The organism is Bradyrhizobium sp. BRP23 (genome assembly GCF_020194135.1).
Lineage (GTDB): Bacteria > Pseudomonadota > Alphaproteobacteria > Rhizobiales > Xanthobacteraceae > Bradyrhizobium > Bradyrhizobium yuanmingense.
This window is the reverse complement of record NZ_JADYVW010000010.1, coordinates 1-57,190: the sequence shown is the minus strand read 5'-3', so window position 1 is coordinate 57,190 and position 57,190 is coordinate 1. Positions and strand designations below refer to the sequence as shown.

Genomic DNA, 57,190 nt, shown 5'->3' with positions numbered 1-57,190 from the left:
CGGCCGCACCCACTCGATCTCGTTGACGGCAAGGGGCCGCGCCACCCATGACAAGGTGATCGTCGCTGCGTTCGAACGCGAGCGACGGCTGTTGTCCTGCCTCAGCAAGGACGAACGCGAGGTGCTGATCGATCTCTTGCGCCGGCTGCACGAAAATCTCGGCGCAGTCACCGGCAGCGTCGACACCTGACGGGTCGCGCGCGGCGCGCAAGCTCCCGTCACTCCCGATCATGCGCCGGCATTTGCCGACGGCACCCCTTCTGCCGCGCATTGCTTCCTCCAGAAAAGAACGCGGCGGTTCGCCCGCCGTCATCTCTGTCTGGAACGGTTCGCACAGATTAGTTGCTTAGGCAACAAAAGAATCGGCAGGATATTGCGACAGGGTTGTTGGCGTATCCCACTCGCCGGGGCGCGCGTAGCCCGAACCCGGAATCCATCGTGCACCACCCCTACGGTGAAATGGATTCCGGGCTCGCGCCAAGAGGCGCGCCCCGGAATGACAGCGGAATGTGGCGTCGCTAACTCGGCCTTTACAATCCGATCCACTCACCCGACGCATCATCGTTCAGCCGCGCTACCGCATCGGCGCGGCGCGTCAGCACGGCGCGCTGGTTGATGTAGCCCTTGTCGGTGATCTCGCCGCCGTCGACCGACGGTGGCTCGGCGAGCAGCAGCGCGCGGGTGGCGTGACCGGAGGAGTTGGCGCTCTGCTGTTTCAGCTTCGCCAAACCCTGCGCGATGGCGCTGCGGACCTTGTCGTGCGCCAGCACGTCGCTGGCCGCCGCCGTTTCGGGCAGACCGGCATGGGCGCGGCAAGCCGCAATATTCGGGAACACCAGGAAACGCACCTCGTCACCGCCGTGACCGGCGACGACGATGTCCTGAGCCAGCGGCGCCAGCGCGGCGATGCCGGCAACGCGCAAGCCGCCGACGCTGACCCAGGTGCCGGAATTGAGCTTGAAGTCTTCGGCAACGCGACCGTCGAAGAACAGGCCGCGCTCGGGCCGCGCGCTATCGGCAAGCTTCACCGCGTCGCCGATCAAGTAAAAGCCCTCCTCGTCGAACGCTTGCCTGGTCAGCTCGGGTGCCTTCCAATAGCCGGGCGTGACGTTGGGGCCACGCACCCGCACCTCCAGCTTGTCGCCGGAGGTGACGAGCTTCAGCTCGGTGCCGGGAATGGGCACGCCGATGTTGCCGGAGCGCTCGGCGAGAAAATGACAGTCCGTGGCGAGCGGTGAGGTTTCCGTCGAGCCCCAGGCCGAGACCATCGGCAGCTTGCGGCCGACCGTCTCGAGCGAGAGCTCTTCGAGCGCATCCCATAGATTCTGCGGCAATGCCGCGCCGGCATAGAAGGCGAATTTCACCTCGCCGAAAAAGCGGCGGCGCAATTCCTCGTTGCTGCGCAGCGCGGCGATCAGCATGTCGAAGCCCCGCGGCACGTTGAAATAGACCGTCGGCATCACGCTTCTGAGGTTGGCGAGCGAGGTCGCGAACAGACCGGGCGCGGGCTTGCCGCCATCGATGTAGAGCGCGCCGCCGTTGCGCAGCACGAGGTTGAAATTGTGGTTGGCGCCGAAGGTGTGGCTCCAGGGCAGCCAATCGAGAATGACGAGATCGCGGCTCCGTTCGAGGAAGGTCCAGGTCTGCGCCTTGGCTTGCTGGCTCGACGTCAGCATGCGCTGGGTGTTGATGACGGCTTTCGGCGTGCCGGTCGAGCCCGAGGTGAACAGGAATTTCGCGATCGTATCAGGCGTGAGTGCCGCAAAGGCTCTTGCGACGTCAGGCGTCTCGGGCGTTGCCGCAATGGCGTGGAACGCGAGCGCGTCGACGTCATCGGCATTGCCGCTGATGATGTGTGCGCTGTGCAACGGCTTGATGGCGGCCAGCGCTGGCGCGAACGGCTGGAGCGCAGAGACGTAGATCGCGCCCGGATCGAGCAGCGCAATCATGCTCTTGAGCTTGTCGAAATCTTTCGACATCAGCGAATAGGCCGGCGAGATCGCCGCCAAGGGCACGCCGACATGCTGGGCGGCGAGCGCGAGCAGCGCATGATCGATGCTGTTGTCCGAGAGGATCGCGACGGGGCGGTCCGCGCTGAGCCCTTGCGCCAGGATCCAGGACGCGGCGGCGCGCACCTTCCGCAGCGCCTGCGCATAGGTGACGGTGGTCCAGGGCATTTCGACGTTGCCGCGCTCGGCCAGGAAGATCGCATCCGGCCTTTGCTGCGCCCATTGCTCCAGCCAATCGCCGGTGCAGCGCGCAGTCTCGCCGAGAGGCTCGGGCGAGCGCAGAACGATGCTGCCGTCGGGCCGATGCTCTGCGACGGTCCTTGGCGTTGCGAACAGGCCTGCAACGTCACCATGTGAGGCGACTGTCATGTGTTTCCTCCTCCATCCCGGTTACAGGATCGACCGCGGCCTCGTTCCGGGCTGCTTTGGCCTATAATGTTGGGCACGCCAATTGTTGTCGTCAACAACAATCTTTCGCTCCGGGTCCAAGGGCGCTAGGGTTGCGCGACAGGAGACACGACGTGACAGCCACAGCATCCCGGGCCGACGGCCGCCACGCCCCGCGCAAGCGCGCCGGCAACGGCGCAGCACCACGCGATGGTGCGGACGACGTCGGCCTCGACGCGCTGGTCGGCCACGCCGGCTATGCAGTGCGGCGCTTCCAGATCTGGATCTTTCAGGACTTCATCAAGACGCTCGGCGAGGTCGACATCAGGCCGACGCAATATTCGGTGCTGACCGTGATCGGCGCCAATCCGGGCCTGTCGCAGATGGCGGTGGCAAAACGCCTCGGCATCGAGCGCGCCCGGCTGGTGCACCTGCTCGACAGCCTCGAGCAGCGCAAGCTGGTGAAGCGGATCAAGTCGAAGCAGGACCGGCGCTCGCATGCGCTGCACCTCACCGCGCAGGGCGAGACGGCGCTGACGAAATTCAAGCGGCTCGCGGCCGAGCACGAGCGGCACGTCGAGGCGAAGATCGGCAAGGAGAACCGGGCACAGCTGCTCCGGATCCTCTCCGGCTTCACCTGATCCCGACTGCCTATGATTTGGGCAGATAGGTCACTGAGGCGACCGGCCGGGCGCCAGCCGAAATGTCCCCCAAGCCACTGATCGCACGATAAGATCCGGCACGATCATCCTGCCCGGATTCTGTACACAATGGCACATCGCTTGCTTAACTCCGGGCGAAGACGAATTGCCGGAGTTTTGCCGCCATGGGGGCCGAGCAGCCTGAAACGATCGCCGCGATTGTGGCCGCGCACCGCGCGGGGACGCTGACGCCGGCAGAGACCGTCGCGCGGACCTATCGGCGCATCCGTGATCACGACGATCCTGCCGTGTTCATCAGCCTGCGCGACGAGAAGGACGCGATCGCGGAAGCGGAGAAGCTCGCGGCCCGGGCGGATGCTGCCAGCCTGCCGCTTTACGGCGTGCCGGTCGCGGTGAAGGACAATATCGACGCGCTCGGCTTTCCGACTACAGCGGCCTGCCCGGCTTTCTCCTACACGCCCACGCACGACTCGACCGCCGTCGAGCGCCTGCGCGCAGCGGGGGCGATCATCATCGGCAAGACCAATCTCGACCAGTTCGCGACCGGCCTCGTCGGCGTCCGCTCGCCCTACGGCATTCCCCGGAATTCGATCCGCGAGGATCTCATTCCCGGCGGCTCGAGCTCGGGCTCGGCCACTGCGGTCGGCGCCGGGCTCGTGCCGTTGTCGCTCGGCACGGATACCGCCGGCTCGGGCCGCGTGCCGGCGATGCTGAATAACATCGTCGGGCTGAAGCCGAGCCTCGGCATGATCTCCACCGCAGGCCTGGTACCGGCCTGCCGCACGCTCGACTGCATCTCGGTGTTCGCACTGACGGTGGCCGATGCCGCGCTCGCGCTGTCGGTGATGGCCGGCCCCGACCAGGCCGATCCATTCTCGCGCGACCGGCCGTTCGGCGCGATCACGCCGATGCCGGCAAACCTGCGCTTGGGTGTGCCGCGCAACGGCCAGCTGATCTTCTTCGGCGACAAGAAAGCGGAAGCCGCCTACAACGATGCGCTGAAGCGATGGACCGCGCTCGGGGCAAAGCTGGTCGAGTTCGACCTCGAGCCGTTCTACGAGACGGCGCGGCTGCTCTATGAGGGCCCCTGGGTCGCCGAGCGTTACCTCGTGATCAAGAACCTGCTGGCGTCCGCGCCAGACACGATCCACCCCGTCACGCGGGAGATCACCGCGGCCGGCGCGCGGCTGACCGCGGCGGAAACCTTCTCGGCGCTCTATCGCCTGCAGGGCCTGCGCAAGATCGCCGAGCGCACGTTCGCCAACATCGACGCGCTGGTGCTGCCGACGGCGCCGACGGCCTATACGACCGCGCAGGTGCTGGCCAATCCGATCGAGCTCAACAGCCGGCTCGGCACCTACACCAATTTCGTCAACCTGCTCGACCTCTGCGGCCTCGCCGTGCCGGCTGCGATGCGCAGCGACGGCATCCCGTTCGGCATCACGCTGCTGGCGCCCGCAGGGCGCGACGCGCTGCTCGCGAGCATCGGCCGGGTGTTCCATGCCGATACCAAACTGACGGTCGGCGCGAAAGGTGTGGCACAGGCCCCGCTCGCGCCACTGCCCGCAAGCAATGGCGATGAAATCCCGATTGCGGTGGTCGGCGCGCATCTCACTGGCATGGCGCTGAACGGCGAGCTGACGGCGCTGAACGGAAAGCTGATCGAGGCGACGAAGACCGCGCCCGACTACAAGCTCTATGCGCTCAAGACGACGCCGCCGAAGCCGGGCATGCTGCGCGTTGAGGCCAGCAAAGGCGCTGCGATCGAGCTGGAGATCTGGTCGCTGTCGTCCTCCGCCTTCGGCAAGTTCGTCAACGCGATTCCCGCGCCCATGGCGATCGGCACGATCAGGCTCGCCGACGGCCGCAGCGTGAAGGGATTTTTGGTCGAGCCGGAAGTGCTGGGCGAAGCTCGCGACATCACCGCCTATGGCGGCTGGCGCAAGTTTATGGCTGAAGCTACGACGGCGTAGACAGCGACCGCGGCCTCACGCCGACTTGCGCCAGGCGGCTTCGTTCTTCTTGTCGTAATCGTCGAACGCCTTGACGAGGCCGGACAGCACCTATGCGGACGTTTCGAACATCGCGGTGAGCTGGGGCTCGTCGACCTTGCGGATGTCTTCGCGCAGATGCGTCACCGTCTCCTGTAGACGCTGCTTCATCTTCTGGGTGTGATGGCGCGGATCTTTCTCGGAGGAGGCCATGGTGTTTTCTCCTTATCGGATCGATGGGAGGAAACGATCGGTGCAAAGCCGGGTTCCTGAGAACCGACGCCTCTCCTTCACCTCGTGGTGAACACGCAACTCACACCGACACCGCGTAGATCTCATACTCCCCGCGCACCAGCTCGATGTGCGCACGCATGGCGGCGGCGGCACCCTGCTTGTCGCCGCGCATGATGGCGACGACGACGCGGTCGTGCTCGGCCTGCGACTTGGCGAGGCGGCCGAGGTTGCGGAACTGGGCGCGGCGGAACGGCTGCACGCGGACGCGGGTCGCGAGCGTGATCTCGGCGATGTAGCCGTTCTGCGAGCCGGCGTAGATCGCGTTGTGGAAGCGCTCGTTGACCTCGTGGAAGCGCTCGGGATTGCCGGTGTAGCTCAGCACCCGCAGCTCCTCGTGGACGGCCTCCAGGCCGTGACGCTCCGCCGCCGACATGCGTTCGGCGGCAAGACCGGCGCACAAGGCCTCGAGCTCCGCCATCGCCTCGAACATGCCTTTCAGCCGCTCGACGGATGGCCGCGCCACCACGGCGCCGCGATGCGGCCGCGCCTCGACGAGGCCGCTCGCCACCAGCTGGCGCAGCGCCTCGCGCACCGGCGTGCGCGAGACGTTGAAGCGCCGCGCGATGTCGGTCTCGTCCAGCGGCGAGCCCGGCGCCAGCGTTCCCCGCACGATCTCGTCGGCAAGCTGCAGCCGCAGCTCCTCGGCGCGCGTGACCTTCAGCAGCGACGGCGATGCACGGTCAACGCGCGGCACCACCGGCTCGGCCGGCAATGCGCCCTGCGGAAGATCATCAAGCGTCATACGGTCTCTTTCGGCTCCTCGATGAGGCTGACATGAGCGGCAACGACGCGCCAGCCCTCCGGGAAACGTATCCACGTCTGCATCTGCCGGCCGACCTTGCCGGGAGCCGTATCGCGATAGAACAAGGTGGACGCCACGGCCGTGTCGCGGCCATAGCTGGTGATCACGGTTTTGGCGGTGCGGCGGTTCAGCCCGACCGGCGAACGGCCGGCGCGGAAACCGGAGATTGCCTCGTAGCCATAGAGGTTCTCGCCGATGCCGTAGCGCAAGGTGCGCGGATCGTTGCGGAAGAGCTCGCCGAGCACGGCGACGTCGTTGCTGACGAGGGCTTGCTCATAGCGCTCGAACGCGGCTTTGACTTCCGCGATCACGTCGGGGAGATCGATCTGCATCTTAGAACCCTCTCGGCGCGGGCGCAGCGACGACGCCCACCTTCTCCAATGCGTGCGCGACGCGCAGCGCGATGTCCTCGCGCCAGGGCGCACAAATGATCTGCACGCCGATCGGCAGCGGCTCGAGCGGCACGGGGACCGCGACCACCGGCAGGCCGATGAAGGAGATCGGCTGGGTGTGGATTCCGATATTGGCGCGCACCGGCAGCTCGACGCCGTCGAGATTGAAATTGACCTGTCCGAGCTTCGGCGCGGTGCAGGGCGTCGCCGGCGCCAGCAGCACGTCGACCGATCGAAAGATCTCGGCAAGCTGCGCGCGATACCAGCGGCGGAATTTTTGCGCGCGGTCGACCAGCGAGGCCGGCACCATGGCGCCCGCGATCAGCCGGTCGCGCACCGCCGGGTCGAAATCGCCAGGGCGCTTGCGCAGGCGATCGAGATGGAGCGAAGCGCCTTCGGTGGTGGTGATGACGTAAGCCGCCGCACGGGCGCGCGATGCTTCGGGAACATCCACCACTTGCGTCGCGCCCAGCGCCTGGGCGACGCGGCTGACGGCTTCGACCGCTTCCGGAAACACGTTCTTCTGGAAGTGTCCGCCGGCGATCGCAACGCGCAGGCCGGAGATGGACTCATCGAGCCGCGGCGTGACGGGCTCTGGCCCGCCCGTGGTGCAGGCGCCGTCGTCGGCATCCGGACCCTGCATCGCGTCATAGGCGAGCGCGAGATCGGCGACGGAGCGCGCGAACGGGCCGAGATGATCGAGGCTCGCCACGAACGGGAAGGAGCGCGCGCGTGACAGCCGGCCATAGGTCGGCTTCAGGCCGAAGATGCCGCAGAAGGACGACGGCACGCGGATCGAGCCGTTGGTGTCGGAGCCGAGCGCGATCGGCACCAGCGCGCCGCCGACGGCGCTGCCCGAGCCGCCGGAGGAGCCGCCGCTCATCCGCGTGGTGTCGTGCGGATTGCGCGAGGGACCGTCGTGGATGTTCTCGCCCGTGAAATCGTAGGCGTATTCGCCCATGTTGAGCGCACCGACGAGAACGGCGCCGGCCGCCTCCATCCGCTCGATCAGCGTCGCATCGCGCTTGGCGGGCGCTAGGTCCCGGTTGATCTTCGAGCCGGCGCGCGTTGGCAGGCCCGCGACATCGAACAGGTTCTTGACCGCGAAGGGTACGCCGGCGAGCGGACCGATTGTCCTGCCCGCAGCGATGTCGGCATCGATCGCGCGCGCTTTCGCGCGGGCGCGTTCGGCGGTGACGTCGGTGAAGGAATTGAGGATGCCGTCATGCCGCTCGATGCGCGCGAGCGCGGCTTCGGTGGCATCGAGCGCGGACATCTTGCGCCCCGCAACCGCACTTGCGATCTCGGAGGCCGTCATCTCTGGCTTGGCAGACATGGCGTCAGGCCGTGAAGATCGGCGCCGGCTCGGTCTCGTCCGGCAGCGCGAATTCGTCGACCAGACGGCCAAGCCGCAGCGAGACCTCGAGGTTGGCGCGAACGGCAGGCCGCCAGGCCTCCTCGATCGGCAGCGCCAGCGCCTTCGATACGGCGTCGATATAGTCGTCCAGGGGTTCGGCCATCACGCTCTCAAGCAATCAGTGCAGTCTTAGTGTGTCGGCAACGGCGGATGCGGGATCGCCGTCAGCAGCTCCTTGGTGTAGTCGTCCTTGGGATCGCCGAGAACCTGCTCGGAAGAGCCCTCCTCGACGATCCGTCCGGTCCGCATCACAATGACACGATCGCACAACAAGCGCACCACGTTCAAATCATGCGAGACGAACAGATAACTCATACCTAGCCGCGCCTTGAGGTCCTGCAGCAGGTTGAGGACGACAGCCTGCACGGAGACGTCCAGCGCCGCGGTCGGCTCGTCCAGGATGACGAGCTTGGGATGCAGCGCGATCGCCCGGGCGATACCGACGCGGGCCTTCTGGCCGCCGGACAATTGGTGCGGGAAGCGGTCGAGCAGATTGTGCGGCAGGCCGACCATGGTGGCGAGTTCCTCGCAGCGGGCGCGTAGCGCGTCGCGGCCCTTGATATCGCCAAGCTGCATGATCGGGTCGGCGATCGCGCGCGCGGCGGTGAAGCGCGGGTTGAGGCTGTCGGTCGGGTCCTGGAACACCATCTGGATGCGGCTACGCTGCGGCAGCCGGGCGAAGGCGGCAGGCTGAATGCCGCCGATGTCCTCGCCGTCGAACTGGATCAGGCCGGAGGTCTGGTCGAGCAGACGCATCACCATCATCGACGTGGTCGATTTGCCGCAGCCGGATTCGCCGACCAGACCGACGCTCTCGCCATGACCGATCGCAAAGGAGATGCCGTCGACGGCGCGGAACACGTCCGGCTCGACCGGCGGCTTGCGGCCGAACAGCTTGCCGAGCACGGCGGTCGCGCCCTGGCGGGGATATTCCTTGACGAGCTTGTCGACGAGGAGAAGGGGCTTTGCACTCTCGTCACCCCCGGGCTTGACCCGGGGGTCCATCGAGGGAGAGGCGTCTTTCGAAGTGTGATGGATGGCCGGGTCAGGCGCGGCCTTGACGGGTGGGGATTGCGACGCTCCGGCCTCTTCCTCCGGCAGCAGATCGCGCAAGCTCACCCCGAGCCGCGGCGTCGCGCGCATCAGTTTTTTGGTGTAGGGGTGCTGCGGGTTCGCGAAGATATCCGCCGCCGTGGCGGTCTCGACGACTCGGCCCTTCTCCATGACGACGACGCGGTCGCAATAGGCGGCAGCGAGGCCAAGATCGTGCGTGATCAGGATGGTCGACATCGCGCGGCGTTTCGTCAGCTCGACGATCAGGTCCATCACCGCCTTCTGCGTGGTGACGTCCAATCCCGTCGTCGGCTCGTCGGCGATGAGGAGCTGGGGATTGCAGGCGAGCGCGAGCGCGATGACGACGCGCTGGCACATGCCGCCCGACAGCTCGAACGGATAGGCGTGGTAGCGCTCGCGCGGCCGGGCGATCTTGACCTGCTCGAGCGCCTCGATCGCCTTCTCGCCGTGATCTGCGACCTGGGCCTGCTGCACATGGGTGCGCAGCACGTCCTCGATCTGATCGCCCACTTTCCGGATCGGGTTCAGCGCGGCGCGCGGGTTCTGGAAGATCATCGAGACTTCGCGGCCGCGCAGATCGCGCATCTGGTCTTCGGTGGCGGCCTTGACGTCGATGCCGGAGAACATCACCGAGCCCTCGGCGATCTTGCCGGCGCGGTCGAGAATGCGCATCACCGCGTAGGAGGTCACCGACTTGCCGGAGCCGGACTCGCCGACGATGGCGAGCGTCTCGCCCTTCGCGACGGAGATGTTGACGTGCTGCACCGCCTTGACGATGCCGCGGCGGGTGGTGAATTCGACCGTGAGGTCCTGAACGTCGAGCAGCGGCTGGGAAGTCATGGACGGCTCCCGTCACTCGAACACTCGAAAACAACCCCATGCACAGTAGAGCGGCGACTGAAATCATTGGAGAATTTCGGACGCACGGCTGCCATCACGTCCTCCGCTGGGGATCGACGATGTCGCGCAGGCCGTCGCCGAGGAGATTGAAGCAGAACACCGCGATCATCAGCGCAAGGCCGGGGAACAGCGCGATCCACCATTCGCCTGACACCATGAAGCCCGCGCCTTCGGCGACCATGATGCCCCATTCGGCGGTCGGCGGGCGGACGCCGAGGCCGATGAAGGACAGGCCGGCCGCGTTGAGGATGGCGTAGCCCATGGTCAGCGACATCTGCACGATCATGATCGGCATGATGTTCGGCAGGATGTGCACCAGCAGGATGCGGAATTCGCCGTTGCCAGAGAGACGTGCGGCCTGCACGAAGCCGGCATTGCGGCGGACATTGGCCTCGGCGCGCGCGACGCGGGCATAGAGCGGGAAGTTGACGATCGCGGTGGCCAGGATGATGTTCTGCACGGTGTTGCCGAGCGCGGCGACGATGCCCATCGCCAGCACGAACAGCGGAAAGGCCATGATGGTGTCGGCGATGCGGCCGACGACGCGATCGGTCCAGCCGCCGAAATAGCCGGCCGCAATGCCGGCAAGGCCGCCCATCAAGAACACCAGCGTAACTGACGCAATCGCGATGAAGAAGTCGAGGCGCGTGGCGACGATGACGCGGCTGAAGATGTCGCGGCCCAGCTGGTCGGTGCCGAACCAATGCGCCGCCGACGGCGGCTTCAACGCAGCCGCGGTGTCCGAAGCGAGCGGATCGTACGGCACCACGTAAGGGCCGAACAGCGCAGCGAACACGATGATCAGGAGCAGCGCAAAGGCAAAGCCCGTGACCTTGTTCTCGCTGAGGACGTAACGGGTCTGCTCAAGCACCGCGACGAGGCCTGACGTGCGGGCGGGGCCGACAGGTTCAACAGCAGGCGCAACGGAGCTCATAGCCTAGCCCTCCAACCGCACGCGCGGGTCGATCACGCCGTACAAAATGTCGATGATCAGATTGAGCAGCACGTACATCACCGCCATGGTCAGCACGAAACCCTGCACCGGCGCGAAGTCGGAGGAGATCAGCGCTTCCACCGCGTAGGAGCCGATGCCCGGCCATGCGAACACTTTCTCGACCAGCACGTTGGCCCCCAGCAGGAACGAGAACACCATGCTGAGCGTGGTGATGACCGGCAGCATCGCGTTGCGGAACGCGTAGGTGACGATCACGGTTGCCGGCGACAGGCCGCTGGCGCGCGCGGTGCGGACGAATTCGGATGCGAGCACCGCGAGCATCGACGCGCGCGTCATGCGCGCGATCGGCGCCAGCGAGAAGATTGCGAGCGTCGTTGCGGGAAGAATGAGCTGGCTCAGCGCCGAGCGGAACGCCTCGAGATCGCGCGCGATCAGGGTGTCGATCAGATAGAAGCCTGTCACCGTCGGCGGCGCGCTGTAGAACACGTCGAGACGGCCGAGCGGCGCCGGCGACCAGCCGAGCCGGAAATAGAAGACATAGACCAGCACGAGGCCGGTGAAGAACACCGGCAGCGACACGCCGGCCGTGGTCGTGATCCGACAGAGATGGTCGATCCATGATCCCGGCCGCGTTGCCGCGAGCACGCCGAGCGGAATGGCGATCGCAACGGACACGAAGAGGCCGAGCAGCGTCAGCTCGGCCGAGGCCGGCAGTCGGTTGCGGATCTCGGTGGCGACCGGCTGGCCCGTCGTCAGCGAGTTGCCGAAATCGCCATGCGCGAGATCGTTGGCATAGCGGAAGAACTGTTCGACCAGCGGCTTGTCCAAGCCGAGCTTCTTGCGGATCTGCTCGACGGCTTCCTTGGTCGCGGCGGGGCCGGCGAAGTAAGCCGCGGGATCGCCCGGCAGCGCGCGCGTCAGCAGGAAGGTGACGATGACGACGCCGATCAGCGAGGGAATCGCGAACATCAGGCGCTTGCCGATCATGGTCAGCATAGCAACCTCCTTCCGCATTCCGATTGGGAACAAGCTCGCACGGCTTGCGCCGCTGCGCCCCCTCTCCCCTTGTGGGAGAGGGTTGGGGTGAGGGGTAGCGACAAGCGAGATCGGAGTTCGTGGCTACCCCTCACCCGTCTCGCCGCTACGCGGCGAGCCACCCTCTCCCACAAGGGGAGAGGGAATGAGAGAGGCGTGCGCACCTCACTCATGACCCCTTACCCCTTCGCCATCGCGCGATAATCCAGCCGCCGGTGGAACCAGTACTGGTAGCCGCTGACGTTCTTCTGCATCGCGACGTTGACGAAGGGCTGGTAGAGCGGGATGCGCGGGACGTCGGCGAAGGCGAGATCGACGAAACCCTTCACGTCGGCATCGTAAGCGGCCTTGTCGCCGGTGGCGGCCGCCGTGCGCGCACCGTCGATGAACTTGTCCATCGCCGCCGACTTGTAGCTCATGGTGTTGAAGACGGAATTGTTGCCGTGATAGCACCAGTAGAAGAAGTACTCGGGGTAATCGAGCCAGCCCGAGAAGACGTTGGTGAAGAGCGGCATCTCCTTCTTGTTGAGCTCGGTGCGCCAGTTGGCGCCGGGCACCTTGTTGATGGTGGTCTTGATGCCGAGCTGGGCGAGGCTCTCCTGCACGAGGACGCAGAGCGGCTCGTTGACGCCGGCGAAGTTGAGATCGAACGAGATCGTGGTCTCGAAGCCGTTGGCGTAACCGGCTTCAGCCAGCAGGGCCTTCGCCTTCTCCATGTCGGTGTTGTACTTGTGCGGCTGCGGCCAGGCGACTTCGGTGGCCTTGTCCTTTGCGCCGAACATGGGATTGCCGAGACCGAACAGCACGGCGTCCATGATCTTCTGGTACGGCAACGCATAGGCGATGGCCTGCCGCACTTTCGGATTGTCGAACGGCGGCTTGGTGACGTTCATGCCGATATACTGGATGCCGTTGGAGAACGGCAGCGACACCACGTTGAGCTTGCCGTTCGCCTTCATCTCCTGGAAATCCTTGAACGGCAGCTCATAGGAGATGTCGGCATCGCCGCGCTCGAGCAGCGCACGGCGGTTGCCGGCCTGCGGCACCATGCGCCAAATCACGCGCTTGATCTTGGGAAGCGGACCGCCGACCCAATCCTCATTGCGCTCCATGATCACTTCGGTGCCGGCGGTCCACTTCGTGACCTTGTAGGCGCCGGAGCCCGCCGTCTGCTGCTTGGTGTATTCGAGGCCCCAGGGATCCTTCTCGCTGGCGTGCTTCTTCACCAGCTCGGAATTGACGATGCAGGGCACGATCACGGCTAGATCGGGGATCGTCAGCTTGTCCTTCTTCAGGAAGTCGACGCGCACAGTGTGATCGTCGACCACGACGAATTGCTCGGCCTTGGTGAGCGAACCCGCGCTCATCTGGAAGGTCGGGAAGCCGCCGACGCTGACGGCGCGGTCGAGCGACCATTTCACGTCTTTCGCGGTAACAGGCGCGCCGTCGTGGAATTTGGCGTTCTTCTTCAGCTTGAAGGTGACCGACATGTCGTCGATCTTCATGTCGTCGGCGAGCTCGCCCTTGAACTTGTCACGGTCGTAATAGGGCACGCCGCCAGGACCGCTCTTCATCTCGTGGCTGATCAGGCGGTCGTAGCAATTCCAGGAGACTTCATAGCCGGGCACGTTGGTGCCGATGCCATGGATGTCGAGATTGTTGGGGCCGCCTTCCGAGACGATCAGCAAGGTCTCCGAGCGGGCATCGGCCTTGGCCGAGGAGATCACGGACGGCATGGCCGGGAGCGCCGCGCCAGCGGCCAACCCGGAAACGGATTTGAGGAAATCGCGGCGCTTCATGAAATCGCTCCAACACAAAGTTTTTGGCTGGAACTGGATTCGCAAGGTTTGTGCCAAGGCTTAACGGAAGACTAAAGTCCATCTAAGTCACTGATATCACAAGTTATTCCTGTTCTCAGCACTCTGCACCGCAACGCGCAATTGCATACAAAGACGCACAATTGCGTAAAACTTAGGCTGATCGACTTTGAGGGATCATTATGGAGGCAGCCGCCGGCGCTCGCCCCGGCCCCAGAGTCATTCCGGGGCGATGCGCAGCATCGAACCCGGAATCCATCGGGCGGCAGAACGCGCGGCACAATGGATTCCGGGCTCGCCGCTGCGCGGAGCCCCGGAATGACGGAGGGGGCACTCAGTTGGGCCAGATCAACTCCTGCAGCTCAACCAGATCATCCGCCCGCTCCTGCCAGCCCTCGATGCAGATGTGGCTGTTCAGGTCGCTGGCGCGGTGCAGCAGCATCAGGGCCATCAGGCGGCGCTTGAGGGTAAAATCCAGTGTCGTATAGCCAAAGCCTTCGAGCAGGCTCTTCACTCTGCCCGGACGGCCCGCCGCCATGAAGGCGCTGGGGCCGAGCAGATCGTAATCGCGCCACCCCGTGAGCACGTCGCCGAAATCGAACAGGCCGCCGAGCGACCATTGGCCGTCGTCACAGGCGAGCACAAAGTTCTCGGGGATGTATTCACCGATCAGGATCACCGGCGGCGCGTCCATCGGGATCAGCTTTGCGGCATCGCGCAGGAAGTCGTCGAGGCCCTCGAGGAATTTTGGTGCGAGGCCGAGACGCTCGTGCCGCGCGCGGCAAGCCTGCATCTGCCGGCGCAAGAACGCGTCCCAGCGCGGCTCGATATGCGCGAGCGGTCCAAGCGGCGCGCGCTGCACGCTCGCAATGGTCTCGCCGATCTGGCGCAGCAGCCGCTCCTTCTGCGGCTCCGGCAGTGATGGCCAGACCTCCGAACCCAGCGTGCCGGCAAGGCGCGTGATGACGAGATAGGGCCAGCCGTCGCGCATCCCCTCCGCGACGATCTCGGGGATCGGCAGGTGCAGACGGCCTTTGAGCTGCGCCAGCGACGCGCGCTCCGAGACGAATTGCGCTGCGAGCAGCGGCGGAAAGATCTTCAGGATCAGCGTCTCGCCGAGGCCGACCACGAGATTGGTGCCGGTCGCAAACACATGCGGCGAGCCGGCATCGAGGCCATGGCTACGTGCGATGTCGAGGGCGATCGGCAGCCATTGTGAGGAATCGGAGCGAAAGGCGCGGAAGCTTGCGGCGTCGGCGAGGTGAGGCAGCTGTTGCGACTGCGTGATTGTCATCTGCACTCGCGTATCGAATGCAGGGGCAACTTTGGTTGACTCGGTGCGAGCCAAGGAGACGGTGCACCTCTCCCGCTTGCGGGGGAGGTCGGCGCGAAGCGCCGGGTGGGGGCTCTCTCCACGTGGGGACACTCTCCGCAGACTTCAGACAATCCCAACGTGGAGAGAACCCTCTCCCCAACCCTCCCCCGCAAGCGGGGGAGGGAGCGCACCTCGTTCGCAGCGGCGGCGAGACCTAATCGCAACACACCCTACCGCTCGGGACTGGCGCGCTCGAACTGGCGCAAGAGCTTGTTGCCGCGCTCGACGGCGGAATCGAGCGCTGATTGCGCGCTCTTGTGGCCGGCGAAGGCCTGCTCGAGCTCGTCCTCGATCACGCCGCGGATCAGGACGAAGGAGCCGAGCCGGATGCCCTTGGAGTTCTCGGTCGGCGGATTGAGCGTGATCTGCTCGAACGAGATCGCCGAGCCCGGATTGCGCTCATAGAAGCCTTGCGAGCGCGTCAGCTCGAAGGCTGCGCGGGTCACGGGGAGATAGCCGGTGTTCTGGTGCCAGGCGGCCTGCACGCCGGGCTGGGACAGATAGGCGAAGAAGCGCGCCACGCCCTTGTATTCCTCGCGCGGACGGTCGCGCAGCACCCACAGCGTGGCGCCGCCGATGATCGAGTTCTGCGGCGCGCCCTTCACGTCGGGCCAATAGGGCATCATGCCGTAGCCGATCTCGAACTTCGAATTGGCCTTGATGTCGGCGCGCGTCGCCGAGGAGCCGATGAAGATGCCGCACTCGCCCTTCTGGAAGCGCGGCTCGGCCGACTGCCCACGGCCGCTATAATCGAACAGCCTGGTCTTCTGCCACTCGCTGAGCGCCGCGACGTGATGCACCAGCCTCGGATTGTTGATGGTCAATTCCGCATCCAGCCCGGCGAAGCCGTTCGCCCGGCTCGCGACCGCGAGGTTGTGGAAGGCGGCGAAATTCTCGACATGGATCCAGGACGGCCAGGACGTGGTGAAGCCGCAAGCAGCGCCGCGGTCGCGCAGGCGCTTGGCGGCCGCTCCCAGTTCCGGCCAGGTCTTCGGCGGCGCCTCCGGATCGAGGCCGGCGTCGCGGAACATGGTCTTGTTGTAGTACAGGATCGGCGTCGAGGAATTGAACGGAAAGGACAACAGATTGCCGGCCGCATCGGTGTAATAGCCGGAGACCGCGGGCAGGTAATCACTGAGCGAGAACGGCTCGCCCTGGTCCCGCATCAGGCTGAACACCGGATAGATCGCGCCCTTGGCCGCGGTCATGGTGGCGGTGGCGACCTCGTTGACCTGGACGATGGCGGGCTGGGTGCGCGAGCGGAAGGCGAAGATCGCGGCCGTCACCGTCTCGGTGTAATTGCCCTTGTAGACGGGCACGATGCGGTAATCGGATTGCGAGGCGTTGAAGTCGGCGGCGAGCTTTTCCAGCTGCCGCCCGAGCTCGCCGGACATGGCGTGCCACCAGGCGATCTCGGTGGCGGCCCGCGCAGGGGCGGCCAATGCGAGGGCCGCAAAGGCGGCAACGAGCTGCAAAAGGCGCAAGGCTGACATCAGGATGGCTCTTCCCAGGCCGCGGCGACGACGAGGCGGCTGTCCTGCTTAAGGCCCGGCATTGGTCGTTTCAACCGGGAATGAACGCCGGCCGCGCCGCACAATCAGCCCGCTGGCCGGGGGCGGGATGGGACTTCCTCTTAACATCTGCTGCAGCCCCGTTCCAATCGGAATGGGTTCTAAATTATTAATTTGACGGGTTTTCTTTACGCGAACCGGTATCTACTTCGCTTGAAAACGCTTTAGATTGCATTGAACCTTTTCCTTCCGCCATAGACTCCACCACTGAGGGGTTGAGTGTGCCAGTGTTGAGCCGTGCCGAACTCTCGCGGACCGGGGTGGTCTTCGTCGCGCTTCTGCTTGCCGCAGTCTCGTCGAGCATGCGCGCGACGAGTGCGGTTGCGCGCGAATTTCGCGCCGCCGACACCCAGGCCGAGGACTACCCGACCGTCCAGGCGCTGCGCTACATGGGCGCCCTGATCGCCGAGCGCACCAAGGGCCGCCACGAGATCAAGGTGTTCCACTCCCGCCAGCTCGGGGAGGAAAAGGAGACGATCGAGCAGACCCGGGCCGGTGCGATCGACCTCAACCGGACCAATGTCGCCCTGATCGGCAATTTCGTCCCGGCGATGAACGTGCTGGCGATGCCGTTCCTGTTCCGGTCCATCGAGCACATGCAGAAGGTGCTGGACGGAGCTGTCGGCAGCGAGATCCTCGGTAGCTTCGAGCCCTACGGCTTCGTCGGGCTCGCCTTCTACGATTCGGGTGCGCGCTCGATCTATAACGGGGTCCGCCCGGTGAAGACCATCGCGGACCTCAAGGGATTGCGGATCCGCGTGCAGCAGTCGGAGTTGATGAGCCAGATGATGCGCGCGCTCGGCGCCGAACCGGTCGAGCTGCCCTACGGGCAGGTGCTCACCGGGCTTGCCAACCATCTGATCGACGGCGCCGAAAACAACTGGCCATCCTTCGTGACCACGAACCATTACAAGCATGCCGGCCATTACACGCTGACCGAGCACACGATGAGCCCGGAGGTGCTGGTGATCTCTCTGAAGGCCTGGAACAGCCTGTCGGCGGAGGAGCAGACGATCTTTAAGGAGGCCGCGCAGCGCTCCAGCCGGTTCATGCGCGAGAAGTGGCGCGACCTCGAGGAACAGTCGCAGCGCAAGGCGCAGGAAGCCGGCGTCACCATCATCAGGGACATCGACCGCAAGCCGTTCGAGGACGCCATGGCCGCAATCTACGCCAAGGCCGCGCGCGACCCCGCGGCGGCCGCGCTGATCGAACGGATTCGCAAGGTGGAGTGAGGCCTGTTGGCTGCGCTTGGACATAGCGATCACGCGGACAAGCCACCCGGCCCGATCGGGCAGCTGCGCGCGCGCATCGTCGGCCTCTTACGGGCGGTGCCGATCCGCTGGCGCATCCTGTCGATCGCCGCGCTGAACTCCGCCGTGGTCGTGGTGCTGGTGGCGATGATCTGGAACGGCGCCAAGGTGCTCGGCTCGGCCTGGGACGATGTGCGCCAGGTGCGCGAGTCCGACCGGATCCTGGCGCTGCTCGAAAGCGAGACCGGGCGGCTGCAGAACCTGATCCACCGCTACATCAACCAGCCGAGTCCGGACCTGTTCGCCGAGATCCTGTTGCTGCGCGAGGCGGTGCTGGGCACGCTGACCAATCGCGCCGCCAAGGACCCGATGCTATCAGGGTCGGTCGAGGAGCTGGAGCGCACCACCGACCGTTTCCTCAACGGCTTCGGCGAGCTGCGCAGCGTGCAGTCCACCATCGCCAAGACCTATGAGGAGCAGGTGCAGGGCCCAGCCAGGGACATGGCGGGCCTCTACTCCATCATCGAGGGTGCCACTGGCCATCGCGACGCGCTGATCTGGCCCTCGCTCGGCAAATCCCGCGAAGCCTTCACCGCGATGCTGGTCGCGGCCAATTCTTACTATCTATCGCAGTCGTCGGGCGCCGCCGACGACGCGCGCCGCCATACCGAGACGATCGAGAGGACCATCCCGGTCATGATCGATCTCGCCGACAACGACCTGCAGAAGATGGCCTTGCGGCGGCTCGCGGCCCGCACCGCCGCACTTCGCGAGGGCTTTGCAAAACTCTCCGAGCAGCTTGCGAGCCGCACCGAGCTGCTCCGCAATACCATCGACGCCAGCCAGGCCGAGGCGATCGGCGCCATCGACGACCTCTCGACCAAGATGCGCCAGCGCGAGCAGAAGGCGCAGGAGGTGTTCGACCGCACGCTGGCGGATATCTCACGCCGGGTGCTGTCGATCGCGGTGATCTTCCTCGGCATCATCCTCACCGCGGGCGTCCTGATCGCGCTGTCGATCCGCCTGCCGCTGCAGCAGATCATGACCGCGATGCGCGCGATCACGCTCGGCGACCTCGACCGCGAGGTGCAGGGCACGAAAGCGCGCGACGAGGTCGGGGCCATGGCACGCGCGGTCGAGGTATTCCGCGAGAACGCGATCGCCAAGCGCCGGACCGAGGACGAGCTGCGCGCGTCCAAGGAGAAGGCCGAGAGCGCCCTGCTCGAGCTCAACACCGCGCAGCAGAACCTGATCGACGCCGAGCGGCTGGCCGCGCTCGGCGGCCTCGTTGCCGGCGTTGCGCACGAGGTCAACAACCCGATCGGCATCAGCCTGACGGTGGCTTCGAGCTTTGCCCGGCGCACCGAGATTTTCGAAGCCCAGCTCAAGGGCGAGGGCGGCCTGCGCCGCTCGCAGCTGGAGGAATTCGTGCAGTCCTCGCGCGACGCCTCGCAGCAGCTCGTCGCCAATCTGACCCGCGCCGGCGAGCTGATCCAGTCGTTCAAGCAGGTCGCGGTCGACCGCTCCCATGCCGAGCGGCGGCAGTTCTCGCTCAGCGAAGCTACCGACCAGATCATCGCCAGCCTCAAGCCGGTGCTGAAGCGCTCGCCGATCACGCTGGAGGTCGATGTCCCCGAGGGGCTGCTGCTCGACGGCTATCCCGGCTCCTACGGCCAGATCCTGACCAACCTCTTCCTCAACGCCGCCAACCACGCCTTCGCCGACGGCCGCGCCGGCCGGATCGCGATCTCGGCGCGGCCGCGCGGCACCGAGGACATCGAGATCAGCTTCTCCGACGACGGGGCCGGCATGACCCCGGACGTGCAGCGCCAGGCCTTTGACCCTTTCTTTACCACCCGGCGCAATGAAGGCGGCACGGGACTTGGCCTTCATATCGTCTATAACCTCGTCACCCAGCAGCTCGGCGGCCGGATGATGCTGGAATCCAAGCTGGGACAAGGCACTACTTTTCGCATTATCATGCCCCGCGTCGCCAAGGGCGGCGCGCAAAGCACAGAAAGTGACGGATCTTCGCAATGGCCGAACAGGACGATGTCCTCCACCTGATCGACGACACCGGTACCGCGTCGGAGGACAGCAACGCCCGGAAATGGAAGATCGCCGTCATCGATGACGATCCCGCCGTGCATGACGGCACGCGTTTCGCGCTATCGGACTACAGCCTGAACGGCCAGAGCCTGGAGATCCTGTCGGCCTATTCCGCGGCCGAAGGGCGCAAGCTGATGGCCGAGCACCGCGACGTCGCCGCCGTGCTGCTCGACGTCATCATGGAGACCGACGTCGCCGGCCTCGAGCTGGTCGAGTTCATCCGCAACGAGATCCGGAACGAGACCGTGCGCATCATCCTGCGCACCGGCCAGCCCGGCCAGGCGCCGGAGCGGCGCGTCATCGTGCAGTACGACATCAACGACTACAAGGCCAAGACCGAGCTCACCGCCGACAAGCTGTTCACCTCGCTGACCGCGGCGCTGCGCTCCTACCAGCAGCTCGAGCGCATGGTGCAGACGCGGCGCGGGCTGGAGATCATCATCGATGCGGCCTCGACGCTGTACGACTTCAAGTCGATGCAGCGGCTCGCCGAGGGCGTCCTGACCCAGCTCGCTTCGCTGCTCAACGTCGATTGCGCCGGCATCCTGGTGCTGCGCGACAATGGCGGCATCGATCCCGAGCTCTCGGTGCTCGCCGGCAGCGGCTGCTACAGCCGCTTCATCGGCACCACCTCGTCGAAGGCGCTCGACCCCGAGCTGCGCGAGATGGTGGAGGCCGCGTTCCAGCGCCGCAAGAACGAGTTCGCCGACCATCGCAGCGTGATCTATTTGCGCACCGGATCGGGCCGCGAGGTCGTGGTGCTCCTCCAGGCCGAGCGCGAGCTGTCGGAGACCGACCGTTCGCTGGTCGAGATCTTCTCCTCCAGGCTCTCGATCGCCTTCGACAACGTCATCCTCTACCAGCAGCTGCAGGACGCCAATACCCAGCTGGAGGACCGCGTCGCCCAGCGCACCCGCGCCCTGATGCAGGCCAACCGCCGCCTCTCGGCGCAATGGCTGCGGTTGCAGCGCGCCAACGGCTTCAAGAACGAGATTCTCGGCACCGTCGCGCACGACCTGAAGAACCCGCTCGGCGTCATTCTCGGCCGCACCGAGATGCTCAAGGAGCTGATCTCGACCGGCGCCTCGGAAAGCGGGGTCGTCGCCCAGGTCGACCACATCCGCGACGCCACCAAACGCCTGACCACGATGGTCGATCATTTGATCTCGGACGCGATGGCCGATGCCTTCGACATCACCATCCGCCGCGAGCCGGTCGACGTCGCCGCCCTGGTCAAGGAAGTCGCCGAGGCCAACCAGCCGCTCGCGGTCAACAAGCAGCAGGCGATCAGCGTCACCGCGCCGCCCAACATCGTCACCATGTGCGACACCGACCGCATCCGCGAGGCGATCGACAATCTCATCAGCAACGCCATCAAATACTCGCCGATCGGCGGCAAGATCGACGTCACCGTGGTCCACGAGGGCAGCGACACCATCGTCAGCGTCAGCGACGAGGGCGCCGGCCTGTCGCCGGAGGATCTCGGCCGCCTGTTCGGCCGGTTCCAGCGGCTGTCGGCCAAGCCGACTGCCGGGGAGAGCTCGACGGGACTTGGGCTCTCCATCGTCAAGCGTATCATCGACATGCACGGCGGCGAGGTGACCGCCGAGAGCGAGGGCCCCGGCAAGGGCTCGACCTTCACCATCACCCTCCCTGCGACTGAAGCGCCGTGATGTCAAAGCCCGTGATGCAAAGCCCATGATGCAAAGCCCATGACCCAAAGCCAGCACATCATGATCGTCGACGATGAGGCTCCGGCCCGGGAGATGGTCGGCGATTACCTCAAGATGCACGGCTTCACCGTGACGCTGTGCGACGGCGGCAAGTCCTTGCGCGCCGCGATCCAGGGCAGCATGCCTGATCTCGTCGTGCTCGACCTCAACATGCCCGAGGAAGACGGGCTCTCGATCATCCGCGACCTCAAGAGCCGCATCAACGTGCCCGTCATCATGCTGACGGCGACCGCGAGCCCGATCGACCGCGTCGTCGGCCTCGAGCTCGGCGCGGACGATTACGTGGCAAAGCCCTGCGAGCTGCGCGAGCTGATGGCGCGCATCCGCTCGGTGCTGCGGCGGAGCGGGCCGGCCAAGGCGGCAGAGGCGCCAGCGGCGAAGTCGGACAAGGAGCAGCTGGTGCGCTTCGGCACCAAATGGCTCGACCTCGAAGCGCAGGCCTTGCGCGACGACGAGGGCAACGAGCATCCGCTGACCGCGTCCGAGTTCGGGCTGCTCAAGGTGTTCGCGGCCAATCCGAAGCGCGTGCTGTCGCGCGAGCGCCTGCTCGAGCTTGCCAACGCTCGCGACGCCGAAGCCTTCGACCGCGCGGTCGATCTGCGCATCATGCGCATCCGCCGCAAGATCGAGCCCGACCCGGCCAAGCCTGCCGTAATCCGCACCATCCGCGGCGGCGGCTACCTGTTCTCGCCGCAGGGCGAGAAGGCGTAGGGCGAGCGGCACAACCCGCTCTGCCGTAGCCCGGATGGAGCACAGCGCAATCCGGGGGTGCTGTAGCCGCGGATGGAGTTGCCCCGGATTTCGCTGCGCTTCATCCGGGCTACGAGATTATCGCCCCCGGGACGACAGCGGTAGGTGCGGCGCGACCAAACGCAATCCTCCTAAATTCGTTCCGCGGCGCGCCCGTCCGGCCCCGAATCCCCCACCCCCGTATTTTCCGTACGTTGAAATCACAAGGTTTTTTGCCCCGAATGTTTCGTCGCACCCTGTCCGGCGAAACAATTTGACGGCGCACGAAACCATTTTCCGCTTTTCGTGCAGACGTCCCGAAACGTTGGCTCATTAACACTTTGACCCAAGGAAACGCCGCTCGGTTGCGGCGCTACGGGGAGCCAAGTCCATGCCGAACGTCATTGCCATCAACGCCCAAGCCAGCCAGAGCATCATTGCCGCTCAGGCGACCTCGGACGACATGCTCCTCGCAAGCATTGCCGACGGCAACCGGACGGCCATGCACATCCTTTACTGCCGGCACAATGTACGGGTGTACCGATTCATCCTGCGCATCGTGCGCGACGCCACCACGGCGGAAGACCTGGTCAGCCAGGTGTTTCTGGACGTGTGGCGGACCGCCGGCCAATTCCAGGGCCGCTCGCAGGTGTCCACCTGGCTGCTCTCGATCGCCCGCTTCAAGGCGCTGACCGCGATGCGCCAGCGCCGCTTTGAGGACATCGATCAGGAGGACGTGCGTCAGATCCCTGATGGTTGCGACACGCCGGAGACCTCGCTCGACCGCAGCGACACCAGCGCCATCCTGCGCGCCTGCGTGCAGAAGCTGTCGCCGGCGCACCGCGAGATCATCAACCTCGTCTACTACCACGAGAAGTCGGTGGAGGAGGTCGGCCAGATCATCGGCATCCCCCAGAGCACGGTGAAGACGCGGATGTTCTATGCCCGCAAGCAACTCGCCGATTTGCTTAAGGGCGCCGGCGTCGACCGTTTCGCCGCTTAACAATAATATTTTCAAGGGGATAGGACCTCCGTTTTGGCCCTCTCCCCGGACACGGAAGCGTTACCACTGACGAAACAATTGAAACAAACGACAACATCAGGCGGAAAAACTTCCCTTCTATAAAGCTCCCATACGGTTTCGTTAAACCTCCCAAGACCTCCAGCGACCCGGACGATGCCCCGTCCGGGTCGTTTTTATTTTGGGGTGGCGCGCAGCGCCGTCGTGTCGAACAGAATGCCTCAAAGCCCCGTCACGAAGCCGTGACGCGGCGTAACGACCGCCCCACCGCACGCGAACAGCCCTCGTGACCTCCCTCACGAGTGCCTCATGCTCGACCTGCTCTTTGCTCTCCTCGCCGGCATCCTCACCATCGCCGCGCCCTGCACGCTGCCAATGTTGCCGATCCTGCTCGGCGCCTCGATCGGGCGCGCGGGGCATCTGCGACCCGCGATGATCGCGCTCGGCTTCGTCTTTTCCTTCTCGATGGTCGCGCTGGCGCTCGGCGCGATCACGCGGGCCTTCGATTTCGATCCGAACGTGCTGCGCGAAGCGGCAGCGGTCCTGCTGCTCGGCTTCGGCCTGTTGATGCTGTGGCCGGCGCCGTTCGAATGGCTGTCGATCCGGATCAACGGCTGGCTCGATCTCGGCAACATCGGCGCTACGCAGCGCGACGGCGCGCTCGGTGGGCTGATCCTCGGCACCACCTTGGGACTGGTCTGGACGCCCTGCGCAGGGCCCGTGCTCGGCTCGATCCTGACGCTGGTGGCGACGTCGAAGAACGTTGCCTGGGCCGGCACGCTGCTGGTCGCCTATGCCATTGGCGCTGCGATCCCGATGCTTGGAATAGCCTATGGCGGACAGGCCGCGACCACGCGCGTACGCAGCCTGGCCCGGATCTCACCGCGGCTGCAGCAGGGCTTTGGCGTCGTCGTGATCGGCTTCGCGGTCGCCGCCTATTTTCAATACGACACGCTGATTGTGGCGTGGCTCACCGGCTTCTACCCCACCGGCCAGATCGGCCTGTGATCCCACCTCATCTTCACCGGAGGACGCTTTCCATGACTCTCAAGCTGCTCGCAATGTCTGCTGCACTGATCGGCATCGCAGTGACCGGCGCCGTCATCCCCGGCATCTGCGACGAGGCCGCACGCGCCGCGCCTGTCGTCACCGCCGCCGCGAACCAGCAGGCCGCGCCCGACTTCACCGGCATCACCAACTGGTTCAACTCGAAGCCGCTTCATATCGCCGATCTCCGCGGCAAGGTCGTGCTGGTCAATTTCTGGACCTATGGCTGTGTCAACTGCGTCAACACGCTGCCGCATGTCACCGGCCTCTACGCCAAGTACCGGGATCGAGGCCTCGTCGTGGTCGGCGTGCACACGCCGGAATTCCCGTTCGAGCGCTCGGCCGCCAACGTGCAGGCCGCGCTGAAGCGCCATGGCATCACCTATCCGGTGGCGCAGGACAATGAGTCCAAGACTTGGAACGCCTATCGCAATCAATACTGGCCGGCGCAATACATCGTCGACCAGAGCGGCAAGATCGTGTTCCAGCATGCCGGCGAAGGCAGCTATGACGAGATCGATCGCACGGTGGCCAAGCTGCTGAACGCGAGCAGCTGACGCCGCACGGTCATCGCGCGGCGGGCTTCAATTGTCGCCCTTGTTGCTTGACTCCACGGAGCCGTCCGTGGAGTTTCGCAATCGACGCAATCAGCCGCCCGCAATGGACGCGACCACCAGCACCGACATCCGCCTTCGTGAAGGCTCCTCGATCGCGCAGCGGCTGGTCGTGGCCGGCTCTGCGGCTGCCGTTGCGCTCTGCTTCACGCCGGGACTGTTCACGCAGGACCTCCTGGAAATCACGATATCGACGGTGGCGCTGCTGGTGGGAGCCGGATTCGTCGTCGGCATCATGATGGCGCCGGCGGTGGTGTGGATCATCACGCCGGACGAGATCCTGATCGGGCGGCAGCGGCCGTTCGGAAAGCTCCGGACGCGCCTCGTCGGCAAGGACGAGATCACGGCGCTACAGGTCCCCGGCAGCAAGCGGGTGAAGGCCCGCTTCCAGCTCGTCTTCACCCTGGCCTCGGGCGAGCGGCTGACCTCGCCGCCGATTTCCGACGTCACCCATGTCCGCGACACCGTGGCGTGGATCGCGGCGCATTTTGACGTTCCCAATGTCGAGGCGCCGAGCAACCCGCTCGATGCCAGCAATCCGGAGATGCATCTCGGCGAGCCTCTCGAGGCGTTTCCTGCACGGGAGATCCGCATCGTCGCACTGATCGCGGTGGCTTTGTCCGCAGCCCCCTATGCCTACAAGCTGTGGCGCGGCCTTTCCCCCAGCCATGTCGATATCCTGCTGCTGCCGCTGGGTGCGATCGCGGCATTCACCATCTATCGCTATGCCAACCTTGCGACCGGCGCGTTCTGGGTCATTCGACCGAACGATATTCGCGTCGAGCGCCTGTGGGGCGACGGCAGCCTGCGCGCCGACCAAATCACCGGACCCGACGTCAAGTCGATCACGGTCGAGCGCCGCGGCCGCTCCGAGGACGAGCATTGCATCGTGGTGATCCGGCTGCATTCGGGGCGGCGGTTTCGCAGCCCCCGCATCGGCTCGCGCGTCGAGGCCCGCGCCGTCGCGGCGGAGATCGTGCGGCGGCTCGGGATCCCGGCGGAGAGCAACAAGATCTGAACGGGCGCAAATTGCCGACCTCGATCTCACCGCGCAGTCGGTCTGAGCCTCTCCCGCTTGCGGGAGAGGTCGCCGCGTAGCGGCGGGTGAGGGTTCTATCCTCTGGGGGAGTGTCCCATTGCGGAAGCACCCTCTCCCCAACCCTCCCCCGCGAGCGGGGGAGGGAGCGGACCACCACTGCGGTACCACCTATGCTTTTCGCGCCATCCCCTGTTCGTGGCATTGCGCCGGGCCCGTCAAAAAACCAAGCATTCTCGTGACATGCCAGGACGGCGCGCCATCAACTTGCCATGAACTTGCCCCTCAGGTTTGATGGTTCCGAATGATTTGCGCTGTGGCAGCGGGGAGAGCTTGAAATGACGAATTTTCGTCGCCTGACCGGGATTTTCGTGGCTGCGATGGGACTGGTGCTGTCCACGCCCCACGCCTTCGCCCAGCAGCCGGACCGCGGCGACGAGCCGGGCCTGATCGCCGATGACGGATACCAGCTCGAGCCGGAATGGCAGAAGCAGGTGGTCTACTTCCGCACCACCGAGCCGCCGGGCACCATCATCGTCTCGACCGCCGAACGTCACCTCTATCTGGTGCAGCCCGGCGGGCGCGCCATCCGCTATGGCATCGGCGTCGGCCGCGACGGTTTCCAGTGGCAGGGGCTGGTGACCATCACCAACAAGAAGGAGTGGCCGGACTGGACGCCGCCGCCGGAGATGATCCAGCGCCAGCCCTATCTGCCGCGCTTCATGGCCGGCGGACCCGGCAATCCGCTGGGCGCCCGCGCCATGTATCTCGGCACCACCGTCTACCGCATCCACGGCACCAACCGACCCGACACGATCGGCACCAAGGTGTCCTCGGGCTGCTTCCGCCTGGTCAACGCCGACGTCGCCGACCTCTACGATCGCGTCCCTGTCGGCACCAAGGTGGTCATCCGGCAGAAGCCCGAGCTCTAAGGTTCATGATCCCGGCATGATTGCTTCGGACGGCCGCAGCGTGCCTTGCGCCAACGCGGTCGTCCGGATCCGGATCATGCACTCCGTCCTCGCCTGATTCCTTTTCCCGATTTTTCGAGAGAGCAACATGATGCGCACTTTTCGTGGCGGCCTGCTGATCGGGGTCGCCATCGCCGTGCTGGTCGCCATCGGCGCGATCATTTACGAGTTTTACGACACCCGCACCCTGAGGCGCACGGTTCGCCGCGGCGAGGTGCTGTGCGGCGTCAACAAGGGCCTCCCGGGCTTCTCGATCCCCGACGACAAGGGCAACTGGACCGGCTTCGACGTCGATTTCTGCCGCGCGGTGGCCGCTGCGATCTTCAACGACCCCGGCAAGGCGAAGTTCGTTCCGCTCGATGCCAACGAGCGTTTCAAGGAGCTGCAGAGCCGCAAGGTGGACATCCTCTCGCGCAACACGACCTGGAGCATGGCGCGCGAGCTCGACTACGATTTGTATTTCCCGGCCGTGGCCTATTACGACGGCGTCGGCTTCATGGTGCCGCGCACGCGCAACAAGGAGACCTCGCTCGACCTGGCAGACAGCAAGGTCTGCGTGCAGAACGGAACCACGACGACACTCAACGTCGCCGATTACTTCCGCATCAACAACATGAAGTATGAAGAGGTGAAGTTCGATAACCTCAACGACGTGGTGAAGGCGTACGACACCGGCAAGTGCGACACGTTCTCCGCCGACGTTTCTCAGCTCTATGCTCTCAGGCTGAACCTGACGAAGCCCGGCGACCACATGATCCTGCCGGACATGATCTCCAAGGAGCCGCTCGCCCCCGTGGTGCGCCAGCGCGACGACGACTGGATGATGATCGTGAAGTGGACGCTTTACGCGATGATCAACGCCGAGGAGCTCGGCGTGACCTCGGAGAACATCGACGAGGCCTTGAAGTCGAAGAAGCCGGAGGTGATGCGCCTCGTCGGCACCGAAGGCCGCTACGGCGAGCAGCTCGGCCTCACCAAGGACTGGGCCGCGCGCATCATCCGCCACGTCGGCAATTACGGCGAGATGTACGATCGCAACATCGGCGAGAAGTCGAAGCTGAAGATCCCGCGCGGCATGAACCAGCTGTGGAACGCAGGCGGTGTGCAGTACGCACCGCCGATGCGGTAAGGGGTGTCTCCGGCGAACGTCGTAGGGTGGGTTAGCCTTGCAATTGCACTAAGCGCAATTGCTCGGCGTAACCCACCATGCTTCCGCGTTTGCCGGACGAAGATGGTGGGTTACGCACTGCAGATGCGCTTCGCGCTTCTGCAGTGCTAACCCACCCTACGAGAGCATCTCAATACCCCCGCGCGCGCGCCAGCTGCTCGGTGTGGTAGTTCGCATCGCCGAACAGCTCCTCGCAGACGCGGGCGCGCTTCATGAAGAAGCCGATGTCGAACTGGTCGGTCACGCCCATGCCGCCGTGCATCTGCACGCCTTCCTGCACCGCGCGCGTGGCGGTGGTGCCGGCGCGCGCCTTGGCGACGGCGACGGCGGGTGCGGCCTTGGCAAGGTCGGCATCGAGCGCCTGCAGCGCCTTCATGGTGGCGGCACGGGTGATCTCGATGTCGATATAGAGCTCGGCGGCGCGATGCTGCAGCGCCTGGAATTCGCCGATCAGCTTGCCGAACTGCTTGCGGCTCTTCAGATACTCGACGGTGCGGCCAAACACCTCGTCGCTGAGGCCGACCATTTCGGCGGCGACGGCGCCGCGGCCGATGTCGAGCACGCCATCGAGCAGGCCGGCCGCCTGGTCGACCTCGCCGAGCACGCTGTCGGCGGTGACCTCGATATTGGCGAATTCAATCCGCGCCGCATTGTGCGCATCGACCATGATGGTGCGCTCGATCGCAACGCCCTTGGCCTTGGGGTTGACCAGGAACAGCGTCAGGCCCTCGCGTTCGCCGGCAGAGCCCGCGGTGCGCGCGGCGACGATGAGGAGATCGGCGACATGACCGTCGATCACCAGCGCCTTGGCACCGGAGAGCTTGAAGCCGTTGCCGGCGCGCGCGGCCTTGAGGCTGATCTGCAGCGGGCGATGCTTGGCGCCCTCGTCGATCGCGAGCGTCGCGAGCAGCGAGCCGTTCGCGATCTTCGACAGATATTCCGATTTCTGCGCGACATTGCCGGCGCGGGTCAGCACTGATGCCGCCACCACTGACGTCGCGAGGAAGGGCGATGGCATCAAGGTGCGGCCGATCTCCTCCATGACAATTCCGGCTTCGACGTAGCCGAGACCGCTGCCGCCGAACTCTTCCGGCACGAGCAAGCCGGCAAACCCCATCTCAGCGAAGGAATGCCAGAGCTGCTTGGAGAAACCGGTGGGGTCCTTGCTGTCGCGCAAGTGGCGCAGGTGCGACACCGGCGCCTTGTCGCTGATCAGCCCGCGCGCGGAGTCGCGGAGCATGGATTGTTCTTCGGTGAGGACGAGGGCCATGTGCTTGTTTCCGATTCGAAATTTATGTTGTCTCGTCATTCCGGGATGCGCCGCAGGCGCAGGCCCGGAATCCATCGGGCGGCAGAGGGGGAGGATGAATGGATTCCGGGCTCGCGACTTCGTCGCGCCCCGGAATGACGGAAACCTCACGCCCCCGGCAGATCTAGGATGCGCTTGGCGACGATGCCGAGCATGACCTCGGACGTGCCGCCCTCGATCGAGTTGGCCTTGGTGCGCAGCCAGGCGCGCGGGCGCGCGCCCTGCCTGGAGCGCTCACTCTCCCATTCCAGCGCATCGACGCCGCCCGCCGACATCAGGATCTCGTGGCGGCGCTTGTTGAGCTCGGTGCCGTAATATTTCATCGCCGAGGAGAACGCCGGATGCGCCTGCCCGGCCTTGGCGAGATCGACCGCGCGCTCGGCGCAGGCCGCCAGCGCGGCTTCATCGACGTCGAAGGTCGCGATTCTACCGCGCAGCATGGCGTCGTCGAGCCTGCCCTGCCCATCGGTGCCGACGGAATCGGCCGCGATCTGGCCGAGCGGCCGGCCGACGCCGCGCTCGCCCATCCCCGAGATCATCGCGCGCTCGTGCTGGAGCAGATATTTCGCGACGTCCCAGCCGCGGTTGATGGTGCCGACGACATGCGACTTCGGCACGCGGACATTGTCGAAGAAGGTCTCGCAGAACGGCGAGTAGCCCGAGATCAGCAGGATCGGCTTGGTCGAGACGCCCTTGGAGGTCATGTCGAACAGGATGAAGCTGATGCCGTCATGCTTCTTCGCGGCCGGGTCGGTGCGGACCAGGCAGAAGATCCAGTCGGCGTAATTGGCGTAGGACGTCCATATCTTCTGGCCATTGATGATGAAGTCGTCGCCATCGCTCTCGGCGCGGGTCTGGAGCGAAGCGAGGTCGGAACCGGCGTTCGGCTCCGAATAGCCCTGGCACCAACGGATCTCGCCCGCGGCGATCTTCGGCAGATGCTCCTTCTTCTGGGCCTCGTTGCCGTATTTCAAGAGCGCCGGCCCGAGCATCCAGATGCCGAAGCTCGACAGCGGCGGCCGCGCGCCGATCCGCGCCATCTCCGCACGCAGCACCTTGTGCTCGGCAGCGCTTAAGCCGCCGCCGCCATACTCCTTCGGCCAGTCGGGCACGGTCCAGCCCTTGTCGCGCATGCGCTCGAACCAGATGCGCTGCGGCTCGGACGAGAATTTCGCGTTGCGTCCGCCCCAGAACACGTCGGCATCGGACGTTGCGGGCTTGCGCATCTCCGGCGGGCAATTGGCCTCCAGCCAGGCGCGGGTCTCGTTGCGGAATGTTTCGAGATCGGCGAATTCAGAATCGCTGGTTTTGAGATCGGTCATTGGTCGTTTCCATCACCCAACATTCGAATTGTTGACAGCGAGTCTGGGCCAAGCCCCCGCGGAATTCAACCACTTATCGGTTATAGTCATTGCTGCGGCGAGCCTTGAAAACAAAGAGGAAACGACAATGCGCCTAAAACTTCTTTCGCCTGGCGAAATGAACGAGAGCCAGCGGCAGACCTATGACGAGTCGATCGCCGGCAAGCGCGGCAAGCCGCCGCCTCCGATGATGGCTTGGCTCAATAGTCCCGAGATGGCCCGGCACGCCACGCGGCTCGGCGAGGTCATGCGCTTCGACACGATCTTCCCGGCCAAGCTGTCGGAGATCGCGATCCTGGTGACGGCGCGGCACTGGACCGCGCATTACGAATGGTACGCGCACAAGCGCCTCGCGCTCGACGGCGGCATGAAGGGCGAGATCATCGATGCGATCCGCGACCGCCGCACCCCCGATTTCGACGATCCCATGGGGAAGATGATCTACGATCTCGCGAAGTCGCTGCACGAGGGCCACGGCGTCGAGAAAGGTCTCTACGACGAAGCGGTCAAGCTGCTCGGCGAGCGCGGCGTCGTCGAGGTCATCGGGCTGTGCGGCTACTACACGCTGGTGTCGATGACGCTGAACACGTTCGAGTTCGGCCTGCCCGAGGGCGAGGTGTCGGAGCTGGCTTAGTTTCCCATTCAGAAACGATGGGTTTCGAGTTTGGCCGTAGCACTGGCTCGAAGCGGGGCTTACGTGCATGTTTTCGAGGGAGCATTCACATGTCGCAAAGCCCCACCATTCCTGCCGGCACCAGGATCGGCCACGTCCATCTCAAGGTCGCCGATCTCGATCGTGCGCTCGGCTTCTATTGCGGCGTGCTCGGCTTCGAGCTGATGCAGCGGATGGGCTCGGGGGCGGCCTTCATCGCGGCCGGCGGCTATCACCACCACATCGGGCTCAACACTTGGGAGAGCAAGGGCGGCTCACCGCCGCCGCCTGATGCGACCGGGCTCTATCACACCGCGATCCTGTTTCCGACGCGCCCTGCGCTGGCGGATGCGCTGCATCGGGTGCTCACGGCCGGGATTGCGCTCGATGGCGCCAGCGACCATGGCGTCAGCGAGGCGCTTTACCTGCGTGATCCCGACCAGAACGGCGTGGAGCTGTATTGGGACAAGCCGCGGGAGCAATGGCCGTTCGGGCCTGACGGGAAGCTCGCGATGTTCACCAAGCGGCTGGATGTCGAAGCGCTGTTGCGGCAGCGGGAGGGGTGATGCCTAGAGGTGGGCACGGCGCAACCAGCGCCGTTGCCCACCCCTGCATGCGCTGCGTGATCAGCGCCCTGCGTCCATATCCCCCGCCTCGCGCTGGCCGCTGAGCCAGAGCGCGAGCAGGGTCCAGAACGCGCCGGACAACAGATACGCACCCGAGGCGATGACGCCGAGATTGGTGGCGAGCAGCAGCGCGACCAGCGGGGCGAAGCCGGCGCCGAACAGCCAGGCCATGTCGGAGGTCAGCGCCGACGCCGTGTAGCGATAGGCCTGCCGGAAATTCGAGGCGATCGCGCCCGACGACTGGCCGAATGACAGGCCGAGCAGGATGAAGCCGATCACCATGTAGATGGTCTCGCCGAACGCGCCGGCGTCGAGCAGCTGCGGCGCGAAGCCGCTGTAGATCGCGATCGCGATCGCCGATCCCATCAGCAGCGACTTGCGGCCGACGCGGTCGGCAATGATGCCGGAGGCCACGATCGCGGCGACGCCGAACACGGCGGCGACGATCTCGATGATCAAAAAGCGCACCGGGCTTTCGTGGGTGAACAGGAACACCCAGGACAGCGGGAACACCGTGACCATGTGAAACAGCGCGAAGCTCGCCAGCGGCGCGAAGGCCCCTAGCATGATGGTCTGGCCTTCGCGCGCGACCGTCTCTGAGATCCGCGCCGGCTGGAGTTCACGGGTCTCGAACAGCGTGGCGTATTCTTCCGTCGTCACCATGCGCAGGCGCGCGAACAGCGCGACGACATTGATGGCGAAGGCGACGAAGAACGGATAGCGCCAGCCCCAGTCGAAGAAATCATCGGCCGAGAGGAGGCCGGCGAAATAGGCGAACAGCGCGCTCGCCACGATCAGCCCGAGCGGCGCGCCGAGCTGCGGCACCATCGCATACCAGCCGCGCTGGGAGGCCGGCGCATTCAGCGCCAGCAGCGAAGCCATGCCGTCCCAGGCGCCGCCCCAGGCCAGACCCTGCGCGATGCGCGCCAGCGCCAGCAGCCAGATCGCGGCGACGCCGATCTCCTGATATCCGGGCAGGAACGCGAGCGCGACGGTGGCGGTGCCGAGCAGGAATAGCGCCGAGATCAGCTTGGCCGTCTTGCCGTATTCCCGGTCGATCGTCATGAAAATGACGGTGCCGATCGGACGGGCCATGAAGGCCAGCGCGAAGACCATGAAGGAATAGAGGGTCCCGGTCAGCTCGCTCGCGAACGGAAAAACCAGACGCGGAAACACGATCACCGAGGCGATCGCGAAGACGAAGAAGTCGAAGAATTCCGAGGTACGGCCGATGATGACGCCGATGGCGATCTCGCCGGGACTGGCCTGGTCGTGGCCGTGCTCGCCCGTGTGGAGGTTTGCCATTGCGGGGGTCTGTGCCGTCGCCATTCGTGCGCCCTTAACGTCCTGAAAACCAAAGCCGACCGCCCGGCGGGGCCCAGGCAATCTGGCCCTATCTGGCCCAACCTCCCGCACTGCAACATTGGACAAATTGTCCAATGTCCCCATTGTTGCGCCGCAGCTACCCCTTGGCCCCCAAAGGAAACTCATTCTCATAAGGCTCGGCCCGTGTCTCGTCTCAAGATCCTGGCGCTACTACCTCTGGCTGCTGCGCTCAGCGGCTGCGACTATGTCGTGCTGGCGCCAGCCGGCGATATCGCCGCGCAACAGCGCGACCTCGTCATCATCTCCACCGTCCTGATGCTGCTGATCGTCGTGCCCGTGATGGCGCTGACGGTGCTGTTCGCCTGGCGCTACCGCCAGTCCAACACCGAGGCCCGCTACGAGCCGGACTGGGATCACTCGACCAAGCTCGAGCTGGTGATCTGGTCGGCGCCGCTTCTCATCATCATTTGCCTGGGCGCGCTGACCTGGATGGGCACGCATCTGCTCGATCCCTATCGCACCCTCGGCCGCATTCATGCCGAGCGCGCCGTGGACAAGTCCAAGGCCCCGCTCGAGGTCGACGTCGTCGCGCTCGACTGGAAGTGGCTCTTCATCTACCCGGACTACGGCATCGCCACCGTCAATGAGCTCGCAGCTCCGGTCGATCGCCCGATCACCTTCCGCATCACTGCGTCCTCGGTGATGAACTCGTTCTACATCCCCGCGCTCGCCGGCCAGATCTATGCGATGCCGGGCATGGAGACCAAGCTCCACGCCGTCGTCAACCACGCCGGCACCTACAAGGGTTTTTCGGCGAACTATAGCGGCGCCGGCTTCTCCGGCATGCACTTCAACTTCAAGGGGCTCGACGACAAGGGTTTTGACGCCTGGATCGCCAGCGCCAAGTCGGCCGGCGGCTCGCTCGGCCGCGCCGAATATCTCCAGCTGGAGAAGCCCAGCCAGAACGAGCCGGTGCGGCGCTGGGGCACCGTCGATGCCGATCTCTACCGCCTGATCCTCAACATGTGCGTCGAGACCGGCAAGATGTGTCAGAGCGAGATGATGGCGATCGACGCCAAGGGCGGCAACGGCCATCAGGGCCTGAACAACACCCTGCCACTCGCCTACGACAAGTATGCCCGCCGCGGCACGGTGCTCGGACCCGAGCCGACCTTCGTCGCCGGCACCTGCACGCCGGATGCGCCGCAGGGGCAGACCACCGCCTCGATCAAGGCTCCGACCGATTTCGCGCCGCTCCTGGGTGCCGGCCTGAAGCGGCCGTCGTTCACGCCGCTGAAGTCCTCGTCCTTCTTCCTCGGACAGCGTCCCAAGTCCGATTCCTGAAGTCAGATTCCTAAAGAGAACGCGCATGTCTCCTGATCTTCTCAAGCTCATCTTCGGCCGGCTCGGCCTCGAATCGCTGCCGCTGCACGAGCCGATCGTCGTCGGCACCTTCGTAGTGGTCGCGCTCGGCGGCGCCGCGCTGCTCGGCGGCCTCACCTATTTCCGCCTCTGGGGCTATCTCTGGCGCGAATGGTTCACCACGGTGGACCACAAGCGCATCGGCATCATGTACATGATCCTCGGCATCGTGATGCTGCTGCGCGGCTTTGCCGACGCGCTGATGATGCGCGGCCAGCAGATGCTCGCGTTCAACGGCTCCGAAGGCTATCTCAACGCCCATCACTACGACCAGATCTTCACCGCCCACGGCGTGATCATGATCTTCTTCGTGGCGATGCCGCTGGTCACCGGCCTGATGAACTATGTCGTGCCGCTGCAGATCGGCGCGCGCGACGTCTCGTTCCCGTTCCTGAACAATTTCAGCTTCTGGATGACGGTCGGCGGCGCGGTGCTGGTGATGGCCTCGCTGTTCATCGGCGAATTCGCCCGCACCGGCTGGCTGGCTTACCCGCCGCTGTCGAACATCGGCTACAGTCCCGATGTCGGCGTCGACTATTACATCTGGGCGCTGCAGGTCGCCGGCGTCGGCACGACGCTATCCGGCATCAACCTGATCTGCACCATCGTCAAGCTGCGCTGCCCCGGCATGACCATGATGAAGATGCCGGTGTTCACCTGGACCTCGCTCTGCACCAACGTGCTGATCGTCGCCTCCTTCCCGGTCCTGACCGTGGTGCTCGCGCTGCTGTCGCTCGACCGCTACGTCGGCACCAACTTCTTCACCAACGATTTCGGCGGCAGCCCGATGATGTACGTGAACCTGATCTGGATCTGGGGCCACCCCGAAGTCTACATCCTGGTTCTCCCGGCCTTCGGCATCTTCTCCGAGGTCACCTCGACCTTCTCGGGCAAGCGGCTGTTCGGCTACACCTCGATGGTCTACGCCACTGTGGTCATCACCATCCTGTCCTACCTGGTCTGGCTGCACCACTTCTTCACGATGGGCTCGGGTGCCAGCGTCAACTCGTTCTTCGGCATCACCACGATGATCATCTCGATCCCGACGGGCGCGAAGATGTTCAACTGGCTGTTCACGATGTATCGCGGCCGCATCCGCTACGAGCTGCCGATGATGTGGACCATCGCCTTCATGCTGACCTTCGTGATCGGCGGTATGACCGGCGTTCTGCTCGCGGTGCCGCCGGCCGACTTCGTGCTGCACAACAGCCTGTTCCTGATCGCGCACTTCCACAACGTGATCATCGGCGGCGTGGTGTTCGGCGCGTTCGCCGGCATCAACTACTGGTTCCCGAAGGCGTTCGGCTTCAAGCTCGATCCGTTCTGGGGCAAGATGTCGTTCTGGTTCTGGGTCACGGGCTTCTACCTGGCCTTCATGCCGCTCTACGTGCTCGGCCTGATGGGCGTGACCCGCCGCCTGCGCGTGTTCGACGATCCGTCGTTGCAGATCTGGTTCGTCATCGCCGCAATCGGTGCCGTGTTCGTCTTCATCGGCATCCTCGCGATGCTGATGCAGTTCGCGGTCAGCCTGCTCAAGCGCGAGCAGCTCAAGGACGTCACCGGCGATCCCTGGGACGCGCGCACGCTGGAATGGGCGACGTCCTCGCCGCCGCCGGACTACAACTTCGCCTTCACCCCGGTCGTTCACGACAATGACGCGTGGTGGGACATGAAGCGGCGCGGCTATCAGCGTCCGCTCACCGGGTTCAAGCCGATCCACATGCCCAGCAGCACCGGCACCGGCATCATCCTCGCCGGCTTCGCCACCGCGATGGGCTTTGCTCTCGTCTGGTACATGTGGTGGCTCGCCGCCCTGAGCTTCATCGCGATGCTCGCCGTCGGGATCGGCCACACCTTCAACTATCACCGCGACTTCGACATTCCGGCTGACGACGTCATCCGGACCGAGGACGCGCGCACCAAGCTGCTCGCCGGAGCCAAGTAAATGACTGCCGCTGTTCATCCCTCGCAGACCGGCGAACCGGTCTTCTACCTCGCCGACGAGCATCCGCATCCGGAAGGCTGGAGCACCTCGCTCGGCTTCTGGATCTATCTGATGAGCGACTGTCTCATCTTTGCGATCCTGTTCGCCACCTACGGCGTGCTCGGCGGCAATTACGCCGCCGGCCCCGCGCCGAAGGACCTGTTCGACCTGAACCTGGTCGCGGTGAACACGTCCATGCTGCTGCTGTCCTCGATCACGTACGGCTTCGCCATGCTGACGATGCAGCAGAACAAGGTCGCGCAGACGCAGGTCTGGCTCGCGATCACCGGCCTGTTCGGCCTCGCCTTCATCGGCATCGAGCTCTTCGAGTTCGCCCACATGATCCACGAGGGCGCCACGCCGCAGCGCAGCGCCTTCCTCTCCGCCTTCTTCACCCTGGTCGGCACCCACGGCCTTCACGTCACCTGCGGCCTGATCTGGCTGGTGACGCTGATGGTGCAGGTCGGAAAGTTCGGCCTGATCGAGGCCAACCGCCGCCGCCTGATGTGCCTGTCGATGTTCTGGCACTTCCTCGACGTGGTCTGGATCGGCGTCTTCACCTTCGTCTATCTCCTGGGAGTTCTGCGATGAGCACCGATACCCACGCAGCCGGCGCGCACGACCATCACCACGAGGGCGGCCACGCCCACAGCACGTTCTCGGGCTACATGCTCGGCTTCGTGCTCTCGGTCGTGCTCACCGCGATCCCGTTCTGGCTGGTGATGAGCGGCGCGCTGCCGAGCAAGCAGATCACCGCGCTGGTGATCATGGCCTTCGCAATCGTGCAGATCGTCGTGCACATGGTCTACTTCCTGCACATGAACACGACCTCCGAGAACGGCTGGACCATGATGGCGCTGATCTTCACCATCGTGATGGTGGTGATCGCACTGTCGGGTTCGCTGTGGGTGATGAGCCACCTCAACAGCAACATGATGCCGATGCACCAGATGAGCGGCATGAAGTGAGCGAAACCGGGACCGTGACGGGTGAGGACGGAGATGCGCGCAGCAAGGCTGCGCGGTCGCCGTCCTTGTGGCTCACGGTCCTCTCGCTCATTGCTTTCGTGCTTCTGATCGCGCTTGGCGTCTGGCAGATCGAGCGCCGCGCCTGGAAGCTGGCGCTGATCGACCGGATCGAGCAGCGCGTCCACGCGCCGGCTCAGCCGATCCCCTCGCCCGCGGCGTGGTCCACCGTTAGCGCCGCAAATGACGAATACAGGCACGTCAGCCTCAGCGGGCGCTTCCTGCATGAGAGCGAGACGCTGGTTCAGGCCGTCACCGAGGAAGGCCCCGGCTATTGGGTGCTGACGCCGCTTGCGCGCGACGACGGCATGCTGGTCCTGATCAATCGCGGCTTCGTGCCGTCCGAGCGCCGCGACGCATCGACGCGCCGGGACGGCAATCCGCAAGGTCGGGTCGAGATCACCGGCCTCCTGCGCATCACCGAGCCGAAGGGCGGCTTCTTGCGGACCAACGTGCCCCAGCACAACCGCTGGTACTCGCGGGACGTCGCCGCCATTGCGGCGGCGCGCGGCCTTCGCGAGGTCGCGCCCTTCTTCGTGGACGCCGACGCCGGATCACAAATCGCCGGCGGCCCAATCGGCGGATTGACCGTGATCCGCTTTCCCAATAACCACCTGATCTACGCGCTGACGTGGTTTGCCCTGGCTTTCATGCTGGCCGGCAGACTTTTCGTCATATTCGGCGGCGGGCTGTTCCGTCGCAAGCGCTTCGTCCACGACAAGGCCGGCGGCTCGGATGCCGTCGCCCGCAGGACGGGATCAGATGCTGGAACGATCGTCGAGCCGACCTGACGACGGGAAGACGCTTTCCCAGACGCTTGGGCGTGACGGGCAAGCCGTCACGCTGCAATCGCAGGCCGACGCGCGCAGCGAGCTGATCGGCACCATGCCGACCGAGGACGAGACCAACCGCAAGAACATGGCGCTGCTGATCCAGCTGCGCTGGACCGCGGTGGTCGGCCAGATCGTGACCATCGGTGCCGTGCATTTCGGCCTCGACATCCCCCTGCCGCTGGAGCGGATGGGCGCGGTGATCGGCGCGCTGGTGCTGCTCAACGTCTCCAGCCTGGTCTGGGTGCGCCATCGCGCTGCGATCACCAACAACGAGCTGTTGGTCGCCTTGATACTGGACGTCGCCGCGCTGACCGCGCAGCTCTATCTCTCCGGCGGCGCCACCAATCCCTTCACCTCGCTGTTCCTGCTCCAGGTGACGCTCGGTGCGGTGCTGCTCGATGCCCGATCGACCTGGTCGCTGGTGGCGCTGACCTGCGCCAGCTTCGTCTGGCTGACATTGGCCTACCGGCCGCTCGATCTGCCGCCCAATCCGTTGAGCGAGACCTATACGCTCACCGTAACAGGCATGCTCCTGGGCTTCGTGCTCAACGCCGTGCTGCTCGTCGTGTTCGTCACCCGCATCAACAGGAATTTGCGCGAGCGCGACGCGCATCTGGCGGCGCTGCGCCAGCATGCCGCCGAACAGGACCATATCGTGCGCATGGGCCTGCTCGCCTCCGGTGCGGCGCATGAGCTCGGCACGCCGCTCGCCTCGCTCTCGGTAATCCTCAGCGACTGGCGCCGCATGCCCGATCTTGCCGCCGATCAGGAGCTTGCCGAGGACCTCGCGGAGATGGAAACCTCGTTGCAGCGCTGCAAGTCGATCGTGACAGGCATCCTGGTGTCGGCGGGCGAAGCGCGCGGCGAAGGCTCCTCACCGACGACGGTGACGGCCTTCGTCACCGCGCTGGTCGACGAATGGCGCAATGCGCGCTCCGCCCGCACGCTCTACTTCGTCAACACCTTCGGCGAGGACGTCGCAATCGTCTCCGACGTCGCGCTGAAGCAGGTGATCTTCAACGTGCTCGATAACGCCTATGAGGTCTCGCGCGAGTGGGTCGAGCTCGTCGCCGAGCGCGAGGGCGACAATCTCGTGCTGTCGATCTCCGACCGCGGCCCGGGCTTTGCGCCGGAGATGCTGGCGCAGCTGGGGAAGCCCTACCAGTCGAGCAAGGGTCGTGCCGGCGGCGGGCTCGGCCTGTTCCTGGTGGTGAACGTCGTGCGCAAATTGGGGGGCACCGTGAGCGCCAAGAACCACAGGAAGCGCGGCGCCACGGTGCGCCTCACGCTGCCGCTCGCAACATTGGCGATCGGAGGGAATTTTGACGCCTGACCGTTCGCTGATCGTCGTCGAGGACGATGCGGGTTTTGCCCGCACGCTGAAGCGCTCGTTCGAGCGCCGCGGCTACGAGGTGGTACTCGCCGCCTCGATCGAGGAGGTGCGCCAGGTGCTGGAGGAACGCTCTTTCGGTCATGCCGTGGTCGACCTCAAGCTCGGCGGCGCCTCGGGCCTTGCCTGCGTCGAGCTCCTGCACACGCATGACCCGGACATGCTGATCGTGGTGCTGACCGGCTTTGCCAGCATCTCCACCGCGGTCGAGGCGATCAAGTTGGGGGCCTGTCACTATCTGGCAAAGCCGTCGAACACCGACGACATCGAGGCCGCCTTCCACAAGGCCGAAGGCAACGCCGAGGTCGCGCTCGATTCGCGGCCGACCTCGATCAAGACGTTGGAATGGGAACGCATCCACCAGACCTTGATCGAGACCGACTTCAACATCTCGGAAGCGGCCCGCCGGCTGGGCATGCACCGGCGGACGCTGGCGAGGAAGCTCGAGAAGCGCCCGGTGAAGTAGGAGCGCTATCGCATTTGATAGCATTCCCTGCGGTCCATCCTTCGAGACGCCCGCTTTGGGCGGGCTCTCAGGATGAGGCAGAGTGCGCGGAAGCAGTTTTCAACGAGCACTGATGCTGATGAGCCTCACCCTGAGGAGGCGCGTCAGCGCCGTCTCGAAGCACGAGGCGTGCGCACCGGCCGCCTCCACAAGTCATATACGATAGCCCTCGGTCACGTGGGGGAAGCGCGTCGAGGCTCCTCCTGCTTGCCTATTTGCCGAACTGCGCGATCAATTCGGTCAACGCGACGTGGCCGGTGCACGATCCCGTTCCCCGATGCGAGTCGCCGTCCTCCAGAGCGGTGGCGTAGAGGACCGCGGGATCGGCTTCGAGGCGAGCTCGCAGCGCTGCCAGCTTCGGCCAGCGGCTCTTCTCCGCAACCGCGTGGAAGTCGAGCCAGCGCGCGACGCCGACAAGCATGGCGTCGGCGAGGGTCGGCCGCTCCCCGAGCAGGAATTGTTGCGCTTCGATCATCGCTTCGAGCTTGTCATGACGCTCGATGACCCTTGCTGTACCAAAGGCGCGCAGGACCGACTTCGCGGCAGGCTCCATGGCTTCGGCTTCCAATGCGGCCCACAGCGGCGCGAAGGCGGCGGTGAAACCGGTATTCACGAACGCCATGAGCTGATGCATGCGATCGGCTTGCCGTGACAGCGGATCGAAGCTGATGCGCCGTTCGACATCCCTGGCCTCTAGCCAGGCCGCGATCGCCATCGTTTCCGTCAGCACCTCGCCCTGCTCGGTGATGAAGACCGGCGTCTCGTGTCGCGGATTGATACGGGCGTATGACGGGTTTCGCATCTCGCCCAACATATCGACCCGACACAGCCGATATGGCTTGCCCAGCCATTCGAGAGCCGCAACGAGCCCCATGGAGCTTCCCTTCGGGAAGCCGTAGAGTAGAATTGGGTCCATGATCCATTCTCCGTGATTTCTGATGATCACGCTGCGCAGCGGTGATGCGACCCTAGCCGCTCGCCGCATCAAGTAAATTACGAACTTTTTTGTAACCTGGAGGCGCCGATGAAGGATCTCGTGTCGAGATGTCCCATCGAGGAAGTGATGCAGATTCTGAGCGGTCGCTGGCCGACTCTGCTGATCTACTATCTGAAGCAGGGCACCAAGCGCTTCAGCGACTTGCGCCGCGATAATCCGACCATCTCACACAGGATGCTCGCGCTCGAGCTTCGCAAGCTGGAGGACGCCGGCATCGTCAGCCGCACCGAATTCGGCGGATATCCGCTGCGCGTGGAGTACGATCTGACCTCCGCCGGTCACGCGCTCGTGCCCTTGATCGATGCTTTGGGGGGCTGGTGGACGTCGGTTGCGGCGGCGGCTGACGGAGAAGGCCGCCGGAACGAAATCAGCGTCTCGGCAAGGGCGCAGCGAACCAGCGGCTGAAGGCCCAAGCGAGGAGACTGCCGTGACAATGCTCGTCGAGCGCTTCAACCTGCCGGCTGCGCATTCGCCCGCGCCGAGCGAGCGCGATGCCGAAACAGTTCAGTTCGCACAGGCCGCGCTGACGTCCGCCAAGCGGGAGGGCCTGCAACTCGCAGTGCGGGCGCGCTATGTCGCCCTCGTCGTCATTGGCTGCCTGATCATGGTGATCAACCCCGCCTGGGAGCAGCTCTACTACGTGGCGCTGCTCGGCTTGTTCGCACTGATCGGCTGGGCCCAGGTCCGGGTTGGGCGGGTCGGCCTGTCACGGCCGGAATTGGCACTCCTGTTCTGCGACCTGGCGCTGCTGACCTGCCTCATCGTGGTTCCCAATCCGTTCGGAGCCTCGCACTGGCCGGTCGCGATGCAGTACCATTCCGGCAACTTCATCTATTTCTTCGTCCTGCTCGCAGGCGCCACTTTGGCCTATACTTGGCGGACCGTCATTGCGGTCGGCATCTGGACAGCTGCGCTCTGGATTGTCGGCATAGCCTGGGTCTGGTGGCAACCCGATCGCGATCCTGCGCTGACGGCCCGCATCGCGGCCGCGACAGGCAACGATGAGCGCTTGTTTGCGATGATCTCGCCGAGCGAGATCGTGTTCCACGTTCGCGTCCAGGAGATCGTCGTATTCATGATCGTGGCCGTGACCTTGGCGCTCGCGGTCCGCCGCAGCAACGTCCTCTTGATCCGGCATGCCGCGGTGGAGCGCGAGCGCGGCAACCTCGCGCGCTACTTTTCACCGAATGTCGTGGCGGAATTGTCGAAACAGGACGAGCCGTTGAAGCAGGTGCGCACGCAACACGTCGCGGTGCTGTTCGTCGACATCGTCGGCTTCACGGCCTTTGCCGATGGACGATCGCCGCAGGAGGTTGTGCGGACGTTGCGGGAATTCCACGGATTGATGGAGCAGGAGGTTTTCCGCCATAGCGGCACGCTCGACAAATATCTCGGGGATGGATTGATGGCGACGTTCGGAACGCCCTTTGCCGGCGAGCACGACGCCAGCAACGCGCTGCGATGTGCCCAGGCGATGATCGCGGCGGCGGAGAGTTGGAACGATCAGCGGGCAGCGTCAGGCGAGCCAAAGCTGCATGTGAGCTTTGGCTTGCATTATGGGCCGGTGGTGCTCGGCGACCTCGGGCAGACCTGTCTGGAATTTGCCGTGATCGGCGCGACCGTCAACGTGGCAAGCCGTCTCGAGGCCTTGACCCGCACCTTGGGCTGCGCGCTAGTGGCAAGTGACGATCTCGTCAGCCAGGCGAAGGCCGAGCTGGGCGGTGCAGCCACAACGTTTCAGACATTGGAAGCGCGAGAGGCGCGGGCGGTCCGCGGCATTCAGCAGCCGATCGCGATCTGGACCCAGCCGCGCGGCGCGTAGAGCCGAGCTCCCGCGGCCTCAGGAAGCCAAACAAAAAGCCCGGCCAAACGGCCGGGCTTTTGATTGCTTGCGTTCGGTGCCGGCTTACGCGGCCTCGTCGGCGACGGTGCTGTCGTCGCCATCGGTATCGTCGGTATCACCCTCGGCATCCGTGTCAGCTTCGCCCTCGGCAGCTTCCGCCTTGGCATTGCGGCGCGGGCTCTTGGCGAGCTGCGCCTCGATCTCCTTGACCGCTTCGGTCTCGGTCGAGTGCTGCACCACCGCGATCTCGCGGGACAGGCGGTCGAGCGCCGCTTCATAGAGCTGGCGTTCCGAGTAGGACTGCTCGGGCTGCGATTCCGAGCGATAGAGGTCGCGCACGACTTCCGCGATCGCGACGATGTCGCCCGAATTGATCTTCGCTTCGTATTCCTGGGCGCGGCGCGACCACATGGTGCGCTTGACGCGGGCGCGGCCCTTGAGCGTTTCCAGCGCCTTCTTGACCAGCGCCGGATCGGACAGCTTGCGCATGCCGACATTGGCGACCTTGGCGGTCGGCACGCGCAGCGTCATCTTGTCCTTGATGAAGTTGATGACGAACAGCTCGAGCTTCGCACCGGCGATCTCCTGCTCCTCGATGGCCAGGATCTGGCCGACGCCGTGAGCGGGATAGACCACGAATTCGTTGGCCTTGAAGCCCTGACGCTGGGTCACGACCTTCTTTTCCTCGACCTTCGGCGCAGCCGCGGGCTTGGCAGCCGGCTTGGCGGCGACGGGAGCCTTGGCGGGCGCAACGGCAACAGGGGCCTTCGTCGCGGCGGGCTTGGCAGCGGGGGCCTTGGCAGTCACAGGCTTGACATTCAAAGGCTTGGCGGCAGCAGGCTTGGCAGCGGTCGCTTTCGCGGCCGGTTTGGCAGTCTTGTTAGGCATTGCGCTTCTTTTGTTCTTCGAGGACTTTGCAGCCGGCGCCTTCGTCGCGGTCCGACCCTTGGATGCGCTACGGCTGGCCGCGGCGACTTTTTTGGCCTCCTTATGGGAAGCCCTCGCTGAAGTACTCTTTTTACGCGTTTTCTGTGACACAGCCTGCGCGCGGAAACTGCCACGCCCCTGTTCGACATTTGGTTTCACGGGAACCCAGAGGGGCCAACGGGGCTGACGGGGTTCGGCTTAATGTGCCCAATATAGCACATTTCCCGCAAAAATCAATGATTTAGGGGTCTTGAGGGCTGGTTTTCGGCGGCAGCGCCGCTATTAGGGTTAAGTTTGGGCGCGAATTAGTCCCCAGAGCCGGGGTTCGGAGAAAAATATTTCTCGAACTTGCCTTCCATACCGTCGAATTCCTTGGCGTCGGCAGGTGATTCTTTCTTCTGGGTGATGTTCGGCCAGCTCTTGGCGTAGTCGGCGTTGACCTGGAGCCACTTTTCGAGGCCCGGTTCCGTGTCCGGCTTGATGGCGTCGGCGGGGCATTCCGGCTCGCACACGCCGCAATCGATGCACTCGTCGGGATGGATGACGAGCATGTTGTCGCCCTCGTAGAAGCAATCGACCGGGCAGACCTCGACGCAGTCGGTGTACTTGCACTTGATGCAGTTTTCAGTGACGACGTAAGTCATCCAACGCTCCGAAAAGCTCTTTTAGAAGTCGCGGCTTGCCTAGCGCGGATGGCCGGGCGCCGCAAGGTCGGGAAGGCCCGATCATGACGGCTTTGTGTGTTTGATCGATCAAGAAATGAATGCAAAGCGCAATTAATTGCGCGTGCCGAGCTCCTCATAGAGCACGCGAGCCGAGGCGGCATCGCCACGGCGCTCGTTGAAGGCGGTGACCTTCAGCACGCGCACGGTGCGATCGAGCGCGATGGTGAGGACGTCGCCAAGCTTAATGGCATGGCCCGGCGATGTCTCGCGCACGCCGTTGACGCGGACATGGCCGGTGACGACGAGCTCGGCCGCGGAGGTGCGCGCCTTCACCACGCGCGCGTGCCACAGCCATTTGTCGATGCGCTGCCGCTCGGTCGTCGTCGTCGTGGGATTACTCCTTCCGCCCCAGCTGCTCTTTCAGCGCGGCGAGCTTGGCGAAGGGCGAGTTCGGATCGATCGGACGATCGCGCTCGCGCGGGTTCGCGCTCGAGGCGTAGGGACGCAGCGAGGGACCCGACTCGCGATCACGGCGGTCGCGGCCCTTGTCGCGGTCGCGGCCGCGATTGTCGCGGCCCTTGTCGCGATCTCCGCCGAACTTCTTGTTGTCGCGATTGCGATCGCGATCCTTGTCGCGGTCTCCCTTGCCCTGGAAGCTGCGATTGCGGTCGTCGCGGCGCTCACCGCCCTCGCCGCCTTCACGCAGCTTGCGGAAGTCGCGGCCGCCATCGCGGCGATGGCCGCCGCCATGACGATGGCCCGGCTTCGCGCCGTCGGCGGCTTCGCCGGGCGCAGCACTCGCTGCATCGGGTGCAGCGCTGGCCTCAGCGCCGGCCTGCGGACGACGCTGGTTGTGGTGACGCTGATGGCGGTGGCGCTCGTGGCGCGGCTTGCGATCCTCGTGACGGCCGGCGGGGCGCCAGACCTCGACCAGCTCGGGCTCGGCGGGTGCGGCAGCGGCTTCAACAGGCGCAGCAGCATCGGGGGATGCAGCAGCTTCCGTCGCGGCGGTCTCGGCCGCAGCGGCTTCGAGGCCGGCAGCCTCGGCGGGCGTCGCAGACTCTTCTGCGGGCGGCGCGATGCCGGGGGCGTCCTCGGGCGTGACGGGCGCTTCCGGAGAGGCTTCCAGCGCCGGCTCCTTGTGAGCCTCCTCAGGAGCGGGCTCGTCGTGCGGCTCCATGCCGGGGGCGTCTTCGACCGTGACGGATTCGGCCGTAGCATCAGCGGCCGTGGCCTCAGCCGGCAGGCCGGCAACGGCCTCGGCTGCAGTCTCGGTCGAGGTCTCTACGCTGCCTTCAACGGGCGGCGTCTCGGCCGCGACGGTCTCGGTCACGACCTGCTCGGTCGCGACGGGCTCGGTCACGACAGGCTTCGGCGGCAGCGGCGGGCGCTTCTCCATGCGATAGCCCAGCGCGCGCAGCACGGAGGCGAAATCCTCGCCGGCAGATCCGGTGAGCGAGGTCATCGCCTGCGTCACCACGAAGCTGCGGCCATCGAACGCGCCGGCGGGCTTTTCGCCCGGCGAATTCTCGCGCCAGGCCAGCGCCGGGCGGATCAAGTCGGCAAGGCGCTCCAGGATGTCGACGCGCACGGCGCGCTCGCCGGCCTGCTTGTAGCCGAGCACGCGATAGGCATCGCGCGGCAGCGCCTTGTCGACCGGGAACGAGGTACGGCCCGAGGAGGCCAGATGCTGCGCGCCCGAGAGCGCGGAGAGATCGACATTGTCCTGCTTCAGCGCCCAGAGCAGTGCGGCGAGCGCACGCGCGGCGGGCTTGAGCAGGCCGGGGAAATAGATGTGATAGGCGCCGAAGCGGACGCCGTATTTGCGCAACACGGCGCGCGAGGGCTGGTCGAGATCCTTCAGCTCGCTGGCGATCTTCGGACGCTCGAGCACGCCGAGCGCCTCGACCAGCTGATAGGCGATGCCGCGGGCAATGCCGGTGACGTCCTCGGCCTTCGACAGCTCGAACATCGGCCCGAGCAGCTTTTCGATGTGCGTCTTGAGCCAGAGCTCGAGCCGCGCCTGCACCTTGTCGCGGGGCGCGCCGGTCAGGCGCTCGTCCGAGATGATGCGGATACGCGGATGCAGCGCCTCGTCTGCGGCGGCGAGGCGCGCAACGGCGTCGCCGGTCCAGCGGATGATGCCTTCGGAGGTGAGCACGAACTGCTCGTCCGGCGCATTGCCCAGCTTTTCGGCGCGCGCGTTGATCTCGCCGGCGAGCACCGCTTGCGCTGCAGCCTGCAAGGCTTTCGCATCGGAGCCGGCTTCCGCCGCATCCGGTGCAAAGGTGAAGCCATCGAGGCGGCCGATGACATGGCCTTCGACGATGACTTCGCCGGTCTTGCCGATTTCAGTATTCAAGCTCGTGTTCTCCCGCAGGCGGCGCATCAATACACTGGTCCGGCGATCAACGAAACGCTCAGTCAAGCGTTCATGGAGCGCATCCGATAATTTATTTTCGACCTCCCGCGCGATCCCCTGCCAGCGTTCCGGGTCTTTCAGCCAGTCCGGGCGGTTGGCGACGAAGGTCCAGGTGCGGATCTGGGCGATTCGGGCCGAGAGCGTGTCGATGTCGCCGTCGATGCGGTCGGCCTGGGTGACCTGGGACTCGAACCAGGCATCGGGAATGCAGCCCTTGCGCATCAGGAAGCCGTACAGCGTCGTCACCAGCTCGGCATGGGCGGCCGGCGACAGCTTTCTGTAGTCCGGGACCTGGCAGGCTTCCCAGAGCCGCTCCACGGCAGCCTTGCCATGCGCGATATCGCGCACCTCGCCGTCGCGGGCGGCGTGATCGAGCACGCGCATGTCCTCGGCGATCGGCGCGCGCGTCAGCGTCTCGTGGCCGGGGGCGAGGTTCAGCGAGACCTGGAGCGCGCCGAGCGAGGAGAAATCGAGCTTCGAATTGCGCCATTGCAGCACCTTCACGGCATCGAAGGTGTGGTTCTGCAGCGCGTTGACGAGCTCGGGCTCGAACGGCGCGCAGCGGCCCGTGGTGCCGAAGGTGCCGTTGCGGGTGGCGCGGCCGGCGCGGCCCGCGATCTGCGCGAATTCGGACGGCGTGAGGCGGCGGAACTGGTAGCCGTCGAACTTGCGGTCGGAGGCGAAGGCGACGTGATCGACGTCGAGATTGAGGCCCATGCCGACGGCGTCGGTGGCGACGAGATAATCGACGTCGCCGTTCTGGAACATCGCCACTTGCGCGTTTCGTGTGCGGGGCGACAGCGAGCCCAGCACCACGGCGGCGCCGCCATGCTGGCGGCGGATCAGCTCGGCGATCGCATAGACTTCATCGGCCGAGAACGCGACGATGGCGGTGCGGCGCGGCTGGCGCGTGATCTTGCGGTCGCCGGCGAATTCGAGCTGCGACAATCTGGGCCGCGTGATCATGGAGACACCAGGCAACAGGCGCTCGATGATCGGGCGCATGGTGGCGGCGCCCAACAACAGCGTCTCGTCGCGGCCGCGGCGGTTGAGGATGCGGTCGGTGAAGACGTGGCCGCGCTCGAGATCGGCGGCGATCTGGACCTCGTCGACGGCGAGGAAGGAGACGTCGATATCGCGCGGCATCGCCTCGACGGTCGAGACCCAATAGCGCGGGTTCTTCGGCTTGATCTTCTCCTCGCCGGTGACGAGCGCGACGCTGGCCTCGCCGGCTCTGGCGGCGATCTTGTTGTAGACCTCGCGCGCGAGCAGGCGCAGCGGCAGGCCGATCATGCCCGAGGGATGCGCCAGCATCCGCTCGATGGCGAGATGGGTCTTGCCGGTGTTGGTCGGACCGAGCACCGCAGTGACGCCCGCGCCGGGTGCGCGCTCGGAGGCGAAGGGGGAGGAGGAAAAAGCCATGTCTGTGGGATTAGGTAATGGCGATTTGGGCGAATGTCAGTGCTGGATGGGGCGGTGAGGGGGCTGGCTCTTCGTTCCTCATCCTGAGGAGCGCGTCAGCGCGTCTCGAAGGATGAAGGCCCGGCTGGTGCTGCTGGGCAAGCCAAGCCCCTCGCCCTTCGAGACGGCCGCTTGCGCGGCCTCCTCAGGGTGAGTGGCACACCGCGGGCGTGAAAACGCCCGCCCCAAATCCCGCGCAACTGTCTCACTTTGCGACGCTTTTCCCGTTCGCTTTAAGCTTCGGAACGACTCTAGAACGAATCGCGGCCGAATCGCTGACTCCCCTGTGAGTCCCGTTCCGTTCACGCAACATGTCGCGGGACTCGTCTTGGTTGCGCACTAGATGGAGTTTTGCGAGGGCGCACAAGCGACCGGGGTGGTTAAAGCTGGGGATGGCGGCGAGTCGAATCAGAATCGGGGAGGAGTCAAATGGATTCCCTGCGGCGGGGGTTGGTCAAACGAAGAGTGCGAAAACAACCCCATGCACAGTAGGTAAGTCGTTGATATTGCTAGGGCGCCACCGAACGCTCGTCATTCCGGGGCGCGACGCAGTCGCGAGCCCGGAATCCATCGTGAAACCATCCCTGGAGCCCGATGGATTCCGGGTTCGCGCCGAGGGGCGCGCCCCGGAATGACGTCGGAGAGAGCGGTGCGGCCTCCTTGCCTACTGCGTCTTGGCGACCCTCGGCGGCTGGGGCGACGTGATGAAGCTCGTGGCTTCCAGCATGGCGGGGCCGAGCGGGGTCGGCACTTTCAGCCAGAACGGGACCAGGATGCGCGTGCCGGCGATGGGGGCGAACGCGATCTCCATGTTGCGCTGGGCGGCGAGGTATTTGATCACCGGGCGGTCGGGGATGTAGCCGGCGATCGGCACGAAATAGATCGCGCAGACCACGACCGGGCCCTTGTACCCCTTCTCCGCCTTCACGGTCTCCATGCGCTTGAAATCGAGCTTGAGCTCGTAGCGCATGCGGCCGTCGAACACCGGCGCGGAGCTGTGGCAGGCGTCCTGCGAAACGGGATCACCGGTGCCGGGCACGCGCAGCAGCGAGGCCGTCATGGGGTCCCACACGCCGCGGCGATGCGCCTCGGTGACGACGATGCGATCAGGATCGACCGGCGGCTCCGGCAGGATGGCAAAATCCTTCACATTGCCCTTGTCGAGGGTGATGCGGATCTCTTCGGTCTTCTTCTGGGTGGTGGTGGAGGCCTGGTAGCCGGTCGCAACCAGCGCGCCACCAACGACGCGCCCCTGGCTGGCGCCGGTGCCGGACCCGCCCGTGAACGACTTCAAAAGCCCGGTGGTGCCGCCGGCGGCCGCCGCCGAGAACACGTCGTCCTGGATATCGATGTTCCAGGCGCCCTTGCCGACGGGAATGCCCGCCAGCGTCGCCTCATATTGCGCCTCGAGCTTGCCTTGCGCCGCCGCCGGCGCCGCGCCGGACGCCAGGCCCAGCACCACCGCCAGGCCACAAAGCGCCATCAGCCGGCCGGCCAAGGGGACGTCCAAGCGGACGCCCCGACACAGACAGGCTGAGCGCAGGTCTTGCGCGAAATGAAGCGTTGTCGGCACGAAACAATCCAATCAGAGCGCGATGTGCTGTTACTTAAGCCAAAACCGGCGGCAAACAATGTGTCGGGGCATGCAGCCCCGGGAACTCCACCGGACTCTTCGACGGCGAATACGCCCTTTATGTGATGGTAAGGCGCGACAATCATTGCCGTTTTGGTGATCGAGCGGTAACGGGGGGCGTTCCCACCGCTCCCCACCCTCCGCCGTCATGCCCCGGCTTGACCGGGGCATCCAGTACGCCGCAGCGCTTCTGGTCAGCCGCGCCGCCGCGGCGTACTGGATCGCCCGGTCAAGCCGGGCGATGACACCGAGGCTGGGGCGCACGAGATCCCGGGTTCGGGCTCTGCCCGCCCCGCGACGACGGGCCAAAAACGGCCCGTCGCCTTGACGCAAGGCGCCTTCCCCCCTATACGTCCGCCCGCTCCCTGCAAGGACGAAAGAATTTGCCCCCGTGGCGCCGAAATGGCGGCCGCACTCGTTGGGGGTTCGAACTAAAGGATTTATGCCATGTCTCGCCGCTGCGAACTGACGGCCAAGGGCCCCCTCGTCGGCCACAAGGTCAGCCACTCCAACATCAAGACCAAGCGCCGCTTCCTGCCGAACCTCGTCAACGTGACGTTCATCTCGGAAGCCCTGGGCCGCAACGTGCGCCTGCGCGTCTCCACCAACGCGATCAAGAGCGTCGACCACAATGGGGGCCTCGATGCCTACCTGCTCAAGGCCAACACCGACGCGCTCTCCCCGCGCGCAGTCGAGCTGAAGCGCGCCATCCAGAAGAAGGTCGGCGACACCCAGCCGGCCAAGCAGGCGAGCTGAGATTTTTGATTTAGGGCGGGGGCTAAGTTGCGTCGCGTGGCGTAGGCTTAGCCGAGTAGAGTTCGAGTAGCGGCCGGATCGGAAGATCCGGCCGTTTTTGTTTTTGGCGAGCGAGCGACTACACTCTCGGATGAGAGAGAACAGCATCAAGAAGTTGGCGCAACTTACGTGGCTTCGCCACTTCACATTCCCAGATTGTCAAACATCTCCATCCCTCCGCGCGTAATGCTCTTTTATGCCTAGCGTCGCGCAATCGGTTTCCCCGAACCTTTTCGACCCAATATTTCGAATTCGACTTCACCCTGCGTGTTCCATCTACGCACTTGGTGCACCCATGCCAAAAGCAGCCGTGAACGAAAATCACAACCCGCCGCGATCCGAAAATGATGTCGGGCCTTCCTGGAAGGGTCTTCGCGTGCAGCCGAAACCGTAGGCCAGCGGCGAATAGGAAACGGCGAACGGCGATCTCGGGACGTGTGTTTTTCGAGCGGATCGCCGCCATATTCGCGCTACGCCGATTCGCCGTTATCGTATCCATCTCCGCCGACCGAGCCTCTTCCCTGCCTTCAACTCTCTGAAACTTAATAGGTTTTTTACTATACTTAGTAACAATTGGACGCAACGCCCCTCTGTGTATACCCTCGGTTGCAGTGACAAGCCGCAAGCACTCGCAAGCGACCTTACCGACTAGATAAAGAGTGATGACGAAGGCCCAGCAGCAACGATCCAGTTCCAAGCGCAAGACGAACCAGCTTCCAAAGATAGTGAGTCTCTTCTCCGGCGCCGGCGGTCTCGATCATGGATTTAAGTCGGCCGGTTTCAAACTTAGTGCCGCGTTTGATATCTCCCCAGCAGCGATTGAAACGCATAAGCGTAATTTTCGAGGTGCATGGTTTCGATCGCGATAAAGTTCAATCCAACCCACACGCTCACCAAAGATCCCGCAAACCTCGCAGCCGTCCCTCCAGTTCAATTCGACGAGTGTGAGCTCGCCACGAAGGCCCTGAAGCGAATTGGAAATTTGGTTGACGTAGACGAGTACCTAACTTCGCAACATGAGATACGAAAGGAAATGATTGAGTCGATGTGTCAGCTACTTGAACCAGCTCGGTACGATTGCGACGAGTATCGGAAGTTGTATTCTGCTTAAAGGGTTACGGACGATAGCTGACGAGAGTCTGGCTTTCCGCTATACTCGCCTCGGTAGCATCCCCCGGAGGCGCATCCCATGGAGACCGCGGCCAATTCCGACCACAAGCCCGCCGGCAAGAACCTCGTCATCTGCTGTGACGGCACCGGCAACAAGATCTCGGAAACCATCCCCAACGTCCTGAAGCTCCATCGCTGACTGCGCAAGACCGACAAGACGCAGCCGCGACAGCTGGTGCCCCTACGTCTCCGGCGGCCGGCACGGCGACCCACCCGTAAACACCCCCCGCGCCCGTTAACCGTCCATTAACCAACGCACCCTAGCCTGCGGTAATCGTCCAGCCATCATTAGCTCGAAATGCCTTCCCGGTTCGCTCCAGGAGAAGCGCCGATGTGCGTTGAGTTGTTGACGTATGCCGATCTCGGTGCCCGCCTCAATGTCTCGCGCGAGGCCGCGCGGGCGCTGGCGCGGCGTCGGCGGTTGCCGCGCTCGCGGTCGGGGGACGGCAAGGCGGTGGTGAGCGTCGATCTCGCCGCTCTCCGCTACACGCCGCGCCCGCGACGAGCCCGCCGGGCAGATCCCATCGCGACCTCCCTGGCCAGGATCGAGGCCGTCAAGACCGAGGTCTTCAAGGCGGAGATCGCGCGGCTCGAATCCGTCGCAACCGCCTACAGGGCCGTGTTCGAGCGCGAGCGCGAGCGCGCCGATCGCCTCGCCGTCGAGCTGACGCAGGCGGCCGCCGAGACGACGGCCGCCAACGCATGGGCGGCACGACTGGAAGACGAAGTGGCGGCGCTGCGGAGCGATCGCCGCCCTGGCGGCTCGATCGCGGGATACGCGGCGCGTCGGTTGGGACATCTGGCCGCCTTCATCGTGCAAGCAGACCGCGCGGCCCGCAGGTAGGACTCAGAACCTTCTTTAGTCCCCGGCTTGCCGGAGCAATCGCGAGGGAAGAATGACTGGCAATACCGATATCCATGAAATGAAGGCCCGCATCGTCGTGTTCGGCGTCGGCGGCGCCGGCGGCAATGCCGTCAACAACATGATCGCGGCCGGGCTGCAGGGGGTCGAGTTCGTGGTCGCCAACACCGACGCGCAGGCGCTGGCGATGTCGAAGGCGAAGCGCCTCATCCAGCTCGGCACGAAGGTGACCGCAGGGCTCGGCGCCGGCTCGCAGCCGGAACTGGGACGCGCCGCAGCCGAAGAGGCGATCGACACGATCCGCGAGCAATTGACCGGCGCGCACATGGTGTTCGTGACGGCCGGCATGGGCGGCGGCACCGGCACCGGGGCTGCACCCGTCGTGGCCAGAATCGCGCGCGAGCTCGGCATTCTCACCATCGGCGTGGTCACCAAGCCGTTCTACTTCGAGGGCCAGCGCCGCATGCGCTTTGCCGAAGCCGGCATCGAGGAGCTGCTGAAGACGGTCGACACCCTCTTGATCATCCCGAACCAGAACCTGTTCCGGGTGGCCAGCGAGAAGACCACGTTCGCCGATGCCTTCGCCCTTGCCGACCAGGTGCTTTATTCGGGCGTGGCCTGCATCAGCGACCTCATCGTCAAGGAGGGCCTGATCAATCTCGATTTCGCCGACGTCCTCTCCGTTATGAAGGAGAAGGGCAAGGCCATGATGGGACGGGGCGAGGCTTCCGGCGAGAAGCGCGTGCTCGCCGCCGCCGTCGCCGCGATTTCCAATCCGCTGATCGAGAATCCCTCGATCAAGCGCGCCAGTGGCCTCATCATCTCCATCACCGGCGGCAAGGATCTCATGCTGTACGAGGTCGACGAAGCGGCGACCCGCATTCGCGACGAGGCCGACCCGGACGCCAACATCATCGTCGGTGCGTCCTTTGACGAAAGCCTCGAAGGCATCGTCCGCGTCTCGGTGGTGGCGACGGGTATCGATAATCTCGATCCGGCGCAGGCGCTACCAGTGGAAACCGCCCTCACCCAGCTCGCCGGCAGGCTGCGCAACGACGGCCGCCGCATCGCCGATCGCATCGAGCGCAGCGCCGTCCTTCCGCACGTGGGAAGCCCGCCGCTGCGCCCGCAGCCGCACCACCCCGTGGGGCCACCGGCAAGGCCGGGCCTGGACCATGCGCGGCAGGCGGCGCTTCAACCGCTCCATGCTTACGGCCGCGCGCCTGCACGCAATGCGCCCGACGAGGCCGTTCTCGATATTCCGGCCTTCCTGCGCCGCGCGGCGAGCTGAGTGGTCGAGCCGGGCTGCGGATCGGACGACCAGCGAGCCCAACGACGGCTCGTCATCCCGGGGCGCGACGAAGTCGCGAGCCCGGGATCCATAACCACCATCGTGAGTATGGATTCCGGGCCCGCGCCAAGAGGCGCGCCCCGGAATGACGGAGTAGAGCCCAGCCGCCGATGCTTCACGCCGCCGTGCTGCGCGGGCTCTCGGCGGTTTCCTTCTTGTCCGTTTCCTTGTCGCGGGACAGCCAGGCCGGAAAGCGAAGCAGGCGTTCGTTGGTGTCCTTCGGCAGCTCGATGGGCGGGGCTTCAACGGCCGAACTCGGCAAGTCCAGCGCCGCGTGGCCGGATCGCACTGCATCCGCGCGCTGATCCAGTTCACGCAACAGGGGATCGAGCACGCTGTCGACCTCGGTCGCCACCGACACCAGGAAACTATTGAGCTCGCGCGCCTCGGGCACAACGGCCGCAGCCGATTCGACCGCCCTGGAGAGACCGTCCACGACAGGTGCAAACGCTCCGGCGGCTTGCTTGATTCGCGTCTTGATCAGTTCGATCTCGCTCAGGACGCGCTCACGCTCCCGCCTTTTCTTCTCCTCCGAAAGGCGGGCTTCAATTTCGGCGATTTGGGCCGTCAGGGTCGTGGCTTCGGATGCGAGCGCATCGCGTCTGCCGCGCGCGCGATCGAGATCGCGGCTGAGATTGTCCACTAAATCGTCCCTTGCGAACATGGCTTTACTCCATAGGACAGGCGTTCTGCCCTGTAGGACGGCCTTGGCGCGAACCGCGAGCCTCGCGACCAACCGGATGGCCGGATCGGCTGAAACAGGCATCAACTTCCGTCGCGTCACATGGGCCGACATGGTGATCCCCCATCGTCGACATTAGGCAACCGCATGGTTAACAAGAGGTTAATGTCAACACAGCCTTCGGCCATGGGACCGGGTGCCGGCGACGTCGCCTCCTCGCTGCCATCCATTTTCCGCTATACTCGCCCGGGTAGCATCCCTCGGAGGCGCATCCCATGGAGTCCGCAGCCACCGCCGACCACAAGCCCGCCGGCAAAAACCTCGTCATCTGCTGTGACGGCACCGGCAACGAGATCAGCGAGAACATCTCCAACGTCCTGAAGCTCTATCGCTGCCTGCGCAAGACGGACAAGACGCAGCCCAGGCAGATGGTGTTTTACGATCCCGGGGTCGGCACCATGACGGAGCCGTCGACGTGGGGGCGCTGGAAGGCCAACATCAAGCTGGTGTGGGGGCTCGCCACCGGCTACGGGCTCGATGACAACGTGCTGTCATCCTATTGCTTCCTGGTTCAGCATTACGCGCCCGGCGACAGGATCTATCTGTTCGGCTTCTCGCGCGGGGCGTACACGGTTCGCGTGCTGGCGGGGCTGATCCACAAGATCGGCCTGATCTCGCCGGAGCAGGCGAACCTCGCCGGCAGCGGCCTCATCGCCTACAAGCAATATTCCGGCAGCGGGCGCGGCAACGACGTCGAGGATATCAAGAACATCGTGTTTGACGAGAGCGGGCCGCTGCCGAAGGACGAATTCGACCTCGCCGCGCAGTTCGCGCGCATCACCTCAACGCGCTGGCCGACCATTCATTTCGTCGGCGTCTGGGACACGGTGGCGAGCGTGATCGTGCCGCGCGCCGATCGCTTCTACTGGCCGAGCCTGGAGGAGCTCGCCTTCACGCTGCGCGATCCCAGCATCAGGATCTTCCGGCAGGCGATCGCGATCGACGAGCGGCGGCGCATGTTCCGCCTGAAGCCCTACGCGGAGCCGCAGGAGTTCTGGAGCAACCGCTACGTGCCTGACGAGAAGAAGGTGCCGCAAGACATCATGCAGGTGTGGTTCGCCGGCGTGCATTGCGACGTCGGCGGCGGCTATCCGGAGGCCGAGAGCGGGCAGTCCAAATATCCGCTGCTCTGGATGATCGACGAGGCCGAGAAGGCCGGGCTGAAGTTCAACCCGCGCACGGTGAACCAGCTCGCCTGGGGCGTCCAGCGCAAGAACTCGCCGTTCACCTACGTCGAGCCCGCTTTTACCGGCAAGAGCGGCATGCTGCACGATTCCATGACGGCGGCCTGGCGCCTGCTGGAGTTCTTGCCGAAGCGCGCGAAGTACAGGGAATGGCCGGCGCGGAAAGTCTATTTCGGCTTCTACATCCCCGATGGCGAGCCGCGCCTGATCCCCGAAGGCGCGCATGTGCATGAGAGTGTGCTGAAGCGCATGGCGGTGGAGCCGGGCTACCGGCCGGTGAACCTGCCGAAGGATTACGTGACGGTGCCGATGCCGGTGCCGCCGGGGGCGGATGTGGGGGCGGAGG

Annotated in this window: 52 protein-coding genes (1 of these 52 cut by a window edge); 29 read left to right on the top strand and 23 right to left on the bottom strand. The window is 65.1% G+C overall.

Annotation, left to right across the window (positions count from 1 at the left end):
• Positions 1-190: the end of a MarR family transcriptional regulator gene (locus tag I6F24_RS25560; RefSeq protein WP_036001836.1), read on the top strand. Its footprint begins 317 nt before the window's first position; the window shows 190 of its 507 coding nt (coding positions 318-507); its start codon lies off the left edge, out of view; the stop codon is at positions 188-190.
• Between the two features lie 340 nt (positions 191-530).
• Here I6F24_RS25560 and I6F24_RS25555 read toward each other — a convergent pair whose 3' ends face one another.
• Positions 531-2,378: a feruloyl-CoA synthase gene (locus I6F24_RS25555; protein WP_109142161.1), complete on the bottom strand. Its 1,848-nt coding sequence runs from the start codon at positions 2,376-2,378 to the stop codon at positions 531-533.
• Between the two features lie 152 nt (positions 2,379-2,530).
• On the opposite strand from I6F24_RS25555, the gene I6F24_RS25550 reads away from it, so the two are divergent.
• Positions 2,531-3,037, top strand: a complete 507-nt coding sequence (locus I6F24_RS25550; protein ID WP_225152045.1) for a MarR family winged helix-turn-helix transcriptional regulator — start codon at positions 2,531-2,533, stop codon at positions 3,035-3,037.
• Positions 3,038-3,222: 185 nt separating this feature from the next.
• A complete protein-coding gene (atzF, locus tag I6F24_RS25545) occupies positions 3,223-5,031 on the top strand; it encodes an allophanate hydrolase (RefSeq protein ID WP_225141171.1) in 1,809 nt (602 codons plus the stop codon).
• A 90-nt stretch (positions 5,032-5,121) separates the two neighbouring features.
• On the opposite strand, the gene I6F24_RS25540 is transcribed toward atzF, so the two are convergent.
• The 11 genes from I6F24_RS25540 to ugpB all read right to left on the bottom strand — a co-directional run bounded on the left by I6F24_RS25540 (position 5,122) and on the right by ugpB (position 16,603).
• A complete protein-coding gene (locus I6F24_RS25540) occupies positions 5,122-5,262 on the bottom strand; it encodes a hypothetical protein (protein WP_225141173.1) in 141 nt (46 codons plus the stop codon).
• Positions 5,263-5,362: 100 nt separating this feature from the next.
• On the bottom strand, positions 5,363-6,085 hold the full coding sequence (locus tag I6F24_RS25535) for a GntR family transcriptional regulator (protein WP_025033634.1): 723 nt from the start codon (positions 6,083-6,085) through the stop codon (positions 5,363-5,365).
• Positions 6,082-6,477, bottom strand: coding sequence for an oxalurate catabolism protein HpxZ (hpxZ, locus tag I6F24_RS25530; protein WP_036020310.1), 396 nt, complete (start codon positions 6,475-6,477; stop codon positions 6,082-6,084). The genes I6F24_RS25535 and hpxZ overlap by 4 nt, the downstream gene beginning before the upstream one ends.
• Position 6,478: 1 nt before the next feature.
• Entirely contained in the window at positions 6,479-7,873 is a 1,395-nt protein-coding gene (locus tag I6F24_RS25525) for an AtzE family amidohydrolase (protein ID WP_225152043.1), read from the bottom strand.
• Positions 7,874-7,877: 4 nt separating this feature from the next.
• The gene (locus I6F24_RS25520) at positions 7,878-8,057 is read right to left on the bottom strand and encodes a DUF4089 domain-containing protein (protein ID WP_036001861.1); all 180 of its coding nucleotides are present in this window, start codon (positions 8,055-8,057) and stop codon (positions 7,878-7,880) included.
• A gap of 26 nt (positions 8,058-8,083) precedes the next feature.
• On the bottom strand, positions 8,084-9,868 hold the full coding sequence (locus tag I6F24_RS25515) for an ABC transporter ATP-binding protein (RefSeq protein WP_225152041.1): 1,785 nt from the start codon (positions 9,866-9,868) through the stop codon (positions 8,084-8,086).
• 94 nt (positions 9,869-9,962) lie between these two features.
• Positions 9,963-10,862: an ABC transporter permease gene (locus I6F24_RS25510; protein WP_225141179.1), complete on the bottom strand. Its 900-nt coding sequence runs from the start codon at positions 10,860-10,862 to the stop codon at positions 9,963-9,965.
• A gap of 3 nt (positions 10,863-10,865) precedes the next feature.
• Positions 10,866-11,879, bottom strand: a complete 1,014-nt coding sequence (locus I6F24_RS25505) for an ABC transporter permease (protein ID WP_225152039.1) — start codon at positions 11,877-11,879, stop codon at positions 10,866-10,868.
• 218 nt (positions 11,880-12,097) lie between these two features.
• Positions 12,098-13,717 (bottom strand): ABC transporter substrate-binding protein, encoded by a 1,620-nt coding sequence (locus I6F24_RS25500; protein WP_225141183.1) that lies wholly within the window; start codon positions 13,715-13,717, stop codon positions 12,098-12,100.
• A gap of 352 nt (positions 13,718-14,069) precedes the next feature.
• Complete coding sequence (locus I6F24_RS25495; protein WP_225141185.1) at positions 14,070-15,029, bottom strand: aminoglycoside 3'-phosphotransferase/choline kinase family protein; 960 nt, start codon at positions 15,027-15,029, stop codon at positions 14,070-14,072.
• 251 nt (positions 15,030-15,280) lie between these two features.
• Complete coding sequence (gene ugpB / locus I6F24_RS25490) at positions 15,281-16,603, bottom strand: sn-glycerol-3-phosphate ABC transporter substrate-binding protein UgpB (protein ID WP_197424430.1); 1,323 nt, start codon at positions 16,601-16,603, stop codon at positions 15,281-15,283.
• 299 nt (positions 16,604-16,902) lie between these two features.
• On the opposite strand from ugpB, the gene I6F24_RS25485 reads away from it, so the two are divergent.
• The 10 genes from I6F24_RS25485 to I6F24_RS25440 all read left to right on the top strand — a co-directional run bounded on the left by I6F24_RS25485 (position 16,903) and on the right by I6F24_RS25440 (position 28,320).
• Positions 16,903-17,913 carry a TRAP transporter substrate-binding protein gene (locus I6F24_RS25485; protein ID WP_346656743.1) on the top strand — a complete coding sequence of 337 codons (1,011 nt, stop codon included), beginning with the start codon at positions 16,903-16,905 and terminating at the stop codon, positions 17,911-17,913.
• Between the two features lie 54 nt (positions 17,914-17,967).
• Positions 17,968-19,998 carry an ATP-binding protein gene (locus I6F24_RS25480; RefSeq protein WP_192893386.1) on the top strand — a complete coding sequence of 677 codons (2,031 nt, stop codon included), beginning with the start codon at positions 17,968-17,970 and terminating at the stop codon, positions 19,996-19,998.
• Positions 19,968-21,713, top strand: a complete 1,746-nt coding sequence (locus I6F24_RS25475) for a DUF3369 domain-containing protein (RefSeq protein WP_074447643.1) — start codon at positions 19,968-19,970, stop codon at positions 21,711-21,713. Before I6F24_RS25480 ends, I6F24_RS25475 begins: the two co-directional genes overlap by 31 nt.
• Before the next feature lie 39 nt (positions 21,714-21,752).
• A complete protein-coding gene (locus I6F24_RS25470; protein ID WP_036001902.1) occupies positions 21,753-22,484 on the top strand; it encodes a response regulator in 732 nt (243 codons plus the stop codon).
• Between the two features lie 409 nt (positions 22,485-22,893).
• The gene (locus I6F24_RS25465; protein ID WP_036020284.1) at positions 22,894-23,505 is read left to right on the top strand and encodes a sigma-70 family RNA polymerase sigma factor; all 612 of its coding nucleotides are present in this window, start codon (positions 22,894-22,896) and stop codon (positions 23,503-23,505) included.
• Between the two features lie 327 nt (positions 23,506-23,832).
• Complete coding sequence (locus tag I6F24_RS25460) at positions 23,833-24,531, top strand: cytochrome c biogenesis CcdA family protein (protein ID WP_036020281.1); 699 nt, start codon at positions 23,833-23,835, stop codon at positions 24,529-24,531.
• A 32-nt stretch (positions 24,532-24,563) separates the two neighbouring features.
• Positions 24,564-25,127, top strand: a complete 564-nt coding sequence (locus tag I6F24_RS25455) for a thioredoxin family protein (RefSeq protein ID WP_225152038.1) — start codon at positions 24,564-24,566, stop codon at positions 25,125-25,127.
• 103 nt (positions 25,128-25,230) lie between these two features.
• Positions 25,231-26,202: a hypothetical protein gene (locus I6F24_RS25450; protein WP_225134401.1), complete on the top strand. Its 972-nt coding sequence runs from the start codon at positions 25,231-25,233 to the stop codon at positions 26,200-26,202.
• A gap of 356 nt (positions 26,203-26,558) precedes the next feature.
• Positions 26,559-27,152, top strand: a complete 594-nt coding sequence (locus I6F24_RS25445; RefSeq protein ID WP_036001920.1) for a L,D-transpeptidase — start codon at positions 26,559-26,561, stop codon at positions 27,150-27,152.
• Between the two features lie 130 nt (positions 27,153-27,282).
• Complete coding sequence (locus I6F24_RS25440) at positions 27,283-28,320, top strand: amino acid ABC transporter substrate-binding protein (RefSeq protein WP_036001959.1); 1,038 nt, start codon at positions 27,283-27,285, stop codon at positions 28,318-28,320.
• A 169-nt stretch (positions 28,321-28,489) separates the two neighbouring features.
• Here I6F24_RS25440 and I6F24_RS25435 read toward each other — a convergent pair whose 3' ends face one another.
• Both I6F24_RS25435 and I6F24_RS25430 read right to left on the bottom strand, forming a co-directional pair.
• Positions 28,490-29,629 (bottom strand): acyl-CoA dehydrogenase family protein, encoded by a 1,140-nt coding sequence (locus tag I6F24_RS25435; protein ID WP_225152037.1) that lies wholly within the window; start codon positions 29,627-29,629, stop codon positions 28,490-28,492.
• 146 nt (positions 29,630-29,775) lie between these two features.
• Positions 29,776-30,990: an acyl-CoA dehydrogenase family protein gene (locus tag I6F24_RS25430; RefSeq protein ID WP_225128424.1), complete on the bottom strand. Its 1,215-nt coding sequence runs from the start codon at positions 30,988-30,990 to the stop codon at positions 29,776-29,778.
• Positions 30,991-31,117: 127 nt separating this feature from the next.
• Between I6F24_RS25430 and I6F24_RS25425 the strand changes: the two genes are divergently transcribed.
• Both I6F24_RS25425 and I6F24_RS25420 read left to right on the top strand, forming a co-directional pair.
• Positions 31,118-31,663 (top strand): carboxymuconolactone decarboxylase family protein, encoded by a 546-nt coding sequence (locus I6F24_RS25425; RefSeq protein WP_225152036.1) that lies wholly within the window; start codon positions 31,118-31,120, stop codon positions 31,661-31,663.
• An 89-nt stretch (positions 31,664-31,752) separates the two neighbouring features.
• A complete protein-coding gene (locus tag I6F24_RS25420) occupies positions 31,753-32,247 on the top strand; it encodes a VOC family protein (RefSeq protein WP_109142145.1) in 495 nt (164 codons plus the stop codon).
• A gap of 60 nt (positions 32,248-32,307) precedes the next feature.
• Here I6F24_RS25420 and I6F24_RS25415 read toward each other — a convergent pair whose 3' ends face one another.
• Positions 32,308-33,636 carry an MFS transporter gene (locus tag I6F24_RS25415; RefSeq protein ID WP_225114900.1) on the bottom strand — a complete coding sequence of 443 codons (1,329 nt, stop codon included), beginning with the start codon at positions 33,634-33,636 and terminating at the stop codon, positions 32,308-32,310.
• A gap of 180 nt (positions 33,637-33,816) precedes the next feature.
• Here I6F24_RS25415 and cyoA point away from each other — a divergent pair, with 180 nt between their 5' ends.
• Genes cyoA through I6F24_RS25380 form a run of 7 tightly spaced genes read left to right on the top strand, consistent with a single transcriptional unit; the run spans position 33,817 to position 40,753 of the window.
• The gene (gene cyoA, locus I6F24_RS25410; protein WP_225152035.1) at positions 33,817-34,977 is read left to right on the top strand and encodes a ubiquinol oxidase subunit II; all 1,161 of its coding nucleotides are present in this window, start codon (positions 33,817-33,819) and stop codon (positions 34,975-34,977) included.
• A 25-nt stretch (positions 34,978-35,002) separates the two neighbouring features.
• Complete coding sequence (gene cyoB, locus I6F24_RS25405) at positions 35,003-37,000, top strand: cytochrome o ubiquinol oxidase subunit I (RefSeq protein WP_109142142.1); 1,998 nt, start codon at positions 35,003-35,005, stop codon at positions 36,998-37,000.
• The gene (gene cyoC / locus I6F24_RS25400) at positions 37,001-37,630 is read left to right on the top strand and encodes a cytochrome o ubiquinol oxidase subunit III (protein ID WP_225128420.1); all 630 of its coding nucleotides are present in this window, start codon (positions 37,001-37,003) and stop codon (positions 37,628-37,630) included.
• Entirely contained in the window at positions 37,627-38,007 is a 381-nt protein-coding gene (cyoD, locus tag I6F24_RS25395) for a cytochrome o ubiquinol oxidase subunit IV (protein ID WP_036001948.1), read from the top strand. The genes cyoC and cyoD overlap by 4 nt, the downstream gene beginning before the upstream one ends.
• A complete protein-coding gene (locus tag I6F24_RS25390) occupies positions 38,004-38,855 on the top strand; it encodes an SURF1 family protein (protein ID WP_225152034.1) in 852 nt (283 codons plus the stop codon). Before cyoD ends, I6F24_RS25390 begins: the two co-directional genes overlap by 4 nt.
• A complete protein-coding gene (locus I6F24_RS25385; protein WP_192893041.1) occupies positions 38,827-40,230 on the top strand; it encodes an ATP-binding protein in 1,404 nt (467 codons plus the stop codon). Before I6F24_RS25390 ends, I6F24_RS25385 begins: the two co-directional genes overlap by 29 nt.
• Positions 40,220-40,753 carry a response regulator transcription factor gene (locus I6F24_RS25380; RefSeq protein WP_057028497.1) on the top strand — a complete coding sequence of 178 codons (534 nt, stop codon included), beginning with the start codon at positions 40,220-40,222 and terminating at the stop codon, positions 40,751-40,753. Before I6F24_RS25385 ends, I6F24_RS25380 begins: the two co-directional genes overlap by 11 nt.
• 250 nt (positions 40,754-41,003) lie before the next feature.
• Here the strand turns inward: I6F24_RS25380 and I6F24_RS25375 are convergent, their stop codons facing one another.
• Entirely contained in the window at positions 41,004-41,708 is a 705-nt protein-coding gene (locus I6F24_RS25375; protein WP_225152216.1) for a glutathione S-transferase family protein, read from the bottom strand.
• 108 nt (positions 41,709-41,816) lie between these two features.
• On the opposite strand from I6F24_RS25375, the gene I6F24_RS25370 reads away from it, so the two are divergent.
• Both I6F24_RS25370 and I6F24_RS25365 read left to right on the top strand, forming a co-directional pair.
• Positions 41,817-42,194, top strand: a complete 378-nt coding sequence (locus I6F24_RS25370; protein WP_225152033.1) for a helix-turn-helix domain-containing protein — start codon at positions 41,817-41,819, stop codon at positions 42,192-42,194.
• A 28-nt stretch (positions 42,195-42,222) separates the two neighbouring features.
• Complete coding sequence (locus tag I6F24_RS25365) at positions 42,223-43,611, top strand: adenylate/guanylate cyclase domain-containing protein (RefSeq protein ID WP_225152214.1); 1,389 nt, start codon at positions 42,223-42,225, stop codon at positions 43,609-43,611.
• Positions 43,612-43,695: 84 nt separating this feature from the next.
• Here I6F24_RS25365 and I6F24_RS25360 read toward each other — a convergent pair whose 3' ends face one another.
• From I6F24_RS25360 to I6F24_RS25340, 5 genes are all read right to left on the bottom strand, one after another.
• Positions 43,696-44,520 (bottom strand): CarD family transcriptional regulator, encoded by an 825-nt coding sequence (locus tag I6F24_RS25360; RefSeq protein WP_074447640.1) that lies wholly within the window; start codon positions 44,518-44,520, stop codon positions 43,696-43,698.
• Positions 44,521-44,864: 344 nt separating this feature from the next.
• On the bottom strand, positions 44,865-45,203 hold the full coding sequence (fdxA, locus tag I6F24_RS25355; RefSeq protein ID WP_018643465.1) for a ferredoxin FdxA: 339 nt from the start codon (positions 45,201-45,203) through the stop codon (positions 44,865-44,867).
• A gap of 132 nt (positions 45,204-45,335) precedes the next feature.
• On the bottom strand, positions 45,336-45,587 hold the full coding sequence (locus I6F24_RS25350) for a S4 domain-containing protein (RefSeq protein WP_074447665.1): 252 nt from the start codon (positions 45,585-45,587) through the stop codon (positions 45,336-45,338).
• A 31-nt stretch (positions 45,588-45,618) separates the two neighbouring features.
• Positions 45,619-49,068, bottom strand: a complete 3,450-nt coding sequence (locus tag I6F24_RS25345) for a helicase-related protein (protein ID WP_225152032.1) — start codon at positions 49,066-49,068, stop codon at positions 45,619-45,621.
• 703 nt (positions 49,069-49,771) lie between these two features.
• Positions 49,772-50,590: a DUF3108 domain-containing protein gene (locus I6F24_RS25340; protein WP_225141271.1), complete on the bottom strand. Its 819-nt coding sequence runs from the start codon at positions 50,588-50,590 to the stop codon at positions 49,772-49,774.
• Positions 50,591-51,187: 597 nt separating this feature from the next.
• Here I6F24_RS25340 and rpmB point away from each other — a divergent pair.
• Complete coding sequence (gene rpmB / locus I6F24_RS25335) at positions 51,188-51,496, top strand: 50S ribosomal protein L28 (protein ID WP_036001998.1); 309 nt, start codon at positions 51,188-51,190, stop codon at positions 51,494-51,496.
• A 118-nt stretch (positions 51,497-51,614) separates the two neighbouring features.
• Here the strand turns inward: rpmB and I6F24_RS25330 are convergent, their stop codons facing one another.
• On the bottom strand, positions 51,615-52,034 hold the full coding sequence (locus I6F24_RS25330) for a very short patch repair endonuclease (protein ID WP_225152031.1): 420 nt from the start codon (positions 52,032-52,034) through the stop codon (positions 51,615-51,617).
• A 163-nt stretch (positions 52,035-52,197) separates the two neighbouring features.
• Between I6F24_RS25330 and I6F24_RS37800 the strand changes: the two genes are divergently transcribed.
• The 3 genes from I6F24_RS37800 to ftsZ all read left to right on the top strand — a co-directional run bounded on the left by I6F24_RS37800 (position 52,198) and on the right by ftsZ (position 54,858).
• Positions 52,198-52,404, top strand: coding sequence for a DNA cytosine methyltransferase (locus I6F24_RS37800; protein WP_225152030.1), 207 nt, complete (start codon positions 52,198-52,200; stop codon positions 52,402-52,404).
• A gap of 632 nt (positions 52,405-53,036) precedes the next feature.
• Positions 53,037-53,549, top strand: coding sequence for a hypothetical protein (locus I6F24_RS25315; RefSeq protein WP_225152029.1), 513 nt, complete (start codon positions 53,037-53,039; stop codon positions 53,547-53,549).
• 52 nt (positions 53,550-53,601) lie between these two features.
• Positions 53,602-54,858 (top strand): cell division protein FtsZ, encoded by a 1,257-nt coding sequence (ftsZ, locus tag I6F24_RS25310; protein WP_225152028.1) that lies wholly within the window; start codon positions 53,602-53,604, stop codon positions 54,856-54,858.
• Positions 54,859-55,033: 175 nt separating this feature from the next.
• On the opposite strand, the gene I6F24_RS25305 is transcribed toward ftsZ, so the two are convergent.
• Complete coding sequence (locus I6F24_RS25305) at positions 55,034-55,582, bottom strand: hypothetical protein (RefSeq protein WP_225156514.1); 549 nt, start codon at positions 55,580-55,582, stop codon at positions 55,034-55,036.
• A gap of 293 nt (positions 55,583-55,875) precedes the next feature.
• Here I6F24_RS25305 and I6F24_RS25300 point away from each other — a divergent pair.
• Positions 55,876-57,190, top strand: a 1,315-nt coding sequence (locus I6F24_RS25300) for a DUF2235 domain-containing protein (RefSeq protein WP_225156512.1), incomplete at its 3' end; no start/stop codon positions are given.

Bases quoted from the DNA above. Each gene is read 5' to 3' on its own strand.
- I6F24_RS25555 (WP_109142161.1), bottom strand. From the start codon at position 2,378: ATGACAGTCGCCTCACATGGTGACGTTGCAGGCCTGTTCGCAACGCCA.
- atzF (WP_225141171.1), top strand. From the start codon at position 3,223: ATGGGGGCCGAGCAGCCTGAAACGATCGCCGCGATTGTGGCCGCGCAC.
- I6F24_RS25540 (WP_225141173.1), bottom strand. From the start codon at position 5,262: ATGGCCTCCTCCGAGAAAGATCCGCGCCATCACACCCAGAAGATGAAG.
- I6F24_RS25535 (WP_025033634.1), bottom strand. From the start codon at position 6,085: ATGACGCTTGATGATCTTCCGCAGGGCGCATTGCCGGCCGAGCCGGTG.
- hpxZ (WP_036020310.1), bottom strand. From the start codon at position 6,477: ATGCAGATCGATCTCCCCGACGTGATCGCGGAAGTCAAAGCCGCGTTC.
- I6F24_RS25525 (WP_225152043.1), bottom strand. From the start codon at position 7,873: ATGTCTGCCAAGCCAGAGATGACGGCCTCCGAGATCGCAAGTGCGGTT.
- I6F24_RS25520 (WP_036001861.1), bottom strand. From the start codon at position 8,057: ATGGCCGAACCCCTGGACGACTATATCGACGCCGTATCGAAGGCGCTG.
- I6F24_RS25515 (WP_225152041.1), bottom strand. From the start codon at position 9,868: ATGACTTCCCAGCCGCTGCTCGACGTTCAGGACCTCACGGTCGAATTC.
- I6F24_RS25510 (WP_225141179.1), bottom strand. From the start codon at position 10,862: ATGAGCTCCGTTGCGCCTGCTGTTGAACCTGTCGGCCCCGCCCGCACG.
- I6F24_RS25505 (WP_225152039.1), bottom strand. From the start codon at position 11,879: ATGCTGACCATGATCGGCAAGCGCCTGATGTTCGCGATTCCCTCGCTG.
- I6F24_RS25500 (WP_225141183.1), bottom strand. From the start codon at position 13,717: ATGAAGCGCCGCGATTTCCTCAAATCCGTTTCCGGGTTGGCCGCTGGC.
- I6F24_RS25495 (WP_225141185.1), bottom strand. From the start codon at position 15,029: ATGACAATCACGCAGTCGCAACAGCTGCCTCACCTCGCCGACGCCGCA.
- ugpB (WP_197424430.1), bottom strand. From the start codon at position 16,603: ATGTCAGCCTTGCGCCTTTTGCAGCTCGTTGCCGCCTTTGCGGCCCTC.
- I6F24_RS25475 (WP_074447643.1), top strand. From the start codon at position 19,968: ATGGCCGAACAGGACGATGTCCTCCACCTGATCGACGACACCGGTACC.
- I6F24_RS25470 (WP_036001902.1), top strand. From the start codon at position 21,753: ATGACCCAAAGCCAGCACATCATGATCGTCGACGATGAGGCTCCGGCC.
- I6F24_RS25465 (WP_036020284.1), top strand. From the start codon at position 22,894: ATGCCGAACGTCATTGCCATCAACGCCCAAGCCAGCCAGAGCATCATT.
- I6F24_RS25460 (WP_036020281.1), top strand. From the start codon at position 23,833: ATGCTCGACCTGCTCTTTGCTCTCCTCGCCGGCATCCTCACCATCGCC.
- I6F24_RS25455 (WP_225152038.1), top strand. From the start codon at position 24,564: ATGACTCTCAAGCTGCTCGCAATGTCTGCTGCACTGATCGGCATCGCA.
- I6F24_RS25450 (WP_225134401.1), top strand. From the start codon at position 25,231: ATGGACGCGACCACCAGCACCGACATCCGCCTTCGTGAAGGCTCCTCG.
- I6F24_RS25445 (WP_036001920.1), top strand. From the start codon at position 26,559: ATGACGAATTTTCGTCGCCTGACCGGGATTTTCGTGGCTGCGATGGGA.
- I6F24_RS25440 (WP_036001959.1), top strand. From the start codon at position 27,283: ATGCGCACTTTTCGTGGCGGCCTGCTGATCGGGGTCGCCATCGCCGTG.
- I6F24_RS25435 (WP_225152037.1), bottom strand. From the start codon at position 29,629: ATGGCCCTCGTCCTCACCGAAGAACAATCCATGCTCCGCGACTCCGCG.
- I6F24_RS25430 (WP_225128424.1), bottom strand. From the start codon at position 30,990: ATGACCGATCTCAAAACCAGCGATTCTGAATTCGCCGATCTCGAAACA.
- I6F24_RS25425 (WP_225152036.1), top strand. From the start codon at position 31,118: ATGCGCCTAAAACTTCTTTCGCCTGGCGAAATGAACGAGAGCCAGCGG.
- I6F24_RS25420 (WP_109142145.1), top strand. From the start codon at position 31,753: ATGTCGCAAAGCCCCACCATTCCTGCCGGCACCAGGATCGGCCACGTC.
- I6F24_RS25415 (WP_225114900.1), bottom strand. From the start codon at position 33,636: ATGGCGACGGCACAGACCCCCGCAATGGCAAACCTCCACACGGGCGAG.
- cyoB (WP_109142142.1), top strand. From the start codon at position 35,003: ATGTCTCCTGATCTTCTCAAGCTCATCTTCGGCCGGCTCGGCCTCGAA.
- cyoC (WP_225128420.1), top strand. From the start codon at position 37,001: ATGACTGCCGCTGTTCATCCCTCGCAGACCGGCGAACCGGTCTTCTAC.
- cyoD (WP_036001948.1), top strand. From the start codon at position 37,627: ATGAGCACCGATACCCACGCAGCCGGCGCGCACGACCATCACCACGAG.
- I6F24_RS25385 (WP_192893041.1), top strand. From the start codon at position 38,827: ATGCTGGAACGATCGTCGAGCCGACCTGACGACGGGAAGACGCTTTCC.
- I6F24_RS25375 (WP_225152216.1), bottom strand. From the start codon at position 41,708: ATGGACCCAATTCTACTCTACGGCTTCCCGAAGGGAAGCTCCATGGGG.
- I6F24_RS25370 (WP_225152033.1), top strand. From the start codon at position 41,817: ATGAAGGATCTCGTGTCGAGATGTCCCATCGAGGAAGTGATGCAGATT.
- I6F24_RS25365 (WP_225152214.1), top strand. From the start codon at position 42,223: ATGCTCGTCGAGCGCTTCAACCTGCCGGCTGCGCATTCGCCCGCGCCG.
- I6F24_RS25360 (WP_074447640.1), bottom strand. From the start codon at position 44,520: ATGCCTAACAAGACTGCCAAACCGGCCGCGAAAGCGACCGCTGCCAAG.
- fdxA (WP_018643465.1), bottom strand. From the start codon at position 45,203: ATGACTTACGTCGTCACTGAAAACTGCATCAAGTGCAAGTACACCGAC.
- I6F24_RS25345 (WP_225152032.1), bottom strand. From the start codon at position 49,068: ATGGCTTTTTCCTCCTCCCCCTTCGCCTCCGAGCGCGCACCCGGCGCG.
- I6F24_RS25340 (WP_225141271.1), bottom strand. From the start codon at position 50,590: ATGGCGCTTTGTGGCCTGGCGGTGGTGCTGGGCCTGGCGTCCGGCGCG.
- rpmB (WP_036001998.1), top strand. From the start codon at position 51,188: ATGTCTCGCCGCTGCGAACTGACGGCCAAGGGCCCCCTCGTCGGCCAC.
- I6F24_RS25330 (WP_225152031.1), bottom strand. From the start codon at position 52,034: ATGGATACGATAACGGCGAATCGGCGTAGCGCGAATATGGCGGCGATC.
- I6F24_RS37800 (WP_225152030.1), top strand. From the start codon at position 52,198: ATGACGAAGGCCCAGCAGCAACGATCCAGTTCCAAGCGCAAGACGAAC.
- I6F24_RS25315 (WP_225152029.1), top strand. From the start codon at position 53,037: ATGTGCGTTGAGTTGTTGACGTATGCCGATCTCGGTGCCCGCCTCAAT.
- ftsZ (WP_225152028.1), top strand. From the start codon at position 53,602: ATGACTGGCAATACCGATATCCATGAAATGAAGGCCCGCATCGTCGTG.
- I6F24_RS25305 (WP_225156514.1), bottom strand. From the start codon at position 55,582: ATGTTCGCAAGGGACGATTTAGTGGACAATCTCAGCCGCGATCTCGAT.